The following is a 55,081-nucleotide window of genomic DNA, read 5'->3' on the forward strand; positions in this document are numbered from 1 at the left end:
TGGCGCGAGATCATCGAGGTATAGAGCCCCCCGATGTGCAGCGACCCGGTCGGACTCGGCCCGAAACGGGTGACGCAGGCGCCTTCGGGCAATGCGCGCGGCGGATAGCGCGCCTCGATCTCGGCAATCGTTTCAGTGGCCAAAGGAGTCAGGATTTCGGGCTGCATGGACATGGCTTTCAAGGAAAACTGTATGGGTTCGCGGGGAGCATGCGCTCCCGGGCGATTGAGCCCGCGCTATTGGCACCGCGCCGGATGGTTGGCAACCGGGCGGTGCGGCAAGGCCGCTAGTCCGCAGGCGGGAGCAACACTTCACGCTGGCGTTGGACGGCATCGAGCAGCCAATCCTTGCCGGCGCGAATTCGCGCGAGGTTCTGGGTATCCTTGTGCGTTACCAGCCAGAATGAACGCAGGATCCGCCGTTCCGGAAAAACCGCAACCAGCCCCGGGTCGGCATCGCCCATGAAGCAGGGCAAGACCCCGATCCCGGCCCCGCCCGCCAGCAGCCGGTGCTGGGCATTGATGCTGGATGAGCGCAGCCCGGCACTCAGCCCGGGATGGATTTCATCCAAATAGCGCAGCGACGGATCGTAAAGCAGATCGGGAATGTATCCGACCAGGCGGTGGTCGCTTGCCAGATCGGCAGGGCGCTGCGGCGCCCCATGTTCGCGCAGATAGGCCGGAGCAGCATAGAGCCGCAAGGTATAATCGGACAGCTTGCGCGACACGACCGGCCCGGCCTTGGGCCGCGACAGCATGACCGCAATGTCCGCCTCGCGCTTGGACAGGCTGAGAAACCCGCTGGAGGCGACGAGATCGAGCGTGAGGCCGGGGTGAAGCGCGGCGAACTGCGGCACTTCCCGCGCCAGGAACCACGAACCGAATCCTTCCGAAGTGCTGATCCTGAGCGTTCCCGACAAGCCGCCGGTCCCGCTTCCTCCTTCGGCGATTGTGCTCGCTGCCTGGGCCATGGCCTCGACCCGGACCAGCAGCGCTTCCCCGGCTTCGGTCAGCACCTGGCCCTCGCGGGTCTGCTCGAACAGGGTTGCGCCAAGCCTTGCCTCGAGCCGCCGAAGGCGTCGGCCCATGGTGGTGGCATCGACACCCAAAGCCGCTCCCGCCCGCGCCAATTGCCCGGCGCGGGCGATCGCCAGAAAGGCTTGAAGGTCGCTCCAGTCGTTTACCTGCATAATTGCAGGCTTCACTCGCATTTTTGCCGCTTGCCTGCAATACCCGGCGGGTGCAGGGCTGGCGCAAACGGACTCGGGAAGGAACCAGCGCCATGCGTTATGTCGATCACTTCATCCACGGCGGCACGGCCGGTCTTGCCAGCACCCGCAAGCACGCGGTGATGGATCCCAACAACGGCGGGCAGCAGGCCGAAGTCGTGCTGGGCGGCACCGATGCGTTGGAGCGCGCGGTGGCCGCCGCGCAAGCCGCACAGCCCGCCTGGGCCGCGATGAACCCCCAGCGCCGCGCGCGGGTGATGTTCGAATTCAAGCACCTGATCGAGCGCGACATGCAGCCGCTGGCCGAACTGCTGTCGAGCGAACACGGCAAGGTCATCGCCGACTCCAAGGGCGATATCCAGCGCGGGCTCGAAGTGGTCGAATTCTGCTGCGGGCTGCCGCATGTGCTGAAGGGCGAGTTTACCCAGGGCGCCGGTCCCGGGATCGACGTGACTTCGATGCGCCAGCCCTTGGGAATCGGCGCGGGCATTACCCCGTTCAACTTCCCGGCGATGATCCCGCTGTGGATGGGCGCGATGGCGATTGCGGCGGGCAATGCCTTCATCCTCAAGCCCAGCGAGCGCGATCCTTCGGTGCCGGTCAAGATCGCCGAGCTGTGGCTTGAGGCGGGCCTGCCCGACGGCATTTTCCAGGTGGTTCACGGCGACAAGGAAATGGTTGACCTGATCCTCGATCACCCGGCGATCAGCGCGGTCAGCTTTGTCGGCTCATCTGACATCGCCCAATATGTCTATTCGCGCGGCGTTGCTGCCGGAAAGCGGGTCCAGGCGATGGGCGGCGCGAAGAACCACGGAATCGTGATGCCCGATGCCGATCTGGACCAGGTCGTCGGCGACCTGTGCGGCGCGGCCTTCGGCTCGGCGGGCGAGCGCTGCATGGCACTGCCGGTGGTGGTGCCGGTGGGCGAAGACACCGCCGAACGCCTGAAGGCCAAGCTGATCCCGGCGATCGAGGCACTCAAGGTCGGCATTTCGACCGATCCCGACGCGCAGTACGGCCCGGTTGTCACCGCCCAGCACAAGGCCAATATCGAACGCTGGATCCAGACTGCGGTCGATGAAGGCAGCGAACTCGTGATCGACGGGCGCGGCTTCAAGATGCAAGGGCATGAGGAAGGCTACTTCCTTGGCCCGACGCTGCTTGACCGGGTAACGCCGGAGATGACCAGCTATCACAACGAGATCTTCGGACCGGTGCTGCAGATCGTTCGCGCCAAGGATTTCGAAGAGGCGCTCGTCCTCCCCTCCAAGCACCAGTATGGCAACGGCGTAGCGATCTTCACCCGCAACGGCCACGCCGCCCGCGAATTCGCGGCCCGCGTCAACGTCGGCATGGTCGGGATCAACGTGCCGATTCCGGTGCCGGTTGCCTATCACAGCTTCGGCGGCTGGAAGCGTTCGGGCTTTGGCGATACCGACCAGTACGGCATGGAAGGCCTGAAGTTCTGGACCAAGCTCAAGAAGATCACCGCCCGCTGGCCTGACGGCGGCGGCGATGGCAGCAACGCGTTTATCATTCCGACGATGGGGTGATTGCCTTGAAGTGGCTCAAGAGCATTTTCGGAAGGCGCCAGGGACGACCGATAGTGATCGACGCCCCTGGGACAATCGAAGGCATTTCCAGCGAGTTCGCAGTCCTTGAGCGAATGTTCGGAAAACGTGACATTGACTGGCGGTTGCATGATCGCTTGATCGATAAGCAACCGAACGGTCGGGTGATCGAGCGCTTCATCATCGGCCATCAAGGTGTGCGAAAAGAGGTCGAATTTGACATAACGTCGTTCTTTGGCATCGAATCTCAAGGAGAAATCGGTGCAATCATGCAGCGCACCAAGGAGCGTGCAGAACAAACTTCTCTGAGCATTTCTATACCGCTAGAAGTTAGTGCGACGTTGGCAATGGTGATCGTTGGGATAAAGAAGAACCCGCAGCTTGCAGTTAGGATGAAGGCTGACCGGATCGTGGCAGCAATGAATGAGGCGGCTTCGGGCGGCGTGGCTGCCGGTGACCTGCAAACCATCAGTTTGCCCCTATCGGTCTGGATCAATCTCCTTGGATTACTGAGATCTGTGAAGCCAAACACATTGCTTGACGAAGAACTGCTTGAAGACTTGAAAGCTTACATCGATGGTGGCCTCAAGTCCTCCCGGAGCAATAGATGACCGACCAATTTTCCCTCACCGAGGACCAGCTTGCGATCCAGGACATGGCGCGCAAGTTCACTGCCGACCGGATCACGCCCTTTGCGGCCGAGTGGGACGAGCAGAGCCACTACCCGGTCGACGTCTGGAAGGCCGCGGGCGAGCTGGGCTTTGGTGCGATCTATGTCTCCGAAGAGAACGGCGGGATTGGGCTGGGGCGGCTGGAAGCGGCGCTGATCATGGAGGCGATGGCCTATGGCTGCGCCGCGACCAGCTCGTACATCTCGATCCACAATATGGCGACCTGGATGATCGACACTTTCGGTTCGCCAGAGCTGAAGGCGCGGTTCTTGCCAGAGCTGGTCTCGATGGAAAAGATCGCCAGCTATTGCCTGACCGAACCGGGCAGCGGATCGGACGCGGCGGCGCTGAAAACCAGCGCGAAGCTCGACGGCGATCACTATGTGCTGAATGGCACCAAGCAGTTCATCTCAGGCGCGGGCTACAACGACATCTACGTCTGCATGGTCCGCACCAGCGACAACGGGGCCAAGGGCATCTCGTGTCTGGTAGTCGAGAAAGACACCCCCGGCCTGTCGTTTGGCGCGCCGGAGAAGAAGCTGGGCTGGAACTCCTCCCCAACCGCGCAGGTGGTGTTTGAGGACTGCCGGGTGCCGGTCGCCAACCGCGTTGGCGGCGAAGGCGAAGGGTTTCGCTTCGCCATGGCCGGGCTTGATGGCGGGCGGCTCAACATCGGCGCCTGCTCGCTCGGCGGAGCGCAGCGCTGTCTGGATGAGGCGGTGAAGTACACCAAGGAGCGCCAGCAATTTGGGCAGCCGGTCGCCGATTTCCAGAACACCCAGTTCATGCTGGCTGACATGGCAACCGATCTGGAGGCGGCCCGCGCGCTGCTCTACATGGCCGCCGCCAAGGTTACCGCGGGCGCGCCCGACAAAAGCCGCTTTTCCGCCATGGCCAAGCGCCTGGCGACCGACAGCGGCAGCAAGATCGTCAACGATGCGCTGCAGCTGTTCGGCGGTTATGGCTATCTGAAGGACTATCCGATCGAACGCTTCTGGCGCGACTTGCGCGTGCATTCGATCCTTGAAGGAACCAACCAGGTGATGCGGATGATTGTCGGCCGGGACCTGCTGCGCCAATGACCGATGAAATGATCATCCGCAGTGAGGGCGCCGCTGGCTTCCTCACCCTCAATCGCCCCAAGGCGATTCATGCGCTGACGCAAGGCATGGACCATGCTATGACCGAGGCACTGCTGACGTGGCGCGATGATCCCGCCGTGCAGGTGGTGATCATCGATCACAGCGAAGGCCGCGGCTTCTGCGCCGGGGGCGATATCGCGTTCCTGCGCAATTCGGCGCTGAACGATGGCGGCGTATCGGGTCGCAGGTTCTTCTACGAAGAATACCAGCTTAACCACCTGCTGATGACCTATCCCAAGTCCGTGGTGGCCTTCATGGACGGGATCACCATGGGCGGCGGCGTGGGGATCAGCCAGCCGGCAAAGTTCCGTGTCGCGACCGAGAACACCCGCTTTGCCATGCCCGAGACGGGCATTGGCCTGTTCCCCGATGTCGGCGGCGGCTGGCACTTGTCACGGCTTTCGGGCCGGATGGGCCAGTTTCTGGCGCTGACCGGCGCCCGGCTGGACGGCGCGGAATGCCTGTGGACGGGTCTCGCCACGCATTACCTGCCCCACGATGCGCTGGCCGATGCCAAGGAACGGCTGGTCCATGGCCACGATCCGGCGCAAGTTCTCGCCGCGCTGGCTGTCACCCCGCCGCCCGCGCGGATCGAAGCCAATGCCGCGCTGATCGCGAAGCACTTTGCCACGGACCGCTATGAAGACATTCTTGTCAGCCTCGAAGGCGACGACAGCGAATGGGCTGCCAAGGAACTGGCCACGCTTCGCACCAAATCACCCCAGACCTGCAAGGTCGCGCTGCGCCAGCTGCACGACAGCCTGGAGTGCAAGGACTTCGCCGAAAACATGGTGATGGAATACCGCATCGCCAGCCGCGTCCTCACCCGCCCCGATTTCGCCGAGGGGGTGCGCGCGGTAATTGTCGACAAGACGATGGATCCCAAGTGGGACCCGGCGACACCCGAAGGCGTCAGCGACGATCTGATCGAGAGCATTTTCGCGCCGCTGCCGGCGGATGAAGAATGGCGCCCACTGCCATAATCCTCGTCACCCTGAACTTGTTTCAGGGTCCATCGTGCCGCATGGACAAACGTTGGAATGAGGACCCGAACTCGCGGCAGGTTTCACCAGGCTTCGGGATAGAACGAGAAATGGACCCTGAAACAAGTTCAGGGTGACGAATCTGGAGTAGGCTTCGATGTCTAATTTCGAACACATCCTTACAGAACAGCGCGGCGGGGTCACGCTGATCACGCTCAACCGTCCGCAGGCGCTCAACGCGCTCAATTCGGCGGTGCTGGAAGAGCTGATCACGGCTTTCGCCGCGTTCGAGGCTGATCCCGGTCAGCGCTGTGCGGTGCTTACCGGCGCTGGCGAGAAAGCCTTTGCTGCGGGCGCCGACATCAAGGAAATGGCCGAGAAACCGGCCGCAGAGTTCTACTCCGCGGACTTTTTCAGCCGCTGGACCAGCCATCTGGTCAAGACCACTCGCAAGCCGTGGATCGCTGCGGTCAACGGCTTTGCCCTGGGCGGCGGGTGCGAGCTGGCGATGATGGCGGACTTCATCATCGCGAGCGAAAACGCGAAGTTCGGCCAGCCCGAAATCAAGCTGGGCGTGGCTCCCGGCATGGGCGGCAGCCAGCGGCTAACCCGCGCGGTGGGCAAGGCCAAGGCGATGGAAATGTGCCTGACCGGGCGGATGATGGGCGCCGAGGAAGCCGAGCGTTCGGGGCTGGTCGCCCGCGTCGTGCCGCTGGCCGATCTGGTTGAGGAAGCGGTCAAGACCGCCACCGAGATCGCCGCGATGCCGCCCTTGGCCGCGATCGCCAACAAGGAAATGGTCAACGCCGCGTTCGAAACCGGGCTGGATCAGGGAATCCTGATCGAACGCCGGATCTTCCAGGTCCTGACCGCGACCGAAGACAAGGCCGAAGGCATGGCCGCCTTCATCGAGAAGCGGCCGGGTGTGTGGAAGGGACGGTAGACAATCCCCCTCCCGCTTGCGGGAGGGGTTAGGGGTGGGTCAGTCGGCCTGTCCTGTGCAACTTTGGGAGAGTGGCCCACCCCCGGCCCCTCCCGCAAGCGGGAGGGGAGATTTATGAAAATCGCCTTCATCGGCCTCGGCAACATGGGCGGCGGGATGGCCGCGAACCTGGTCAAGGAGGGGCATGAAGTGCACGCCTTCGACCTCAGCGCAGAGGCCCTCGCCCGCGCGCGCGCGAATGGCTGCGCGGCCTACACTTCGGTGCGCGAGGCGGTGCAAGGTGCCGAAGCGGTAGTTTCGATGCTGCCCAATGGAAAGATTGTTGAGAGCGTCTACAGCGCCGAAGTGATCGGTCAGGCACCCGAAAGCGCGCTGCTGCTCGATTGCTCCACTATCGACGTCGATACCGCGCGCTCCGTCGAAGGCGAAGCGGCGGCCGCAGGTTATGCCATGGTTGATGCCCCGGTCTCGGGCGGCATTGCTGCCGCCAACGCCGGCACGCTGACCTTCATGGTCGGCGGAACGGCCGAAGCTTTTGCCCGCGCCGAGCCAATCTTGGCCGCCATGGGCAAGGCGGTGATCCATGCCGGAGCCAGCGGCGCGGGCCAGGCGGCAAAGATCTGCAACAACATGATCCTGGGCGCGACGATGATTGCCACTTGCGAGGCCTTTGCGCTGGCCGAAAAGCTCGGGCTGGACCTGCAGACCTTCTACGACATTTCCAGCAAGGCCTCAGGCCAGTCGTGGTCGATGACCTCTTATTGCCCGGTTCCCGGGGTCGGACCGGCAAGCCCGGCCGACAACGGCTACCAGGGCGGGTTCGCCGCGGCGCTGATGCTCAAGGATCTGAAGCTGGCGATGGAAGCGGCCGCAAGTGTCGGCGCCAAGGTGCCGATGGGCGCGCGGGCCGAGGAACTCTACGAGGCCTTCTCCGCCGCGGGCAACGGCGGCACCGACTTTTCGGGCATCATCAAAACGCTTTGACGGCGTCCAGCACTACCCCCGCCCATTCGCGCCGGCAGATCAGCAGATCGGGCATGTAGGTGTCCGACTGGTTGTAGACCAGCGGGCTGCCATCGACCCGGCTGACGTGCAGCCCGTGCGCTGCGGCCACGGCCACCGGCGCGCAGCTGTCCCATTCGAACTGGCCGCCGGTGTGGAGGTAGATCTCGGCTTCGCCGCGGACCACCGCCATGGCCTTGGCCCCGGCGCTTCCCATTGGCACCAGTTCGGCCCCCAATGCCTTGGCAACGGCCACGGCCTCAGCCGCCGGGCGGGTCCGGCTGACTAGCATCCGCGGAGTCTCGGCCATCGCCGGCAGGACTTCTGGTTGATCCGAACGCAGCACCAGCCCCAGCCCGGGCAGCGCGACGGCTCCATGGGTGGCGACGCCGCCGACCGCCAGGCCGACATGGACCGCCCAATCGGACCGCTCCTCGCCATATTCGCGGGTGCCGTCGACCGGGTCGACGATCCACACCCGGTCATGGGCAAGCCGCTCGAAGTTGTCCTTCTCCTCTTCGGAGAGAACGCCATCGTCGGGCCGCGCTTCGCGGATCGCGCGGACCAGGAACTGGTTGGCGGTCTGATCCCCGGCCAGCCCCAGCGCTTTGCCCGAAAAGACCCCGGCGCGGCGTACCTCGAGCAGGATCTGCCCGGCGTGGTGCGCCAGATGCGCGGCGAGCTCTCCGTCAGTCATCATTTCAGCGGCATCAGTTGCTGGATGATGTGTTCGGCCGCCTCGTCGGCGGTCATCTCGACCGTGTTGACCCGGATGTCGGGATTTTCCGGCGGCTCATAGGGGCTGTCGATCCCGGTGAAGTTCTTGAGCGCGCCCGAGCGGGCCTTCTTGTAGAGCCCCTTCACGTCGCGCGCTTCGGCCACCGCCAGCGGGGTATCGACGAAGATCTCGACAAACTCGCCCTCGGGCAGCATCGCGCGAACCATATCGCGTTCGGCCCGGAACGGCGAGATGAAGGCGGTCAACACAATCAGTCCGGCATCGGCCATCAGCTTGGCCACCTCACCAACCCGGCGGATATTCTCGATCCGATCGGCCTCGGTAAAGCCCAGGTCCTTGTTGAGCCCGTGACGGACATTGTCGCCATCGAGCAGGAAGGTGTGGCGGTTCATCAGATTGAGCCGCTTTTCGACCGCGTTGGCGATCGTGCTCTTGCCCGAACCCGATAGGCCGGTGAACCACAGCACCCGGGGCTGCTGGTTCTTCAGCGCGGCATGGGCCTCACGCGTGATGTCGATCGCCTGCCAGTGGACGTTCTGCGCCCGGCGCAGGCTGAAGTGCAGCATGCCTGCCGCGACCGTGGCATTGGTCAGCTTGTCGATCAGGATGAACCCGCCCAGCGCCCGGCTGTCGGCATAGTGTTCGAACACGATCGGCTTGTCGGTAACGATCTCCGCCACCCCGATCGCATTGAGATCAAGCGTCTTGGCCGCGATGTGCTCCATCGTATTGACGTTGACCGCGTACTTGGGCTGGTGAACCGTGACCGAAACCATCTGGCTGCCCAGCTTGAGCCAATAGGCCCGCCCGACCAGCAGCGGATCATCGGCGAGCCAGACCAGCGTCGTTTCGAACTGGTCAGCCGCTTCGGGCGGGGTGTCCGCAGCTGCGATGACATTGCCGCGCGAGCAGTCGATTTCGTCCGCCAGGCACAATGTGACCGATTGTCCGGCCACAGCTTCGTCCAGATCGCCATCGAGCGTCACGATCCGGCTGACCGTGCTGGTCTTGCCCGATGGCAGAACCCGGACCGCATCCCCCGCCCGAACCGAGCCACTGGCGATCAGGCCTGAGAAGCCCCGGAAATCGAGATTGGGCCGGTTGACCCACTGCACCGGCAGCCGGAATGGCTTTTCCGCATCGCGCGCCGAATTGACCTCAACGGTTTCGAGATGTTCGATCAGGCTTGGCCCGGAGTACCAGGGCGTGCTGGGGGACGGGGCTATGATGTTGTCACCCTTGAACCCCGAGATCGGCATCGCGGTAAAGCCCTCGATCCCGATGGTCTTGGCGAAGGCGGCGTAATCGGCAACGATTGCATCGTAGGCAGCCTGATCATAGCCGATCAGGTCCATCTTGTTCACCGCCAGCACCAGGTTGCGGATCCCGATCAGGTGGCAGAGATAGGAATGGCGCCGGGTCTGGACCAGCACGCCCTTGCGCGCGTCGACCAGGATCACCGCGAGGTCGGCGGTGCTCGCCCCGGTCACCATGTTGCGGGTATATTGCTCATGCCCCGGGCAATCTGCGACGATGAACTTGCGCTTTTCGGTGTTGAAGAAGCGGTAGGCGACATCGATCGTGATGCCCTGTTCGCGCTCTGCCGCCAGACCATCGACCAGCAGCGCAAAGTCGATTTCCTGCCCCTGGGTGCCGACCTTCTTCGAATCCGATTGCAGCGCGTCGAGCTGATCCTCGAAGATCATCTTGCTGTCATAGAGCAGCCGCCCGATCAGGGTGCTCTTGCCATCGTCCACCGACCCGCAGGTGATGAAGCGCAGCATATCCTTCTGCTGGTGCAGTTCGAGATAGGCGTCGATATCCTCGGCGATCAGCGCGTCGGTAACGTAGTTGGCCTGAGGGGCGTCCGGGGTGTCCATCAAAAGTACCCCTGCTGCTTCTTGATTTCCATGCCCGCGCCGCCGGCGTCCTTGTCGATCGCGCGGCCCTGGCGTTCGCTGGTCGTGGTCAGCAGGGTTTCCTGGATCACGTCCGAAAGCGTCGCGGCCTCGCTCTCAACCGCGCCAGTCAAGGGATAGCAGCCGAGCGTGCGGAACCGGATCGAGCGTTCGACCGGCACCTCGCCCTCCCGCAGCGGGAAGCGATCGTCATCGACCATCAGCAACAACCCGTCGCGTTCCACCGTTGGGCGCTTGTCCGCGAAATAGAGCGGCACAATCGGAATGTCGTTGAGCTGGATATATTGCCAGACGTCGAGCTCGGTCCAGTTGGAGATCGGGAAGACGCGGATGCTTTCGCCCTTGTGCTTGCGGGCGTTGTAGAGGTTCCACAGCTCGGGGCGCTGATTCTTGGGATCCCAGCCGTGGCTGGCAGTGCGGAAGCTGAAAATCCGTTCCTTGGCCCGGCTTTTTTCCTCATCGCGCCGCGCCCCGCCGAAGGCCGCGTCGAAGCCGTACTTGTCGAGCGCCTGCTTGAGCCCCTCGGTCTTCCACATGTCGGTGTGGAGCGCGCCGTGATCGAACGGGTTGATCCCGCGCGCCGCCGCTTCGGGGTTCTGGTATACCAGCAGGTCCATGCCGCTTTCCCGCGCCATCCGGTCGCGCAGTTCGTACATCGCCTGGAATTTCCAGGTGGTATCGACATGCAGCAGCGGAAACGGCGGCGGCGAGGGATAGAATGCCTTGCGCGCCAGGTGCAGCATCACCGCGCTGTCCTTGCCGACCGAATAGAGCATTACCGGCCGTTCGGCCTCGGCCACCACCTCACGCATGATGTGGATCGCTTCGGCTTCAAGGCGCTGGAGATGGGTCAGGCTGGCAGTCATCGCGGCTTCTCTAGCCGGGCGGGCCGCCAATTGCGAGACTAGCAAATCCTTGCCTGCCTCAAGCTGGGCTGTCAGCCGGGCTGCTTGCGCTGCAGGCCCGAACGCTTGCAGCTGGCCACCAGCTCGCCGCGCTGGTTCCAGGCTTCGTGACGGAAGGTGACTATCCCGGCATCGGGGCGCGACTTCGATTCCCTTAGTTCCAGCACTTCGGTGACGATGTTCAGCGTATCGCCGATAAACACCGGCTTGGGGAAGCGCACTTCATCCCAGCCGAGATTGGCGACCGCCGTGCCCAGCGTGGTATCACCCACACTGACCCCTACCATCAGGCTGAGCGTGAAGCATGAATTGACCAGCACCTGGCCATATTCGCTGCCCTTCATATATTCGGCATCGAGGTGGAGCTGGGCCGGATTGTGGCTCAGCGTCGTGAACAGCAGGTTGTCGGTCTCGGTCACGGTGCGGCGGATCGCGTGCTCGAAGCGCTGTCCCACCGAAAGTTCGTCAAACCACAAGCCTGCCATCGTCACTCTCCTGTCAGGCCCGATCCTAACAGCGCCGAACGCTGCTTGCCAGCGAGAGGCGCTTAAGAGGTGACAGGCTATCATGTGAACGTTATCATAGCTGGGCATACTCATACGTATGCCTCTGGACATTACGACGAGCGGCGGCATGACTGCCGGCACACAAATCAAGGGGAGAGGGTCAATGGCTGCACCAATACCGGCGTCGGCAGGCGCAAGCAGCGGCGGAAGCGCGGGAGGCAAGACCGGGATCGTCCTGGCGCTGGCCTTCGCAGTGTTCTTCCTGCTGGGCGGGGTGACCAACATCAACGACCTCCTGGTCGGCAAGTTCAAGCCGATGTTCCACCTGACTCACGCCCAGGCCAATCTGGTGCAGATGGCCTTCTTCATTGCCTATGCGCTGTGCTCGATCCCGGCCGGAATCGTGATGAGCAAGCTGGGCTATATCCGCACATTCGTGCTGGGCTTCGTGATGGTGGCGGCTGCGGCGTTCCTGTTCATCCCGGCCTCGGCCTCGGCCTCATACCCTGGCTTCCTCGCCGCCTTGTTCTTCATCGGCGCGGGGATTACCGTGCTGCAGGTGGCGATGAACCCGATCATTACCACGCTGGGGCCGGCCGAAACCTCGCACAGCCGCCTGACCTTCGCCCAGGCCTTCAATTCGATCGGGGTGTTCCTGATGGTCTATGGCGGGGCAACGTTCCTGCTTGGCGATTCGACTCCGATCGATGCCGAAACTGCGACCGAAGCCCAGATCCAGGCTTATCGCGTGGCCGAAGGTGCTTCGATCGGCCAGGCCTATACCTGGCTCGGCATCATCATGCTGGCGATCGCCGCGCTGTTCTGGACCTTCCGTTCGGCAATCGATCACGCCAAGGCCGACGACGCGAAGGTGGAAGGCACACTGGGCCTGTTCCTCCACAACCGCCGGGTCCAGCTCGGCGCGCTGTGCATCTTCATGTACGTCGGTGCCGAGGTGGCGATCGGATCCAACCTGATCGCCTATCTGGGCGATGCCAGCGTCATGGGCCTGGGCCTTGAGGCCGCGGGCAAGCTGGTCGCGATGTACTGGCTCGGCGCGCTGGTGGGGCGTCTGCTTGGCGGGTTCATCCTGCGTCTGGCCAAGCCGGGGCGCGTGCTGACTGCATTTGCCGCCGGAGCGATCGGGCTGATCCTGATCTCGGCAGTCTCAACCGGGCACGTCTCGGGCTATGCGCTGATCGTGGTCGGCTTCTGCAATTCGCTGATGTTCCCGACGATCTTCAGCCTCGGGACCGAGGGACTGGGCGAACAGACCCCGCAAGGCTCGGGCATTCTCTGCACCGCCATTGTCGGCGGGGCCTTTGTGCCTTGGATTTTCGGAACCGTTGCCGACGTTACCGGCAATATCCGGATGGGGCTGATCGTGCCGGTGATCTGCTATGCGATCATCGCCATGTTCGGGCTGTGGGCGGTTCGCAACCCCAGCACCGGCAAAGGCAGTGAAGGCCCGGTCTACGATTGACCGATCGGCAGCTGGACGGGTTCAGGCCCGTCCGGTCTCGCCGGCCAGCAGCGCCGGATCAATCCCGGCGCTGCGCCAGCAGGCGTCCCAGCGATCTTCGGCCGGTGTGCCGAACAGCACCGCCTCGCTGCCGTCCAGCACCTGCCAGCCGTGGCGCTGCAACTCGCCCTCGATCTGCCCGCCGCTCCACCCGGCATAGCCGAGCGCGATCAGGAAGCGGCTTGGTCCGCGGCCTTCGGCAATAGCGCGAAGGACTTCGAGCGAGCCGGTCATCGCGCAGAGGCTGTCGGCCAGGATCGTCCCGCCCCCCTGCCAGTCCGGCGAATGAAGCACGAAGCCGCGCTGCCGTTCGACCGGGCCGCCATCGAGCACCGCGCAATCGGGCGCTTCGCCGGGATCGATATCCAGATCTTCCAGCAGCGCATGCAGGCCCAGACCTTCGCGGACCTTGCCGATCCCGATCCCCAGCGCGCCCTCAACATCGTGGACCATCATTGCGATCGCTGCACGGCGAAAGCGCGGATCGCCCATCCCCGGCATGGCGAGCAGGAACTTTCCGGCGAGTGATCCCGATTCGGTCATGCCGTGCAGGATAGCCACGGTGCGTGCCACTTGCTATTCCCGCGCCATGTCCGATCCCGAAGACATCCGCGGCTGGCAAAGGCTGGACGCAACGACGACGACCTCGGGCCGGTTGGAACAAGGCGATCCCGCGCGACTGGCCGCGCTCGGCGTGGGTCACGTGATCAACCTGGCGCTGGACGATCACCCTGAAGCCCTGCCCGATGAAGAGCGGCGCCTGTCCGCCGAAGGCATCGGCTACACTCACATTCCGGTGCCATTCGATGCCCCGGGCGAGGATCACCTCGCCGCCTTCGAAGCAGCCCTCGCTTCAGCCGACGGCCCGGTCCACGTCCACTGCATCATGAACTGGCGGGTTTCGGCGTTTTTCTATCGCCTCAATCGCGCTGCCGGGATGGACGATGCGGCAGCGACCGCGCTGATGGCCAGGCAATGGGACCCGCGCACCAGCGAGGATCCGCGCGCTGCAGTCTGGGCAGACTTCCTCAATCAGGCCGATCGTTAGCGTTCAAACCCGCCGGAATGCGTGAAAGACTTGCCTTTCACCCGATTCGCCATTAGGGGCGCGCGCTTCAACCGACACGAATTCGATGATCGGCCTGGCCAACTAGGGCTGCCATGGCGGATCGGACGTGTCTCGACAAGGAGACCAAAATGCCCAAGCTCAAGACCAAGAGCGGCGTCAAAAAGCGCTTCAAGCTCACCGCTACCGGCAAGATCAAGCACGGCGCGGTTGGCAAGCGGCACCGTTTGATCAGCCACAACGCCAAGTACATCCGCCAGCATCGCCGCACCGACACGATCTCTGACGCAGATGCGAAGACGATCAAGAAGTGGGCGCCCTACGGGCTCGGCTGAAACTAGGAGTACGGATAGATGGCACGTGTCAAAAGGGGTGTAACCACCCGCGCCAAGCATAAGCGGCTTCTCGAACAGGCCGCCGGTTACCGGGGTCGCCGCAAGAACACCATTCGCGTCGCGCGTCAGGCGGTCGAAAAGGCCGGCCAGTACGCTTATCGCGACCGCAAGGTTAAGAAGCGGACTTTCCGCGCCCTGTGGATCCAGCGCATCAACGCTGCGGTCCGCGCCGAAGGCCTGACCTATTCGCAGTTCATCCACGGCACCAAGCTGGCGGGCCTTGAGCTTGACCGCAAGGCCATGGCCGATCTGGCGATGAACGAAGGCGGGATCTTTTCGGCGGTGATCGCCCAGGCCAAGGCAGCTCTGCCGGCCTGAGCCAATCCCTGACGGGACCAGAAAAGCGCGGAAGCAGCCTCGGCCGCTTTCGCGCTTTTCCTGTTTTGCCCCCCAATTGGGTATTGTCCCCAGCGGCACTTTGATAGAACCTAGCGCTGCCGACCGGAGGGACCTGCCATCCGGGCGGATGGTGCGCGCGTGAACATTTCAAAGACCGACCCATGTTGAAGCAGGGCCTGACCGATGCCGTCAGCACGCGCTTCTTCATGCCTTCGGCAGCGCTGAAGCCCTATATCTCGACCTATTACCTGAGCGAGTTCGCGATCCGGCCGGGTGAACCGGTGTCGGACTGGCTGCATCCCGAATGGGGCAACATCCGCCTGGCCGAAGCGCCGGCCTGGCGTTTTGCCGTCGGCGGCAGGGACTATGACAGTCTGGGCCTGGCGATCGGGACCGGGCCGACCAGCCAGGCCACTCATTTCGTGATCGAAGCACCGACCAGGGTCTGGGGCATCGGCATCCTGCCGCAGGGCTGGCTGCGCCTGGTCGATACACCGGCCCAGCGACTGGCAGACATGACCGTCGATTGCGCTTCGCAATCCCCGTTCGGGGACTTTTCCGGCCTGCACGCAATCCTGTTCAACGGCCGGAACGATCCCCATGCCGAGGCTGCGCGGATCGACGCCTACTTGCTGGCCCTGCTGGACCGCCGCCCGGCACACGAGGACGAGGAGCGGATTCGCCTTGCGCATGCAGCCCTGGTCGATGACGATATCGCTTCGGTCAGCGATCTGGCCGAACGAATCGGCATCTCCTCCCGCTCGCTTGAACGACTCAGCCTGCGGGCCTTCGGGTTCTCGCCCAAGCTGCTGCTGCGCCGCCAGCGGTTCCTGCGCAGCCTCGCTCAGTTCATGCTCGATCCCTCACTGACCTGGATCAGGACGCTCGATTACCAATATGTCGATCAGGCCCATTTCGTGCGTGACTTCAAACGGTTCATGACGATGAGCCCGAGCACCTATGCCGCGCTTGATCACCCGGTGCTGCGATCGGCGGCGCGGGCGCGGGCCGTCGCGGCCGGAGCCGCCGTCCAGGCCCTGCACCAACCCTGATCCCAACTTGTAAATTGTGCGGTGCTGGGGCAGTTTCACCGCAACAAAAACAGGGGGAACGCCGGTGTCGTCAGACCTGACCGTCGACGTGCATTTTTTCCTCGCGCCAGCAGACCTGCGCCAATACCTGACCGCGTTCTGCCTGATCAATTTCTCCGCACCGGACGGGGCAATGATTCCCGATGCGCTGCTGCCGGAATGGGGCAACCTGCGCTTCTTCAACGGGGTCGCTCCCGAGGCCTGGATCGAAGGCGGCGACCGCTTGTCCGGTGCGCATTTCGTGGCCACCGGCCCAAGCTCCTGCTGCGTCAACTTCTGCCAGGGTACCACCCGTCTGTGGGGAGCGGGACTGCTTCCGCTTGGCTGGGCGCAGTTCGTCAGGGCCCCGGCCGGCGACCTTGCCAACCGCCTGGTGGACGGCACCCGCCATCCGGCCTTTGCCCATTTCACCCCGCTGCTGACCGACCTGCACCGCACCCCGCACAATATCGAAGCAGAGCTTGACCGCTTTATTGAATTCTTCCGCGTGCTCAATCGCCGCGCGCACCGCGAACAGCAGCGAATCGAGGCGATCCATGCCGCGATGCTCGATCCCGCCGTATCCAAGGTCGCCGAACTGTGCGAACGGACCGGTCTGGGCCAGCGCACGATCGAGCGGACCACCCATGCCGCCTTCGGCTTTTCCCCCAAAGTGCTGCTGCGCCGCCAGCGGCTGATGCGCAGTCTGGCCCGCTTCATCCTCGATCCCAACCGCAAATGGACCGGCGCGATCGACGACCTCTATTCCGATCAACCGCAATTCATCCGCGATTTTCATGACTTCATAGGAATGAGCCCGCGCGAATATGCCACAATGCCGCACCCGATGGTGATCCCCTTCATCAAGGCCCGGGCCAAGACGTTTGGCGATGCCCTGCAAACAATGCACGTTGTCGCCGACGAGAGCGAATAGCCCCGCGCCAAACCGTGTGGAATCAATCCAAGCTACGGCTGCCTACTTGCCTGTCCCAACAGCGCGGGTCATAAGGGGCTCGCAACCAAGAACCATAAAGGTCGTTGAAACCGTGTCGTCCGCTCAACCAGTAGAGGTGCGGTTCTATCCGCCGCCGGAAGATTTGCGTGGGTACTTCACGACGTTCTACTATACCGAGATCGATCCAGGTGAAGCCGGCGTTATTTATGACAGCCTGCATCCCGAATGGGCCGGGGTGCGGTTCTTCTCGCCAGGTATGAAACGCTGCTGGTTCGATGGCGGTAGTGAACTTGCCGATGCCCGCTTTATCGCGACCGGCCCGTCCAGCCATCCGCTCCATTTCGAAGTGTCGAAGACCCGGATCTGGGGCGTAGGCCTGTTGCCTTTGGGCTGGGCCAAATATGTCGATCAGCCGGCCTCGGAATGTGCGAACTGGGTTTGCGATGGTTATACCCATCCTGCCACCGCGCATCTCACGCCGTTGGCCGACACCATCTATGGCGATGAACCCGATGAAGCCGCCGAGCTGCGGCGGATCATTACCTTCTTCCGCAATCTTGAGCGCCCGGATCCGGTTGACGAGAACCGCATCCTTGCGGTCCACGCCGCGCTGGTCGACACGCAGGTTGCAACCGTCAACGATCTGGTTGAGCGCGTTGCCGCCAGCCAGCGCACGGTAGAGCGGCTGTGCCATCGTTATTTCGGCTTTTCGCCCAAGCTGCTCTTGCGCCGCCAGCGGTTCATGCGCAGCCTGGCCCAATTCATGCTCGATCCCTCGCTCAAGTGGATCGGGGCCATGGATCCGAACTATCACGACCAGGCCCAGTTCGTGCGCGACTTCCGGGAATTCATGGGCATGGCTCCGCGCGAATATGCGGCCCAGCCGCACCCCGTGCTGGAACGTTTCCTGCACGAACGGATGAAGGCCCATGGCGCCCCGGTGCAGACGCTCGACAAGCCGAGCATGGCACCCGTTCGGGTCGCCTGAAACAAAGCCGTTTTGACTTGACGCACCGCCCCGCTAAAGGCGGGTTCGTTTTCGGCTGAACAGGTGGAATTTCGACAGTGGATCACGCAGCAACCCGCGAAGAAGCGCTGGCGCGCATTGCCGCCGCGCAGGATTTGGGCACGCTGGAAGCCTTGCGGGTCGAATTTCTCGGCAAGCAGGGCTCGATCTCGGGCCTGCTGAAGACCCTGGGCGCAATGTCGCCGGAAGAGCGCCAGGTCGCCGGACCGCAGATCCACAGCCTGCGTGAAAGCGTTACCGAGGCGCTGGCCACCCGCAAGTCCGGGCTGGAAACAGCGGCGCTCGATGCCCAGCTGGCAAGTGAAGTCATCGACCTGACCCTCCCCGCACCCGAGACCCCGCGCGGGACGATCCATCCGGTCAGCCAGGTGATGGACGAACTCGCCGAGATCTTCGCCGACATGGGCTTCTCGGTCGCGACCGGACCCGAGATCGAGGACGACTGGCACAATTTCACCGCGCTCAACATTCCCGAAAGCCACCCGGCCCGGGCGATGCACGATACCTTTTACTTCCCGGACAAGGATGCCGAGGGCCGCGCGATGCTGCTGCGCACCCACACCAGCCCGGTCCAGATCCGGGCCATGCTGGCCCAGGGCGCGCCGATCCGGATCATTGCCCCGGGGCGGGTCTATCGCAGCGATTCCGACGCAACCCACACCCCGATGTTCCATCAGGTCGAAGGCCTGGTGATCGACCGGAATATCACGCTCGGCCACCTCAAATGGACGCTCGAAACCTTTCTCAAAGCCTTTTTCGAGCGCGAAGACATCGTGCTGCGCCTGCGCCCCAGCTACTTCCCCTTCACCGAGCCTTCGGTCGAAGTCGATGTCGGCTTTGCGCTGGTGAACGGCAAGCGCGTGCTCGGCGGATCGGGCGATGAACCCGGCCACGGCTGGATGGAACTGCTCGGCTCAGGCATGGTCAATCGTAAGGTGATCGCGGCCGGGGGGCTCGACCCCGATGAGTGGCAGGGCTTTGCTTTCGGCGTCGGCGTGGACCGGCTCGCCATGCTGAAATATGGCATGGACGATCTGCGCGCCTTCTTTGACGGGGACGTGCGCTGGCTGGCGCATTACGGCTTCTCGCCGCTGGATGTGCCGACCCTTTCCGCCGGCGTGGGAGCACGGGCATGAAGTTCTCGCTGACCTGGCTCAAGGACCACCTCGAAACCGAGGCTTCGGCCGAAGAGATTTCGGCCGCGCTCAATGGCGTCGGGCTCGAGGTCGAGGGGATTGAAAACCCGGCTGACAAGCTTGGCGGATTCGTGGTCGCCAAGGTGCTGACCGCCGCCCGCCACCCCAATGCCGACAAGCTGCAGGTCCTTACCGTCGATACCGGCTCGGGCGATCCGCTGCAGGTAGTCTGCGGCGCGCCCAATGCCCGCGCCGGCATGATCGGCGTGCTCGGCCTCGCTGGCGCGGTAGTGCCCAATGGCGGGTTCGAGCTCAAGAAGAGCGCGATCCGCGGGGTCGAATCGAACGGGATGATGTGCTCGGTCGCCGAACTGGGACTGGGCGACGATCACGACGGGATCATCGAGCTGCCAGGCGATGCCCCGGTCGGCATGGCCTTTGCCGAATATCACGGCGCCGATCCGGTGTTCGACGTAGCGATCACCCCCAACCGGCCCGACTGCATGGGCGTTTACGGCATCGCCCGTGATCTCGCTGCGTTCGGACTCGGCACGCTCAAGCCGATCGCGGTGCAACAGGTTCCCGGTAGCTTCCCCTGCCCCTTGCCGATCCGCACCGACGATCCGCAAGGCTGCCCGGCCTTCTATGGCCGCGCGATCCGCGGCGTGAAGAACGGTCCCAGCCCGCAATGGCTGCAGGACCGCCTGAAGAGCGCGGGCCAGCGTCCGATTTCGGCGCTGGTCGACATCACCAACTATGTGATGCTGGCCTATGGCCGTCCGGCCCATGCCTATGATCTGGCCCAGCTGTCCGGCGCGATTTTCGCGCGCCGCGCGGTCGAGGGCGAGACGGTGCTGGCGCTCAACGGCAAGGAATACACCCTCACCTCCGAGATGACCGTGATCGCCGATGACAAGGGCGTGCACGACATCGCCGGGATCATGGGCGGTGAACATTCCGGCTGCAGCGACGCGACCACCGACGTTCTGCTGGAAGTAGCCTACTTCGATCCGACCCGGATCGGCGACACCGGGCGAAACCTCAACCTCACTTCAGATGCCCGCCAGCGGTTCGAGCGTGGGGTCGATCCGGCCTTCCTCGATGCCGGTCTGGCGCTACTGACCGAGCTGATTGTCGAGATTTGCGGCGGCGAGCCGAGCGAGATCATTCGCGCCGGCACGCCCCCTGCCGGGATCAGGGAAGTGGCCTTGGAACCGGCGCTGGTCGAGCGGCTGGGCGGGGTCGCGATTGCCGAGGACGAGCAGGTCCGCATCCTTGCCGCGCTGGGCTTTCACAGCACCCGGGTCGAGATCGGCCAGGGCCGCAAGACCTGGCGGGTTCAGGTGCCGACCTGGCGCCCCGATGTCGACGGCGGCCCGGACCTGGTCGAGGAAGTGGTCCGGATTCACGGGCTGGACAACATCGCCAGTACCCCGCTGCCCCGCGCCGATGGCGTGGTCCGTCCCACTGCGACTGCCGAACAGCTGCTCGAACGCCGAGTCCGCCGCGCTGCTGCCGCGCTGGGCCTGCACGAAGCGATCACCTGGTCGTTCATTTCCGAGCGCGAGGCCGAGGCCGTCGGCGCCCTTCGACAGGCTCAGGGTGAGCGGTTGTGGGTGCTGCAGAACCCGATCAGCGAAGACATGAAGGTGATGCGGCCCTCGCTGCTGCCCGGTCTGCTCTCTGCCGTGCGCCGCAACATGGATCGCGGGGCCAGCTCGGTCCGGCTGTTCGAACTGGGCCGCCGCTATCTGGCCGATGGCGAGCACCCGACGCTGGTGCTGGTCCTCGCCGGTGAGCGCTCGCCGCGCAGCTGGCAAGGCGGCAAGGCGCAGGGTTTTGACGCCTTCGACGCCAAGGCTGCCTGCCTCGAACTGCTGCGGGTCGCCGGAGCGCCGGTCGACAACCTGCAGGTGATGGGCGAAGCGGGCGATACCTATCATCCCGGCCAGTCGGCCACCTTGCGGCTGGGGCCCAAGGTGCAGCTGGCCAGCTTCGGCATGGTCCATCCCTCCACGCTGAAGGCCTTCGATATCGGCGTGCCGGTGGCCGTGGCGGGGATCCACCTCGATGCGATTCCGGCGAAGAAGGCGAGCGGCTTTGCCCGCAGCGCCTATGCCCCCCCCGCCTTGCAGGCGGTGACGCGCGACTTTGCCTTCCTGGTCGATGCCGCGCTGCCGGCGGGAGACCTTGTCCGCACGGTCAAAGGTGCGGACAAGGCCAACATCGTGGCAGTGCGCCTGTTCGACGACTTCCGAGGGGCGGGCGTGCCGGAAGGGCAGAAGAGCCTGGCGGTCGAAGTCACGCTGCAACCGGGCGAGAAGAGCTTCGACGACGTCGAACTCAAGGCGATTGCCGAGCGGGTGACCGCGGCGGCGGCGAAGCTGGGCGGGGTCCTGCGGGGCTAATCCAACGTGGAGGGCGTAATGCAGGCAAAGGCTCTGTTGACGATTCCTGTCGCTGTGCTGTGCTGCAGCGCTGCCGAGCCTGAGGCACAATACCAGCTTGGCGGGGAATGGGCCGTCACGATCACACCGCTGCAGCTTCCTGAAGCAGCCAAGGGTGCCAAGGGCTATACCAAGACATCGTGCAAGCCATCGCTGACCGAAGCCGCGTTTCCTGTCGTGGGGCGGGAAAAGGAGCTGGCGCCAGGAGTCATTTGCCGGGTGGTCGAGGTGAGCCCTTTCGACGCGCCCTATCGCCGGGTCGATCAATGCCGCACGGCAAGCAATCCCGATGCGCGGCGGATCACCTATGTTGGCACCCACAGCCCGACGCGGTATTCGCTGACGATCACGACCGAAGTTCCCGGCCGAAAAGACCTGGTCGTGGTGGTGCGTGAAGACGGTGAGCGCAAGGGCCCTTGCTCCGCAGCGGGCACCTGAAGCCTAAAGCCCGCGCGAAAGCGCCAGAACCTTTTCGTACAAATCCGGCGCGGCTTCGCTGCGGACCAGCATGACGGCATGGTTCAGCCGGACCCGGCGATCGGCGGCACTTTTGGAGATTGCCGCAAGCTGACCCAGCACCTGCTGCCGGGTTGCGCCCCGGCCCATCGCGGCGCTGGCCAGCAATTCGGCCAGCCGCTGCTGACCTGGATCGGCATCGAGCCGGGTCTGGCGCTGATGGTTGAACCACCAGAGCAAACCGACAAAAACGAGGATTGCGGCGAAGTAGCCGGCCATCTCAGCCGCACTGTCCCCGATGGAGCAGTTTGTGATCGGCCAGGACGAGCGCCATCATCGCCTCCACCACCGGCACCCCGCGAATGCCGACGCAGGGGTCGTGGCGGCCTTTGGTGCGGATTTCGGCGGCCTGCCCGTCGCGGTCGATCGTCTCCACCGGGGTCAGGATCGAGCTGGTCGGTTTGAACGCCACCCGCACCTTGACCGGCTGGCCGGTGCTGATCCCGCCCGCGATCCCGCCGGCGTGGTTGGCGGTGAATACCGGGCCGTCATTGCCGGGCCGCATCGGATCGGCATTGCCCTCTCCGGTCAGCCGCGCGGCTGCGAAACCGTCGCCGATCTCCACGCCCTTGACCGCGTTGATCCCCATCATCCCGGCCGCCAGATCGGCATCGAGCTTGCCATAGAGCGGCGCGCCCCAGCCGGCCGGAACGCCGATCGCCAGGCATTCGACCACCCCGCCGACCGAGGATCCGGCCAGCCGCGCATCGTCGACGATCTTTTCCCAGCGAATGGCCGCTGCTGCGTCGGGGCAGAAGAACGGATTGCGGGCAATTTCGTCCGCATTGAAATTGGCCGGATCGATGGCGTCACCGCCGATCTCGGAGACGTAGCCGAGGATTGCCACTTCCGGGATGACCAGCCGCGCAACAGCTCCTGCCGCGACCCGCGCCGCAGTTTCGCGGGCGGACGAACGCCCGCCGCCGCGATAGTCGCGGAATCCGTACTTGGCGTCATAGGCATAGTCGGCATGGCCGGGGCGATAGGCCTTGGCGACTTCGGAGTAGTCCTTGCTTCGCTGATCGACATTCTCGATCATCAGCGAAATGGGCGTGCCTGTGGTGCGCCCCTCGAACACGCCGGACAGGATCCGCACCGTGTCCGGCTCCTGCCGCTGGGTGGTGAACTTCGATTGCCCCGGTCGCCGCGCGTCGAGGAACGGCTGGATCGCCGCCTCGCTCAATTCCAGCCCCGGCGGGCAGCCATCGACCACGGCGCCCAGCGCCGGCCCGTGGCTTTCGCCCCAGGTGGTGAAACGCAGCAAGCGGCCGAAGGTGTTGATGGACATGGCGCAAGGCTTTGGCCAAATTCTGGGCATTGCGCAAGCACGCGGGGGCTTCGACAAGCGCAGCCTGAGCGGGAATTCTGACACCGTCCTCCGAAACCCGCTCAGGCTGAGCTTGTCGAAGCCCCCTCGGCAAGGCTAAGCCCTGCCCCATGTACCTGACCGTGTTCCGCAACCGCAAGAGGCCCGACATGGACCGCGCCGCTTACGAGGCCGACAATGCGCGGATGGAGGAACTCGCCGCCGCCCAGCCCGGATTCATCTCGATCAAGGGCTTTGTCGCCGAAGATGGCGAAGTGGTCGCAATCTCCGAATGGCAGAGCGAGGAAATGGCCCGGGCCTGGGGCAGCCACCCCGAACACGCCCGCGTTCAGGCCCGGGGCCGCAGTGACTATTACGATGGCTACACGCTCTATTCCTGCACCGATCCCAAAGTGCGGCGCTTTGGAAGGACCGAAGAGTGAAGCACACCCTGATCGCCTTGTGTGTCGCTGGGCTGACCGCCTGTGCCGTGGGCGAAAACGCGGAACTGGCCTGCCAGCAGCGTCTCTTTGCAGCGACAACGAAACTACCGTCCGAGCCCGAAGGCTTTGGCGGTGAAGCGTATCGCAAAATGGACCGGACCGGGTGCAATGCCGGACAACTGGCACAGCTCGACCAGCTGATCAAACTGACCCGCGACCTGCCGGAACTCAACGCGGCCAACGAACGCGCCGCCGAAAGTGAGAACCCTGCCGCCCATGAAGCCGCCTTCCAGCGCCTCAATAACGCGGTGATCGCGCTTGACGAACTGCAGCAGAACGTGGGCAGCGATCTGGAGAAAATGGAACAGGCGAAGTGATCCTCTACGGCATCCCCAATTGCGACACGGTCAAGAAGGCCCGCACCTGGCTGGAGGCGCGGGGGATCGCCTATGCCTTTTACGATTACAAGAAGGCCGGAGCCGATCCCGCCAAACTGGCCGCGTGGTGCGAGGCTGCGGGCTGGGAGAGGGTGCTCAACCGTGCCGGAACCACCTTCAAGAAGCTGCCCGATGACGACAAAAACGATCTCAATTCCGCCAGGGCGGTCGAACTGATGGCTGCCAACCCTAGCTGCATCAAGCGCCCGATTGTCGAGCACCCGGGCGAGCTGCTGGTCGGGTTCAAGGAGCCCGAATGGGCGGCGGCGCTGGGATGATCCTGAGCGCGGAAACCCTCAAGGCGCTCGAATGGGCGGCGATGGCCCTGGGCCTGATCAACATCGCGCTGCTGATCTTCCGCTCGCAGTGGAACTTTGCCTTCGCGATCGCCTCGGTCACGCTCTATGTGTTCATCTTCTTCGAAAGTCGGCTCTATGCCGAAAGCGGCCTGCAGGTGTTCTTCATCCTCGCCAACGTCTGGGGCTGGGTGCTGTGGCACCGCGCCGCACAGTCCGGCCTTGATGACAGCCGCGTGCCGGTCCGCTGGCTCGACTGGCAAAGCCGTGCGGTCTGGCTGACCGTCACCGCCGCGATCAGCCTGAACCTTGGCTGGGTGATGCACCGCTATACCAATGCCGCGATGCCCTTTGCGGACAGCGCGATCGCCGGGGCCAGCGTCGCGGCACAAATCCTGCTCGGCTATCGCCGGATCGAGAACTGGGTGCTGTGGATCGTGATCGATGTCGCGGCGGTACTGCTTTACATCAACCGCGGGCTCTATCCCACCGCTGGCCTCTACGGCGGGATGCTGGTGATGAGCCTGTTCGGCCTCAAGGAATGGATCGAAGTCGAACGCCGCCAGCGCGCCGAAGCATGATCCGGGTCTGCTTTCACGGGGCCGAGAGCACCGGCAAGTCGGTGCTGGCAGAAAAGCTCAGCCGGGAACTCGGCCTGCCGTGGGTTGGCGAATACGGGCGGGAATATGCCGAGACGCTCGGCACGGACTTTACGATGGCCGATCTGCTGGCGATTGCCGCAGGGCATGAAGCGCGGGTCAAGGCGGTCGAAGCGAGCGGCGCGGACATGGCCCTGCTCGATACCGATCCGCTGATGACTGCAGCCTGGGCCGAAATGCTGTTCGGCGAAATCCCGGGTGAATTGCTGTCCTACCCCAAGGCCGATCTCTATCTGCTGTTCGAAACCGACGTGCCGTGGATCGAAGACGGCACGCGGTTCTTCGGCAGCCTGGCCGAGCGCGCCCGCTTCGCCCAGACAGCTGAAGCTGTACTGCGACGTGCTGGTGTCCCTTACCTCGCAATAGGTGGCAACTGGGCCGCACGTGAAAGCAATGCCCGCGCCGCAATTGCGGGCTTGACCTAGAGGCGGTTCAAGGGTTTTCTAAACCCTCTTGGACTAACGAAGGCCACACGCATGGACTTCTTCAAAGCCTTGATCCCCGGAGGCCTGCTGACTTTCGTTGTCTCGGCAATTATGGGCAAAGGCGGCTCGCGTGGAGGCTGGCTCAGCATCGAGCGGCTGCACGTGGCTGATACCAGCTTCTACTGGTCGTGGATCCTGTTCGCGGTTGCCACCGGGCTCGCCTGGATCCTGATCGCGATCACGCCGAAATAGCCGTGACGATATAATTCAGCGCCAGATCGTCAGACAGATGCAGCCCCTTGCCCGGTGACCACGCGATGCCGCGTGGAACGCCCATCGTCAGGCCTGCGTCGCCAAGCAGATCGGCGAGTTCGTCCGGCGTCACGAAATCGTCCCAATGGTGGGTGCCGCGCGGGACCATGCCGATCCGCTCCGCCGCCTCGATCAGCAGCAGGCGCGATTTGGCGGTGCGGTTGGGGGTGGACAGCACCATCAGTCCGTCCGGAGCGAGCGCCCCGGCCAGCGCCGACAGGAACGATGCCTTGTCGGCCACATGCTCGATCACTTCCATCGAGGTGACGAGATCGAATCCGGACAGACTGAGTCCGGCAACATCGCCGCAGCGATAGTCGATCGAAAGCCCTGCCCCTGCCGCATGGGCCCTGGCCGCGGCAACGTTTTCTTGGGCCGCATCAACCCCGGTTACAGCCGCGCCGAGCCGGGCCAGCGGCTCGCACAGCAGCCCCGCCCCGCACCCGACATCGAGCGCACGCTTGCCGGAAAGCGGACGAATCTGCCGCGAATCCCCGCTCCAATGCCCATCGATCGCCGCGCGGACAAAGCCCAGCCGCACCGGGTTTAGCCGGTGCAGCATCGCCGAGCTGCCCTTGGGATCCCACCAGTCGGCCGCCAGCTTGCCGAAATGGGCCGCTTCTTCGGGCCGGATCGTTGCACTTGAGGTTGCATTGCTCATGGCTGAACCCTAACAGGGCGCCCGCCGCAGGGCGAGGGGTTCTGACGGCAATTTTGTTTCGTGAAGGGTGGAACGGCACGTGGCCCGCATCGTGATGAAATTCGGCGGCACTTCGATGGCCGGTTCGGACCGGATTCGCCGGGTGGCCAATATTGTGCGGCGCCAGCAGGCAGCCGGGCACGAAGTCGCCGTGGTCGTCTCGGCCATGGCGGGCGAAACCGACCGGCTCGTCAATTTCTGCCGCGAAGCCAATCCGCTCTACGATCCCGCCGAATATGATGTCGTGGTCGCCTCGGGCGAGCAGGTCACCTCGGGCCTGCTGGCGATGACGCTGCAGGCGCTGGGCTGCCAGGCCCGTTCGTGGCTGGGCTGGCAATTGCCGGTCCGGACCGACGACGCCCATGCCAAGGCGCGGATCGAGGGGATCGATTCCGAAGCCCTGCTCGCCTCGATGGCAGCGGGAGAGATTGCTGTTATCCCAGGCTTTCAGGGTCTGACCGAGGGCGGCCGCGTAACCACGCTGGGCCGCGGCGGATCGGATACGTCGGCTGTCGCCGTGGCCGCCGCGATCGGGGCTGACCGCTGCGATATCTATACCGACGTCGACGGGGTCTATACCACTGACCCGCGGATCGTGGCCAAGGCGCGCAAGCTCAAATTCGTCACTTACGAGGAAATGCTCGAGCTCGCCTCGGTCGGTTCGAAGGTGCTGCAGACCCGCTCGGTCAGCCTGGCGATGAAGGAAGGGGTGCGCGTGCAAGTGCTCTCCAGCTTCATCGACGACGATGCGACCCCGGCTGACGAGATCCCCGGCACGATGATTGTCAGCGACGAAGAACTGGAAGGATTGGACATGGAACGCCAGCTCATCACCGGCATCGCCGCCGACAAGAACGAGGCCAAGATCATCCTGACCCGCGTGCCCGACCGGCCCGGCGCGGTGGCGACGATCTTCGGCCCGCTGGCTGCGGCCAACATCAACGTCGACATGATCATCCAGAACGTCGGGCGCGACAAGGGTGAGACCGACGTGACCTTCACCGTGCCCTCATCCGACCTGCTGCGCGCGCAGACCCTGCTCGAAGCGCAGAAGCAGGCAATCGGCTACAACCGGATAATCACCGACGGCAAGGTCGCCAAGATCAGCGTCGTGGGCGTCGGCATGAAGAGCCACGCCGGGGTTGCCGCCACGATGTTCCGCGCGATGGCCGACCGCGGCATCAACATCCAGGCGATCTCCACTTCCGAGATCAAGGTCTCGGTGCTGATCGACGAGGACGAAACCGAACTGGCCGTCCGCGTGCTGCACACCGCTTATGGCATGGATGCCGAGTAGCGTCTGTGACCCGCCGGTCGCCAAGTTCATACACACCTTCGGCCGAGCTGATCTCGGCACTGCCAGACGTTTCAGGCAATTTGATCAATGGTCTTGGTGAACGTGAACAGCGCCGCGCTTCACCAATGTTCTGGCATCCACCGGATCAACATCCCTTTGGCGCGGTGCAAGAGATCGCAAGTGCTTCTTGCCGCGCTACCCAGGTCGCGCGCGACGCATTCGCTGGAGCTTATGAGTATCCAGCGCTGATCCCGGTTGCGAAGCGCAAAGGTCGGCAATCGGACAAAACCTGGACTGAGGCCGCGACGGAATTTGCCTTCGCGCATGAAGCGGATCTGTTTGGGGCGACTTCAATCAAAGATCACTACATCGTTGACGGCTACGACGTGGCCGAGCCGAATGTGATCTTGCTCGGAATGGCGCACGATTGGGAGCGCTTGCGTCAGGTCCCGAGTACGCCCGATAATGGGGTTGGCGTGGCCGAAATTGGCCGCCAGTATGCCCGGGGGACACGGGCGTCGTATGCTTTGGCCAACTGGATCCGTGCCCAGGGATTTGCAGCGCAGCCTTATCCTGGCCCGCGCGCGGATGCGTTGCTGCTTGTGCCCGCAGCGATTGACGCAGGATTGGGAGAGCTCGGCAAACACGGCTCAATCATCAACCGGACATACGGTTCGAACTTTCGTTTGGCGGCAGTAACCACTGACATGCCGCTCGATCTGTACTGCGCGGACAGTTTTGGCGCGGACTTATTCTGCGCAAATTGTCAGGTCTGTTCCGATGCCTGTCCGCCTGACGCCATTATGTCGGCCAAGCAATGGGTCCGCGGGGTAGAACGCTGGTACGTCGATTTCGACAAGTGCATCCCGTACTTCGCCGAGAACGCAAGTTGCGGAGTGTGCATTGCCGTTTGCCCGTGGTCACGACCAGGCGTCGCGGATCGTCTGCTCGTCAAACTTGCACGCCGAGAACCAAAGCCAAGACCCAGCGGAGCATAGGCCCCCAAATCTTCGCATTCAGGCAAGGGGGCCGTGGTCAAGCAGACCGAAATCGCCGCGCAAGCGCAACTGCGCTGCGTCACTCCTGAGATTCACATTTGGATGTTTGGTAAGAATGCACAGCGGGACCGCTAATTGCGCCGCTCTGTATAGTCGATCCGGATCCGCACCCAGGCGCCGACCTGGCTGACCCCGCCGATCCGCGGCGGGCGGACCTGGAATTGCCAGGCGGCCGCGAGGACGGCGCGCTGGAGGTTGGATCCGTCGGGATATTCGTCGAGGCCGACGCAGTCTTCTACCCGGAAATTGGGCGCGGTGCGGCAGGCGATCAGCGCCCAGCCCGGTCCCTGTGCGGTCGAGAGATAGCCGCGCAGTTCATCGTCATAGGGTTCGCGGTACCAGGCGGCAGCATACATCGGCTGGCCGCCCGGCGCAGTTCCAACCCGCTTGCTGTCGCCCGGAACGCCCAGATTGGGCGGGCCCATCATGCCTTTGCCGGTTGCCGGAGCGGGTGCGGGCTGGCGCGGCAGTTTGGAAATATCGAACCCGGCCATCTGGTCGCGCGGGATCGGGATAATCGGTGGCGGCGTGGCAGCAGCGGGGGGTGACTGGTCGGGCTGCTGTGCCTGCGCCGGCGGCGGTGCGGCCTGCGGCTGGGCCGGGTCGGCCTTTGGCTGGACCTTGGCCGCCTTGGCCTTGTCCGGAGCCTTCTGCTCCGATGCCTCAAGCGAGACGCTGACCAGATTGCGATCGGGCTGCTTCGGCTCTTCGCGGGTCCAGCCGAGCGACAGCACCGCCAGGATCAGCAGCGCCTCGGCCAGCAGCGCAAAGACAAAGCCGATCGCCCGCTGCGAGCCCCGGGCGCGCCAGCGCTCGCCGAGGTCTTGTGCGGAAGTGCTTAGGTAATGGAGCAAGCGGCCTCGGCTTGGGATCGGAGCGAACGGATCCGGACCTGGCCCGGGCTGCCCTGCCGCCCCCTTGGCCGCTTCCACGCCTCAGGACAAGCCGGAATGCAGCCGACCGGGTCTCAGGCGGCTTCGCTCAGCCGCTCGTCATAGGCAGACTGCGCAGCGCGGATCTGGTCCATGTTGCTCTCGGCCCAATGCAGCAGCGGGCCGACATTTGCATTGAGACATTCGCCCATCCGGGTCAGCGCATATTCGACCGTCACCGGCACCGTCGGAAAGACCGTGCGGGTGATCAGGCCATCGCGTTCCAGTCGCTTGAGCACCTGGCTCAACACCTTCTGCGATAGGCCGTTGATATCCCGGCGCAGCGCGTTGAAACGGACCGGGCCTTCACCCAGCCGATTGAGCACCAGCAGCGCCCATTTGTCGCCCACATGGTCAAGCACAGCGCGGGCCGGGCATTCGGAATCATAAACATCGTAAGCCATAGCCGATCCTTTCGGGCGGTTACCGCCGGGAAACCTTGTTCCCGGCAAGTGCCCTCTTTTCCGCTTTCATATGGCCCCTATGTAGCGATTCGTCATCTAGTTACTTTTTGAAACCAACAGACAGGACGAAACCCATGACGAAGACCGTGGTTATCTTTCATTCGGGCTATGGCCACACCAAGGTGGTGGCGGAGCACGTTGCAGCCGGCGCCAAGGCCGATCTGATCGCGATCAGCCCCGAAGGCGACATTTCGGAGGAAGACTGGACCGCGCTCGACGCCGCCGATGCCATCGTGTTCGGCGCTCCGACCTACATGGGCAGCGCCAGCTGGCAGTTCAAGAAATTCTCGGACGCGACATCCAAGCGCTGGTTCACCCGCGACTGGAGCGACAAGGTGTTCGGTGGCTTCACCAATTCGGCCAGTCCTTCGGGCGACAAACAGGTCAGCCTGATCCAGATGCAGACTCTGGCCAGCCAGCATGGCGGGATCTGGGTCAGCCTCGGCCAGGCCCCCAGCAATGCCAAGGCCTCGACCAGCGCGGACCTCAACAACCTTGGCGGCTCAGTCGGGCTGATGGTCCGTTCGCCGTCCGATGCCTCGGTCGACGAAGTGCACAGCGGCGATCTCGCCTCGGCCCGCCTTTATGGCGAGCGGGTGGCTGCCATTGCCGCCAAGCTCAAAGCTTGATCTCCCCCGAGGGACTGGAACCCAAGCCCCCTCCCCTCCGGTCCCTCAATGCGAAATCCCGCCGCGGCCTGGCCACGGCGGGGTTTCTGCATATTTGCCGGGTCAGTTCAGGTCGAAGCGATCGGCGTTCATCACCTTGGTCCAGGCCTTGACGAAATCGCGCACGAACTTTTCTTCGCTACCGGATTCGGCATAGACCTCGGCAACGGCTCGCAGTTCGCTGTTCGAACCGAACACCAGGTCGGCGCGGGTCGCCCGCCAGGTCTCTCCGCCCGATGCACGGTCGGTTGCCACGAACTCTTCCTCGTCGCTGCCATCGACCGCCTTCCAGACATTGGTCATGCCCAGCAGGTTGACGTAGAAGTCATTGGTCAGTTGACCCGCGCGGTGCGTGAAGCTGCCATGCCCGCGACCGCCGTGATTGGCGCCGAGCACGCGCAGGCCGCCAATCAGAACGGTCAATTCCGGCACCGACAGACCCAGCAGTGATGCCCGGTCGAGCATCATTTCCTCGGTCTTCACCCGCAGCTTGCGCGGCAGGTAGTTGCGGAAGGCATCGGCCTGCGGTTCCAGCACGGCAAAGCTTTCGGCATCGGTCTGCTCGGCGCTGGCGTCAGCGCGGCCGCCGATGAACGGCACCGGCACGCTGAACCCGGCCGCTTTGATCGCCTGCTCCAACCCGACCACGCCGCCCAGCACGATCGCATCAGCGAGCGAGAGGTTACCGCGCAGGCCATCAAGGGTGGAAAGCACCTTGGCCAGTTCGGCCGGCTCGTTCACGTCCCAGTCCTTCTGCGGAGCAAGAGCGATCCGCGCGCCGTTGGCACCGCCGCGGTGGTCAGACTTGCGATAGGTGCTGGCCGAGGCCCAGGCGGTCTTGACCAGCTGGCTGACGGTCAGGCCCGAGCCAACGATCGCGGCCTTGGCTGCTGCCACGTCTGCATCAGACGGCATGGTCCCGGCCGGGATGGGGTCCTGCCAGATCAGGTCTTCGGCAGGCACTTCCGGGCCGAGGTAGCGGACCTTGGGACCCATGTCGCGATGGCACAGTTTGAACCAGGCGCGGGCGAAGGCATCCTTGAAGGCTTCGTGATCGCCCCGGAACTTCTCCGAAATGACGCGGAATTCGGGATCCATCTTCAGCGCCATGTCGGCCGTGGTCATCATCGTCGGAACCTTGATCGCGGGGTTCCACGCCGCCGGGGCCATGTCTTCCGGCTTCTGGTTCACCGGCTGCCACTGCTGTGCACCGGCTGGCGAATGAACCAGCTCATAGTCATAGTCGAGCAGCAGACGGAAGTAGTTCTCCGACCACTCGGTCGGGGTATTGACCCACGAGCCTTCGATCCCGCTGGTCACGGTATGCTCACCGATGCCGCCGTGCTCGGCGCTGCTGGTCCAGCCGAAGCCGAGCGAGGCAATGTCCCCGCCCGCCGGAGCCGCGCCGAGCAGCGACGGATCGCCATTGCCGTGCGCCTTGCCGAAGGTGTGGCCGCCAGCGGTGAGCGCCACGGTCTCTTCGTGGTTCATCGCCATTCGCTCGAACGTAGCCTTGATGTCGCGCGCCGATTGCAGCGGATCGGGATTGCCGCCCGGTCCCTCGGGGTTGACGTAGATCAGCCCCATCTGGATCGCGGCGAGCGGCCCGTCGAGTTCCTCAAGACCGCGCTCGGGATCGATCCGGGTCTGAACGCCTTCGTTGACCCACTTGTCCTCGGTGCCCCAATAAATGTCCTTCTCGGGCTCGAACACGTCCTTGCGTCCGCCGCCGAAGCCGAACACCGGGCCGCCCATCGATTCGATCGCGACATTGCCGGCCAGAATGAACAGGTCGGCCCAGGAAATGTGCTTCCCGTACTTCTGCTTGATCGGCCAGAGCAGCCGCCGCGCCTTGTCGAGGTTGCCATTGTCAGGCCAGGAGTTGAGCGGGGCAAAGCGTTGTTGGCCGCTATTGGCTCCGCCGCGACCGTCGCCAGTGCGATAGGTCCCCGCCGCATGCCAGGCCATGCGGATGAAGAACGGGCCGTAGTGGCCATAGTCGGCCGGCCACCACGGCTGGCTATCGGTCATCAGCGCGGCCAGATCGGCCTTGAGCGCATGATAGTCCAGCGCGTTGAACGCTTCGGCATAGTCGAAATCGTCGCCCATCGGGTCGGCCGCGCCATTGGGGGCGAGAATGTCGACCGCCAGGGCATCGGGCCACCAATCGCGGTTGGTGCGGCCCAGCAATGCCCGCACCCCGCCATCATGCTTGATCGGGCATCCGCCGCCCGCGCTTGATCCGGTCTTGGCATCCATTTCCTGTCTCCTCTTCAGTCCGGGACTCGCCCGGAAACTGAGTAGAGCATGACTGACAGATTTAATCGTTGAAATCGATCAAATCTGGATAGAGTGTGCCGATTTTCCGATTATTAGGGAGGGGGTGGCGCGGTACTCCGGCATTGCCTATAGGCGCGCGACGTTACGACGAGCGGGGATTTCCAAGTGTACAACAAGACCCATGCCTTGATGCGGCGCGGCCGTGAGTTCCTAGGCACCGAGCACGCGGTGCTGTGCGGAGCGATGAGCTGGGTGTCTGAGCGAAACCTTGTCGCGGCGATCAGCAATGCCGGGGGCTTTGGCGTGATCGCCTGCGGGGCAATGACGCCCGAGCTGCTCGACGCCGAAATTACCGCGACCAAGGCGCTGACCGCCAAGCCGTTCGGCGTCAACCTGATCACCATGCACCCGCTGCTGTTCGATCTGATCGCGGTCTGCGCCAAGCATGGCGTCAGCCATGTCGTGCTGGCCGGCGGGATCCCGCCCAAGGGCAGCGTCGAGGCGATTAAGGACTTCGGCGCCAAGGTGCTGGTCTTCGCCCCCACGCTCGCCCTGGCCAAGCGCCTGCTGCGCACCGGCGCCGATGCCCTGGTGATCGAGGGGCACGAGGCCGGCGGCCATATCGGCCCGGTAGCGACTTCGGTGCTGGCCCAGGAATTCCTGCCCGAACTGGCCGATGAATTTGTCGTCTTCGTCGCCGGCGGGATCGGTCATGGCGATATGATCGGCGCCTATCTGGAGATGGGCGCTTCGGGCGTACAGCTTGGCACTGCCTTCGCCTGCGCCAGTGAATCGATTGCGCACCCGCTGTTCAAGCAGGCCTTCTTCCGGGCCAATGCCCGCGATGCGGTCGCCTCGGTCCAGGTCGATCCGCGCCTGCCGGTGATCCCGGTCCGCGCGCTGAAAAATAAGGGCACCGAAGAGTTCACTGCCAAGCAACGCGAAGTCGCCGCGATGCTCGATGCCGGCACGGTCGATATGGAGCAGGCCCAGCTGGAAATCGAACGGTTCTGGGCCGGTGCGCTGCGCCGGGCAGTGATCGACGGCGATGTCGAAAATGGCTCGCTGATGGCCGGGCAGTCGGTCGGCATGGTCAATTCCGAAGAGCCCGTCGCGACGATCATGCAGCGCCTGATGGAGCAGAGCGAAGCCGCCCTGGCCCGTTGAAGCCGATCTCGAATCGCGGGCTCTATCGCCGCTGAAGCCCGGTCTGCCGCGGCTCCCGGATCATCGGTTCGTCCCGCCCTGCGCTCGCACCGGCTGCTCGCATCGCCCTCGCTCCCATGACGTTCATCTGACAGCAAGGCTTACCCCAACAGGCGGTCGCTGAAATTCAAAGGAGTACCCGAATGCGTGTCATTTCCACCAAGGTGGGCACCCTGGCCCTGATCGGCCTGCTCGCCGCTCCGCTTTCCACCGGTCTGTCTGCCCAGCAGCCCGAAGCCGCGAATTCGACCATTGTCGTTACCGGCGAGCCGCTGCCCGACCTGTCGAACATGACTGCCGGTCCCGAAATCAAGGGCGTGATCAGTGCCCGCAACGGCGAAAAGATCCGCGTCACTGCTGCCGATGGCACCAGTACCGTGATCTTCGTCAACGATACGACCAAGATCAAGGCCGGCGGCGGACTCTTCGGCGGCGGCAAGAACAAGCTCGGCCCCGATGCGCTGCTCAACGGCCTGCCGGTCACGGTCAAGACCCTGCAGGGCGGCGGCGTGCTGCTGGCCAGCCAGGTTACCTTTAAGACCGGCGACTACAAGACCGCGATGATGATCCGCAATGGCACCGCCCAGGGATTTGCCGAGCAATCGGCCGCGACCGAGGCCCTGCGCGGGCGGATGGGCGATATCGACAAGTACAACATCAAGAGCACGACCAACGTCTATTTCGATACCGGCCGCTGGAACCTGACCCCGCAGGCCAAGAACGAACTGTGCACCGCCGCGGCGGGTGCCGAAGCGACCGAAAATTCCTTCATCCTGGTGGTCGGCTACACCGATTCCGTCGGCAGCGAGGAATACAACCAGGTGCTCAGCGAAAAGCGTGCCGCCAGCGTGATCAACTACCTGCAGCAGTACTGCAAGTGGAAGCCCTACCGCATGCTGACCCCGACCGGCATGGCCGAGTCCGATCCGCTGGCTGACAACAATACCGAGGAAGGCAAGGCGCAGAACCGCCGGGTCTCGGTCAACGTGCTGGTCAGCAAGGCGCTCGAAGGAATGTAATCGATCCGCCCTGCAGCGGACAAAAAAGGGGCCGGAGCAGTGATGCTCCGGCCCTTTCAGTTTGCGTTCGCAGGAGGAACGCTGGGAGGCGGATCCGGGAGGAGGAGAGGAGGAGGAACCCCGGACCCGCCAAGCTTGGTATTCAGTAGTTGTAGGCGCGTTCCCCGTGCTCGTTGAGGTCGAGCCCTTCGCGTTCGGCTTCTTCGGTCGGACGCAGGCCGAAGACCTTGTCGATGGCGAAGAACAGCACCGCAGAGACACCGCCCGACCACAGCAGGGTGATCACAACTGCCTTGATCTGCTTCCAGACCTGGGCAGCCATGTCGTATTCGGTGCTGCCATAGGGGAAGACATAGTAGTCAAGGATGCCCTGCCCACCGAGCGCCGGATCGGCGACAATTCCGGTGGCGATCGCGCCGACGATCCCGCCGATGCAGTGAACCCCGAAGACGTCCAGCGTATCGTCGTACTTCAGCTTGTTCTTCACATAGGAGACGAACATGTAACATATCGGAGAAACCACGAAGCCGAGTGCGATCGAGGTCATCGGTGCGGCAAAGCCTGAAGCCGGAGTGATCGCAACCAGACCGGCGACGGCCCCCGTTACGGCACCCAGCATAGAGGGCTTCTTGTGGTGGATCTGTTCGACCACGGCCCACGACAAGGCGGCGGCGGCAGTGGCGACGAAGGTGTTGATGAAGGCCACTGCGGTCACGCCATTGGCTTCGAGATTGGAGCCGGCGTTGAAGCCGAACCAGCCCACCCACAGCAGCGAAGCGCCGATCATGGTCATGGTCAGCGAGTGCGGCGGGGTGGCTTCCTTGCCGAAGCCGATCCGCTTGCCGATCATCAGACAGCCGACCAGGCCAGCGATCCCGGCGTTGATGTGGACCACCGTGCCGCCGGCAAAGTCAATCGCACCCATATCCCACAGGTAACCGGCATCCTTGGGCGCATCGACCAGGAAGTCGGGGCCCGCCCAGTACCAGACCATGTGCGCGATCGGGAAATAGACGATCGTCAGCCACAGCACCATGAACAGCATCAGCGGCCAGAACTTCACGCGTTCGGCAAAGGCCCCAACGATCAGCGCCGGCGTGATGCAGGCGAAGGTCATCTGGAAAACCACGAACACATATTCGGGCAGATAGACGTTGTTGCTGAAGGTCGCGGCATAGGTCGAGGCCGAAACCCCGGACAGGAATGCCTTGGAAAGGCCGCCAACGAACATCGGGGCCGGACTGTCAGCCGTGGTGAATGCCATGGTATAGCCCCAGCCGACCCAGACCAGCGCCGCGATCGACACGATCATGAATACCTGCATCAGCACCGACAGCATGTTCTTGGTGCGGACCAGGCCACCATAGAACAGCGCGAGCGCCGGGATGCTCATCATCAGCACCAGAACCGACGAGGTCAGCATCCAGGCGGTATCGCCCTTGTCGACCATGCCGGCCATCTGCTCAGCCGTTGGGGCCTTGATCGGCCCGTCCTGGGCAAATGCGGCCGTGGCGGTAAGCAGTGCTGCCCCCGTTGCCCCCAGACCGCCAACTAACTTGCGAATCATTGTCTGTATCCTCCTGTTGCCCGCGCTCAGAGCGCGGTGTCCCCGGTTTCGCCGGTGCGGATGCGGGTGGCCGATGCCAGATCGAGCACGAAAACCTTCCCGTCGCCGATCGAATCGGTGCTGGCGGTCTGCAGGATCGTTTCGACCACCTGCGGCGCCAGCGCGTCGCTGACGGCCAGTTCGATCTTCACCTTGGGCAGCATGTTGGTGGAATATTCCGCGCCGCGGTAAATCTCGGTCTGGCCCTTCTGTCGCCCGAAGCCCTTGACCTCGGTAACGGTCATGCCCGCCACGCCGAGCGTGCCGAGGGCATCGCGGACCTCGTCGAGCTTGAAGGGCTTGATGATGGCGATGATGAATTTCACGGCCTTGTCCCCTGATTGCTTGTGGCCAGCACAGCGCTGGCTTCGCAGCTGCAGCAAGGGCCGTGCCAGTTCGGCAATAATGTTATGAATCAGCGATTCAGGAGAAATACGGTTACGCGCCAGCCACGGCACGGGCCGCTTTGTTGCGCAGTTGCCTAAAAAACGGGCAGCTTGAGCCGGGTCAGGACGGGCAGGTGATCCGATGCCCGCGCGGCCAGCACCGAATGGTGAACCGCGGCTGCCTCAAGCTCCCACTCGGCTGAAATCACGATCCGGTCGAGCTGCGCGACTGGGCGCCGCGCCGGGAAAGAACGCCCCGGCGCAAGCACCCGCCAGGGGGCATGGAATTCGTGCAGCGACCCGGCGTGAAACGACCATTCGTTGAGATCGCCCATCATCACCGTCGGGCAGGCCGGGCCGCAGCGTTCGGCATGGGCCAGGATCGCGCGGATTTGTTGGCGGCGGCGCAGGCCCGACAGGTCAAGATGCATGCCGACCACCCGGATCCGCCGCCCTTCGACCAGCAGATCGGCCCGCACCGCCCCGCGCGGCTCGATCGTCGGCAAGGGCACCACCCCGGCTTCGACAATCCGGATCCCGCGTTTCACCAGCAGGGCGTTGCCATGCCAACCGATCGAATCCGGCCGGTGGTTGAGCGGCACCGCGCGGTAATGCGACAGATCATCGAGCAGCTGGAGCGGCAGCGCGCTCTCGCGCTTGCCAAAGCGCCGGTCGGCCTCCTGCAGCGCGACCACATCGGCGTCGATCTCGTGCAGCACCGCCAGGATCCGCTCGGGATCGCGGCGGCGGTCGAGCCCGACGGCCTTGTGGATGTTGTAGCTGGCGAAGGTAAGCTGCATGTTTGCCAATCTCCGCTCATCCTGAGGAGCGGCTGAGCGAAGTCGAAGACGCGTCTCGAAGGACCTTTGCGCCAGAACGCAGTGGTTCGAGACGGGCCTTCGACAAGCTCAGTCCCTCCTCACCATGAGCGGTCCGAGCGCCTTTATCCGGCGATAAACCGATCGGTCGGCCGGGTCGGCAGGCCGTCGATGCTGGAGGTGCGCCCCCCAACCTTGGCCAGCCACTTCTCCGGATCGGACTGGGCGTGGTACTTGGGCAGGGTCTCCCGCTCCTTGTCGAGGTGCATCACCGGCACCCCCCAGCCGCAGCTGGTCTGAACGCTATCGACCGCGATATCGAAGATCTGGCGGGTTCCCGGCAGCAGCGTGAAGTGCCCCGCCAGTTCGGACCAGTCGGGGTCCTGTGGCAGCACCGGACGGCCCCGACCATAGAGCCGCAGGATCAGCGCGGGCTGTTCGAAGTTGCACATCATAATCGTGATGCGCCCGTCCGCGGCCAGATGCGCATGCGTCTCGTTGCCCGAGCCGCCCAGGTCGAGAAAGGCGACGCGCTTGGGCCCGAGCACCTTGAAGGTATCCTTCAGGCCCTTGGGGCTGAGATTGATCCGGCCTTCGGCAGCAGCGGTGGCGGTGAAGAAGATCGCCTGTCTGGCAATCATCGCTTCGTGATCGGGGGTGATGTGGTCGGTGAATTCCATCCGGCCAACCTATGCATTGGGCGGATGGGTCGCAAGGAAGAAGGAAGATTGGCCCACGCAAAGGCGCTAAGGCGCGAAGATGTCGTTCTGCACGGCGAAGCCGCTTTCTGATCAAACGCGGCATTCTGCCACCAGGCCTGAAAGGCAAAGCAAGCCTTCGGCTTGGCGCATGGTCTTCGCGCCTTTGCGCCTTCGCGAGAGTATTATCGTTCCTTCGTCGCCGAAAACACCAGCTCGGGATTGCGCTCCTGCTGATAGCCGACATCCCACGAAGAGCGCGCCATGAACACCGGATCGCCGTCGCGGTCCTTGGCGAGATTGCTCTTGTTGAAATCGGCGAACTGCTTGAGCGCCGCATCGGGCCCCTTGAGCCAGCGCGCGGTGTCGAACGGCGCGGCTTCGAGCATCGCTTCGACCTTGTACTCCGCTTCCAGCCGGCTGATCAGCACGTCGAGCTGCAGCTGCCCGACCACGCCGACGATCCACTGCCCGCCAAGCTCCGGGTAGAACACCTGGATCACGCCCTCCTCGGACAGGTCGTCGAGCGCCTTCCTGAGCTGCTTGGTCTTGGTCGGATCCTTCAGCGCGACGCGGCGGAGGATTTCCGGGGCGAAGTTGGGCAGGCCGGTGAAGCGGACCTTGTTGTTCTCGCTCAGCGTATCGCCGACCCGCAGCGTGCCGTGGTTGGGGATGCCGATGATGTCACCGGGCTCGGCGGTATCGGCAATCTCGCGGTCCTGGGCAAAGAACAGGATCGGCGAATGGATCGCGACCGGCTTGCCCAGCGCCGAAGGGGTCAGCTTCATGCCGCGCTTGAAGGTGCCCGAGACCAGCCGCATGAAGGCGATCCGGTCGCGGTGCTGCGGGTCCATATTGGCCTGGACCTTGAAGACGAAGCCGGTGACTTCCTTGTCCGTCGGCTCAATCGTGCCCTGCTCGCTCGGCTGCGGGCGGGGCGGCGGGGCATAGCGGGCGATCGCGTCGATCAGCTCGGCCACGCCAAAGTTCTTGAGCGCCGATCCGAAATAGACCGGGGTCAGGTCACCGTGGCGATAGGCCGCCAGATCGAAGCTGGGATAGCCGCCCTGGGCCAGTTCGATTTCCTCGGCGATGGCTTCGGGAATGCCCTCGGCCGGGGTGACCTTGCCAAGGAATTCGCGGCTCGGGCCTTCGGGCCGGGCAATGCTGTTGGTCGCGAAATCGAGCACGCCCTGGAACTCGCCGCCCATGCCGATCGGCCAGGACATCGGCACCACGTCGAGCGCCAGCGCATCGGCCACCTCGTCGAGCGTCTCGAACACCGAGCGCCCCTCGCGGTCGACCTTGTTGACGAAGGTGATGATCGGCACCGAGCGCAGCCGGCAGACCTCGAACAGCTTGCGGGTCTGCGGCTCGATCCCCTTGGCGGCGTCGATCACCATGATCGCGGAGTCCACCGCGGTCAGCGTGCGGTAGGTATCTTCGGAAAAGTCCTCGTGCCCCGGGGTGTCGAGCAGGTTGAAGGTCACGCCGTCCCGCTCGAAGGTCATCACGCTCGAGGTGACCGAGATCCCGCGCTGCTGCTCGATCTTCATCCAGTCCGACCGCGCCCGCCGCGCCTGGCCCCGGGCCTTGACCTCACCCGCCAAGTGGATCGCCCCGCCTTGAAGGAGGAGCTTCTCGGTCAGCGTGGTCTTCCCTGCGTCAGGGTGCGAAATGATGGCAAAGGTGCGGCGGTTGGACATGGTGCGCGGCCATTAGCGGGGGATGATAGGAATGTCATCGCAGTTATGGCGCAACATGGCGTTCTCGACGAGGGCGCTTGAATTGCAGGCCTTGAGATAGATCGCTAGTTCAAAGATATGCGTGAGCCGACTTTGGAAATTGATGGCTGGTGCCTCGAAGACGGTGAGGAGCTTCATCTTGCTTCGCCGGAAACATTCTGGATTCCTGATCAAGCAGTCCGAGCGAATTTGAAGCAAGGGGATCTCGCCAAGCTCATTTTCCGGATCAGTATCGACAACGCCGAGGAGCCTGAAGCCGTTGAACGGATGTGGGTGCTCGTTCGCGAAGTGACTTCGAGCGGCTTTTTCGGAATCCTGGACAATGATCCAAGTTCGGTCGCTTACAACGACGAGTTTTGGAGCGGGATTGAGGTGCCGTTTGAAGCACGTCACGTTATTAATTTTGACGAGCGCGACGAAAATACTATTCTGCTCGCAGGCAGAGATCCGAGCCGCCGCTGGCCACGTGATTAAGCTTGTGAGGTCAACGCAGAGCCGCGCGACTTCTACCCCAACCCATCCTTCAACAGCGCATTGGCGACCTTCGCCACCTCGCCCAGATCCGCGCTGCCGTCCATCACGCCGAAGCGTAGCCCCAGGAACACGTTCATCCCCATGATCGCCCAGGCGTGGACTTCACTGGGATCGACCCCCAGTTCACCCTTGGCCCGCGCGGCCTGCAGGCGTTCGAGGATGCGGGCTGCCGTATTGAGATAATGCGCGCGCCAGGCATCCGGCGCGACGAATTCGGCTTCGTCGATGATCCGGTAGATTTCCTTGTGGCTCCGCGCAAAGTCGAGGAAGGCCGCGAGTGCGATCCCTTCGGCGCCGATCGCGCCGCCGCCGTGGCGGGCGAGCACCGGGGCGACGTGATCGCGGACCCGGCCGCTCATATCCGCCACCAGCGCCTTGAACAGCGCCTCCTTGCTTTCGAAGTATGTGTAGAAGCTGCCCAGCGCGACCTTGGCGCGGATCGTGATCGAAACGATCGAGCTGTCGTGAAAGCCCTTTTCACCGAACTCGGCGGCAGCGGCATCGAGGATCGCGCGCTGGGTGCGGCGGCCGCGCTCGGTGCGCGGCTCGCGCGGCGATACGATAGCGCCGGCAGCGTCCATGGAATTCCCTCTCTTGCCGGATCGCGGTGTTGCAACCGCGCCACGTTTTTCCACTTTCGTGCACTCCCCTCGTCCATGCAAGCATAACAAAGTTGAAAGTTGGTTCAACTTTTATATAAGGAACGGCACAAGCCCGGTGCCACGCTGCCCGGGCGGCCATTTTTTGGGAGGGAAAACCCCATGCGTAAGACTGCTTTGCTGTGCCGCGCCTCGCTGATTGCCAGCGCTTTTGTCGGCTTTACCGCCATGCCGGCCCACGCCCAGGACGCCGCTGATACCGCCGAGGCCGAATCGGGCGAGATCATCGTCACTGCCCGTCGCCGCGAGGAAACGCTGGTCGACGTGCCGATCGCGATCACCGCGCTGTCGGGCGATCAGCTGGCCAATCAGGGCGCGATCGACATCACCGCGCTGGCCGAACAGGTCCCCAACGTGACGCTGGAAGCAAGCCGCGGGACCAACTCCACCCTGTCCGCCTTCATCCGTGGGATCGGCCAGCAGGATCCGGTCTCGGGCTTCGAACAGGGCGTCGGGATCTATCTTGACGACGTTTACCTCAACCGCCCCCAGGCCGCCGTGCTCGACATCTATGATGTTGAGCGGATCGAAGTGCTGCGCGGCCCGCAGGGTTCGCTCTATGGCCGCAACACCGTTGGCGGCGCGGTCAAGTACGTGACCAAGCGCCTGCCCAATGATTTCCGCCTGCAACTGCGTGGCACCTATGGCAGCTACAACCAGCTTGACGGCGTGGTCACGGCTTCGGCCCCGCTCGACAGCGCCGGTGTGGTCCGGGTCGGCGGCTCGTTCGCGCGGCTGACCCGCGACGGGTTCGGCACCAACCTGACCACCGGCGCCGAAAACTACGACAAGAACGTCTATGCCGCGCGCGGCACGATCGAAGTCCACGGCACCGATTTCTTCGCGCGCCTTTCGGGGGACTGGGTTCACGACAAGAGCTCGGCCCGCGGCGGCCACCGCCTGATCCCCAGCCTGCTCTCTGCCGCGCCGGTGCTGAGCAACGTCTATGATACCCGTGGCGGGCTGACCACTCCGGCGCAGGACGTCGAAGGCTGGGGGGTTTCGCTGTTCCTGGAGGCCAAGCCGAGCGAGGCGCTGACCTTCCGCTCGATCACCTCGTACCGCGAGGATGACAGTGCCACCCCGATCGACTTCGACGCGCTGCCGGCAGTCGATGTCGACGTTCCGGGCTATTACATCAACAACCAGTTCAGCCAGGAAGTGCAGCTGCTGGTCGATAGCGGCCGGTTCCACGGGCTGGTCGGGTTCTATTACCTGAAGGCCTCCGCGCTGACCCAGTTCGACGTGCGACTGTGGAACAATGCGGTGTTCCCGGGCCTGACCGCCTTCACCGAAGCCGACATCGGCACCGAGACCGCCGCCGGTTTCGCCGACATGACCTTCGACATCACCGACCAGCTCAGCCTCTCGCTGGGCGGGCGCTACACCTGGGATGAGCGCAGCGGGCGGATCTTGCGGCAGAACTATCTGGGCGGTTCACCGGCCTTTGGCGGCACGGCAACGCTGTTCGGCACGCCCTCGACCAACTTCCGCGGCAAGGCTGACTTCACCAAGTTCACCCCCAAGGCGACCCTGTCGTTCCAGCCGAACGGCGACACCACGATCTACGCCTCGTACTCGCAGGGCTTCAAGGGTGGCGGGTTTGATCCGCGCGGGGTTGGCACCAGCGCGCCGACCACCAATGTCAGTGGCATCCCCTCTGACGCCGAAGTCGCCGCGTTCCTGACTTTCCGCCCCGAGAAGGTCAACAGCTACGAAATCGGCTACAAGGCCAACCTGTTCGATCGCCGGGTCTATCTCGCCGCCGCCGGGTTCTACATGGACTATACCGACGTCCAGATTCCCGGCTCGGTCGCCTGCACCAGCAAGGTCGTTGTCGCCGGAGTGGTGACTCAGGTCCCGACCTTCTGCGGCGTGGTCTCCAACGCCGGCAAGGCGCGGATGCAGGGCTTCGAACTGGAAACCCGGGCCAAGCTGGTCGATACTGACAGCGGCACGCTGACCCTGTCGGGCTCGCTTGGTTATATCGACGCCAAGTTCACCAAGTACGTCACCAACATCGCCGGCACGCCGACCGATGTTGCCGCCAACCGCAAGATCCAGAACACCCCGGCCTGGTCGGGCAATGTCGCGCTGGATTACACCATGGCACTGGGCGAAGGTAAGCTCAGCCTGGGCGGCGGGATGTCGTTCAAGAGCAAGACCTACCAGTTCGAAGTGCCCAACCCCTATATCGACCAGCCGGCTTACCAGCTGTTCGATGCCAGCGTTGTCTACCACGCTCCCAATCGGGCCTGGTCGCTGGGGGTCTATGGCAAGAACCTGACCAACGAGCGCTACAAGACCTCGGGCTATACCTTCATGGCCGCCAATGCGATCACCGGGGCGGTCACCCAGCCGTTCGTCGCTGCGCTGGGCCGCGAAGGCGTCCTGACCGCGTTCTACGGCAATCCGCGTCAGGTCTATGTGACCGCGACCGTCAACTTCTGACCCGTTCCTCCCTGGCCGGTCCGTCCTTCGGGGCGGATCGGCGAGACCATACTCGGCGCGCTGGCTCCCTTGGGGTCAGCGCGCTTTTTTGAGGATCACATAGACCGCACCGGCGCCGCCGTGCTTGCGGTGCGCGCCGCGGACCGAGGCGATGCGGCCGGCGTGGCTGCCGTGAGCCAGCCAGTCGAGCAGCTTGGCCCGGATCGCCCCGCGCCGTTCGCCGCGATCGGCGGCCTCAACCGGGCGCGGCTTGCCGGTGATCACCAGCACCACCCGCGCACCCATCGCCGATGCCTGGGCCAGGCCATGTTCGAGCCGGGACCAGGCCGCATCGAGCCCGTGGCCGTGGAGATCGAGAGTGAAATCGGGGTGAACCTCGGCCCGGGCCAGCTTCTTCTCCCACGAGCCATCGAGTCCGTTGCGATCGAGCGGACGGACTGGCGGCCGCAGCAGATCCTGTGCCTTCGGAGGAGGCGGTGTGTCTGCGGCCGGTCGCATGGGAGGCTTGGCCCGTCGGGGCATTGCCGCTCCGTCAGCCTTTGGCGGTTCTGCCGCTTCCCGCAGCGGAGGCGATTCGACTCGCCCGGCGATCGGCTTCACCGTCCGGGCGACGCGGTTCCACAATTCCGCATCCTCGCGGGTCAGGCCCCGGCTGCGGCGCATCACTGGCCCTGTTGAAGCTTCTTGAGTGTGCCCTTGGGCAGCAGCAGGACGGCCTCGCCCCGCCCGGTCATCCCGCCGGCGGTGGTTCGCGCTTCGCTGCCAGCGCCCCAGAAGGTATCGAAGCGATTGCTGCCCTTGATCGCGCCGCCGGTATCCTGCGCGATCCACAGCCCGCTTGCCTCGGCCCGGTCCAGCTTGAGCCAGACCGGCGCGCCCAGCGGCACAAAGGCCGGATCGGCGGCGACGCTATCGCGCGCCCGGACCGGCACGCCGAGCGAGCCATAGGGCCCGTCGGGGCCGATCTCGCGAAAGAACACATAGCTCTTGTTCTCGCGCATCAGCGCCTTGCCGGCTTCGGGGTTTTCGCGAATGTACTGCATGATACCCTGCATCGAGCCGGAATATTGCCCCGGCCCGGTTCCGAGCAGACCGCGCGTGCGCATCACTCCTCCGATCCCGGTGTAGGGATGACCGTTCTGCCCGGCATAGCCGATCCGCATGATCGTTCCGTTAGGCGCCCTTAGCCGGCCCGAACCCTGAACCTGGAGGAAGAACAGCTCGACCGGGTCGGCCACCCAGGCGATTTCCAGTCCCTTGCCCATCAACACGCCGTCATCGATCTCCCCGCGATCGAAATAGGGGACGAACTTGCCCTCGGCATCATAGCGACCGAGCGGCATGGTACCGTTGGCATTGGCCGGGGCTTCGCCCGGCTTGGCGCGGACAAGATCGGGCGGCAGGGCATAGACCGGAACGTCAAACCCGGTCTGACGGACTTTAACCCCGGCGATCTCGGGCTCGTAATAACCGGTCGCAAAGGCCTTGCCGTCACCGACCTTCACGGTCTCGAACCACTCGGTGAAAAAGCGCGGTGCTTCGGCCTCGGGCCAGCGCGCAGCGGCGTCGCAAGCGGGCTTCCAGTCGGCGCCTGCGGTCAGCCCCGAAGCATCTGTGCGGGCAATCAAACGCGGGCAGCTGGCCCGAAACGAGCGCAGTGCACCGCTGGCATCGTCACGGCGAAGGCCCAGACTGGTGATCGCGGGACCGGCAGCGAAACCGGCGCTATAGGCATTGGCCGGTGCAGGCAACGCGGTAATCGGCGGTGTGGTTACCGGCGGCGGCACCCGTCCTTCGGGGATCAGCCGTCCGCAGCCGAGCAGGCCAAGGGTCAGGGCGACGACCGCCAGCCAGCGCTGCGGGCCGCCCCTCATCGACCAATCAGCCTTCGTCGGTTTCGTCGACCAGCCAGTCCGGCGAAGTGGACTGGGTGCTGCGCGAGAAGGTCCACAGATCGCGGATTTCGACCGCGTCGTTAAGCGATCCAGCGATTACCTGGCCTTCGGCGTTGCGGGTGACGGCAGCGATGTCCGCTCCGAAGCGGACCGTAATCCGGGCCATCGGGGCGCGATAATCGGCCGCGACGATATTGGCGTCCTCGATCCGCACCAGTTTGTAATCCAGCGTTTCGCCGGCAGCCTCGCGCGCATCCAGCGCGGCGTTGAAACCTTCGAGCACATCGGCGTCGCACAGCCGGGCGAGCGCTTCGCGGTCACCCCGCCAGAAGGCTTCGAGGACCATACGATAGGCGGCCTTGGCCCCTTCGAGGAAGGCCAGCATATCAAAATGACGGTCGGCAGCGGCGATTTCACGGATCCCGCGTTCGATCGCCGGGGTTACGCCGGGGACCAGGATACGGGGGGGAACTACGGCACCGGTCTGCTCACCCGGCTGGCTGCGGGGTGCATCGGTGCGCGGACCCTTCGGCTCAAACCGGGGCGGAAGCGGCTGCTCTTCATGCTCGGCACGGCGGCCCAGCACGGAATAGAGCCGCAGGCCCAGAAAGGCCGCAACCATGGCGATGATGACGATCTCTACAGTCTTATCCAAGGTACCAGTCCCGGCCGCAAAGGCGGCGTTGCCAGTGCGGTTCTTGCTACAAATAGGTAGTCTTGACAAATGAACAACGCGTGGACGGCTCCATTCGTGCAATTTTTGCGGGCAATCGGTGCGCGGCGGCAACAGCAGCCATAACCGTTGCTCCGATGCGCCCCGCCTGCTAGGCGCGCGGCCAATCCGTTCCACCTGAGCCGAAAGCGATTGAAATGGCCGACGAAGGCAACAACATCATCACCGATCTCAACCTGGGCGGCGATCCGCAGCCCAACGGGGCCGATACCCTGCCGGCCGCCGGGATCATCCAGCAATATGTCAAGGACCTGTCGGTTGAAGCGCCCAATGCGCCCGATTCCTTCCAGTGGCAGGATCCGCCGCAGATCGACGTCCAGTTCAACATTGGCGCGCGCGAGCTGGAAGGCACCGGCGGCGAAGTGAGCGAGGTCGAGCTGAAGATCTCTATCAATTCGAAGTGCCAGGCCGGCACCGCGTTTATCATCGACCTGTCCTATTGCGGGCTGATCGGGATGCGCAACATGGAAGATCAGCACAAGCACGCCTTCACCTATGCCGAAGCGCCGCGGATCCTGTTCCCGTTCGCGCGCAATGTGGTCGCCAACGCTGTGCGTGACGCCGGCTTCCCGCCGCTGCTGCTCGAACCGATCGATTTCAACGGTATCTACATGCAGCAGATCGCCGCCCAGGCCGAAGCGGGCGAGGCAGGCGAAGCGCCGGCCGGCCAGGCCTGATTGCCGCCTAACGGAGTCCGCCGATGAGCCTCGTCAAGAACGTCGGGACGATCGGCGGGCTGACCGCGGTCAGCCGCGTATTCGGCTTTGCCCGCGATATGTTGCTGGCGCGCGTGCTGGGCGCGGGGCTGGTGGCCGACGCCTTCCAGCTGGCCTTCACGCTGCCCAACACCTTTCGCCGGCTGTTTGCCGAAGGCGCGTTCAGCGTCGCCTTCGTCCCGATGTACAGCCGCGCATTGCACGGTCATGACGGCGAGCCCGGCAGCGAAGAAGCGGCCGAGCGGTTCGCCGGCGATGTCCTCTCGGTGTTCCTGTGGGTGCTACTGGCCTTCAGCACTTTATGCATGATCGGCATGGGCGGGATCGTCTGGCTGCTGGCTCGCGAATATGCCAGCGTTCCAGGCAAGTTCGAACTGGCGGTGTTCCTAAGTCGCATCACTTTTCCCTACCTGTTCTTCATCAGCCTGGTGGCGATGCTGTCCGGTCTGCTTAACGCCAGGTCACGCTTTGGCCCCGGCGCGCTGGCCCCGGTCCTGCTCAACCTGTTCCTGATCAGCGCGATCCTGCTGGGGAATTATCTGCGCGGCAACAGCGGCAACGATCACGTGATCGGCTATTGCATCGCGGCGGGCGTCTCGCTCTCGGGCCTGGCGCAGTTCCTGTATCTGGCGTGGGAAACCCGGCGCGCGGGGGTGCGGCTGCAAGTCAGGATGCCCCGCTTCACGCCCGAGGTGAAGCGCCTCGGTCTGTTGATCCTGCCTGCCACTTTCGGTGCGGGAATTTACCAGATCAGCCAGCTGGTCGATACATTCTTTGCCACCAGCCTGCCGCAAGGCTCGCTCTCGCTGCTCAAGCTGGCGGACCGGCTCAACCAGATGCCGCTCGGTATCGTCGGGATCGCGCTGGGTACGGCAATCCTGCCCATGCTGAGCCGGCACATCCACACCGGTGACGCGCGCGAAGCGCAGCGCCTGCAATCGAACGCGTTCGAAATCGCGACCTTGTTGACCCTCCCGGCCGCGGCCGCGCTCGCGGTCTGTGCCTTGCCGTTCTGCACCGCATTCTTTGTCGGCGGAAAGTTCACCGCGCAGGACGGCGCGCTGATGGCGCAGATCGTGGTGGCGCTGGTCGCCGGTCTCCCGGCCTATGTGATCGTCAAGATCCTCAATCCCGGGTTCTTCGCCCGCGAGGACACCCGCACCCCGGTGTGGACCGCGCTGGTTTCGCTTATCTTCAACGTGGCGATCAACCTCTATGTAGTGAACCGCTATGGCATCATTGGCCTGGCCGCCGCGACAGCGGCTTCGGCCACGCTCAATTGCATCTTGCTCTACGCGATCCTTCATCGCCGCGGCTGGTTCCGGTTTTCGGCCAAGTTGGCGAGCCGGATAGCGCGCCAGTTGGCCGCGACCGCGGCGATGAGCGCGGTGCTGTGGTGGCTGGTACCGCAGTTCACCACCGCTTATTCGGGCCCATGGTTCGGCCGGGTCTGGTCACTTTCCTTGCTGGTTGCGGCGGGGATGGGAACCTTCTTCGCGGTTGCCTTCCTGACCGGGGCGCTCGACAAGGACCTGATCGCGCAGCTGCGCCGCAAGCGGCCTGACACCAAGCGCGACGACGACATTCTTGAGGTTCAGTAAAATGCGTATCGTTTCCGGCATCCAGCCCACCGGCAATCTCCACCTCGGCAATTACCTGGGGGCAATCCGCAATTGGGTGCGGATGCAGGACCAGCTGGTTGAGGGCGGGGGGCAGGCGCTCTATTTCCTCGCCGATCTTCACGCGATCAGCCAGCCGCACGTCCCGGCCGAGCTCAAGCAGAACACGCTGGAGATGACCGCAGCGCTGGTCGCCTGCGGGATCGATCCCGACAAGTCGGTGCTGTTCAACCAGGCCCAGGTCCCGGCCCATGCCGAGCTGCAATGGCTGCTGAGCGGGACCGCGCGGATGGGCTGGCTGAACCGGATGACCCAGTGGAAAGACAAGGCCGGCAAGAACCGCGAGGGCCAGTCGGTCGCCTTGTTCACCTATCCGGTGCTGCAGGCAGCTGACGTTCTGCTCTATCAGGCCACCCACGTACCGGTGGGCGAGGACCAGAAGCAGCATCTGGAGCTGGCCCGCGACATCGCGCAGAAGTTCAACAACGATTTCGCCAGCGAAGCCGCGCCGGTCTTTACCCTGCCCGAACCGATCATCCCGCCCGAAGCGGCCCGGATCATGAGCCTGCGCGATGGCAGTGCGAAGATGAGCAAGAGCGATCCCTCGGACATGAGCCGGATCAACCTGACCGACGATGCCGACACGATCATGCAGAAGGTCAAGAAGGCCAAGACCGATCCCGAGCCACTTCCCGGCGATAAAGCCGGGCTGGAAGGCCGGCCCGAAGCGGCCAACCTGGTCGGGATCTATGCGGCGGTGGCAGGCGAAAGCCAGGACGCGGTGCTGGCCCGGTTCGGCGGCGAGGGCTTTGGCCGGTTCAAACCGGCGCTGGGCGAACTGCTGGTCGAAAGCCTGGCCCCGATCAACGCCCGCTTCGTCGAACTGCGACAAGACCGCGAAGCGCTCGACGCGATCCTGGCCAAAGGCGCGCTCAAGGCCCGGGAAATGGCTGGACCGACGCTGAAGGCCGCCTATGGTGCACTTGGCGTGGTGCGCTGACGTGCCCGAATGGGACGGCCAACCGTTCAACCCCGATTAAGCGCGCTTGGCGCAGGCTCGGGTCAATCCTAGACTTTCCGCTGATCCGCTGGCGATTCGCTGGCGGGCAGTCCGAACCGAGGAATGGGTCGATGTTTGATACGAAGCGTCCTGTTTTCACTGTCCTGAAGGCCGCAGCGGCGGCGGCGATGATCGGCGCGCTGGGTGCCTGCGCCACGCCGTTCAAGGCCGATGTCGAACGCTATTCGGCGCAGCTTCCGGCCCCGAAGGGCCAGACTTTTGCCGTGGTGGCCGATAGCCCGCTGAAGAATGGTGGATTGGAATTCAGCCAGTACTCCACCCTGGTGACCGCCAAGATGCAGTCGCTGGGCTATGCCCCCGCCGCCGATCCGACCACCGCCGACCTGATCGTCCGCTTTGACTATGGTGTCGACCGCGGCCGGACCCAGGTTCGCCAGAGCGGGTTCGCCGATCCGTTCTGGTCGCCGTGGTACGGCTATCGCGGCTATGGCCACCGCCGCGGCTATTACAGCCCGTTCTATCCCCGCGCCGCCTGGGGCTATGGCTGGTACGATCCGTGGTTCGACGGCGGCTATGACAGCTATACCGTGTTCATCAGCGGGATCAGCCTGAAGATCGACCGCCGCGCCGATGGCCAGCGCCTGTTCGAAGGCAAGGCCGAAGCCGCCTCCACCTCGAACCGGCTGGGCTACCTCGTGCCCAACCTGGTGGAAGCGATGTTCACCGACTTCCCCGGCAACTCGGGCGAAACCGTGCGGATTTCGGTGGCGCCAGAGAAGAAGAAAAAGAACTGATTTGCTCAAATCCTCCCTGTGAGCGCAGCTCATGGGGAGGGGGACCGCCGCGAAGCGGTGGTGGTGGGGCCGGCGACGCCTGCGCAAAGGCCCCTCCGTCATTTGCTGCGCAAATGCCACCTCCCCATCGGCTCCGCCGACAGGGAGAATCTTGGCGTTCAGCTCCCCAGCGCGACAACCCCGCCGGTCGAGCCGAACCCGCCCGCGCCGCGCTCCGTCTCGTCTAGTTCCTCCGCAACCAGCCAGGTCGCGCGGGTTACAGGCGCGAGCACCAGTTGCGCCACGCGGTCGCCGCGGCGGATTTCGAAATCTGCACTGCCGTGGTTGATCAGGATGACCTTGAGTTCACCGCGATAGTCGCTGTCGATCGTGCCGGGGGTATTGGGCACGGTGATCCCGTGCTTGAGCGCCAGACCCGAACGCGGACGGACCTGGATTTCGAAACCGTGGGGGATCGCCATGGCCAGACCCGTCGCCACCGCGTGGCGAGCGCCCGGCGCGATCGTCACATCCTCGGCCGCAACCACGTCCATCCCCGCCGCGCCGTCGGTCGCATAGACCGGCAGATCGAGCCCTTCGCCGTGGGGCAGGCGCTTTACCCTTACCGGAACCTCATTTTGCAGCGGCGAGTGCATCGGCGATCCTTTCGACAATGGCCATGGCGACATCGCCCTTTGCCATTTCCGGAAGGTCTTCGACACCCTTGGCGGTGACGATATGCACGAGGTTTGAATCGCCGCCCATCACGCTGCCCGAAACGTCATTCGCAACGATCCAGTCCGCGCCCTTGCGCTTGCGCTTTTCCTTGGCGTGCTCGACCACCTTTTCGGTTTCGGCGGCAAAGCCAATCACCAGCTTGGGCCGTTTGTCGCTGACCGCAACCGTGGCGAGGATATCGGGGTTTTCGGTCAGCCGCAGCGAGGGCGGAGCCGCGCCGCGCTTCTTGATCTTCTCGGGCGCGAAATCCATCGTCCGCCAATCGGCTACCGCCGCGACCATCACCGCGACATCGGCCGGGAGCGACTGCTTCACCGCTTCGGCCATGTCGCGCGCGGTCTGGACATTGACCCGATCCACTCCCGGCGGGTTGGGCAGCGTAACCGGCCCCGATACCAGCGTGACCCGCGCGCCCAGCCGGGCGGCGGCGGCAGCAATGGCATAGCCCTGCTTGCCCGAGCTGCGGTTGGCGATGTAGCGGACCGGATCGATCGGCTCGTGCGTCGGCCCGGCGGTGACCAGCACGTGGCGGCCCTTGAGCGGGCCTTCGGGATCGATCAGGCCTTCATCGGGCGCGAAATCGGGCTGGCCGGTCAGCGGATCGGCTGCCAGCGCGCCTTCGTCGAACGGCTCGGGCAGCGAATCGTGGCGTGAGACCAGATGGTTGATCGCCTCGGGATCGGTCGGCGGCGCGGCCTTGGCCTTGCCCTTTTTCGAGAGGATCGGCGCGCTAAGGTCAACCTCCACCGGCGGCGCCTCCGCGACCTCGGCAAATTCGCCCTCGATCGGCTCGTCCTCGAACACGATCGGCTCACCCTTGGCGGCGCGCTGGATCAGACCGGCGGACAGCCCGCCCAGCCCGGTATCATCGCTCTCCTCCTCGCCCCCGTCCCAGCCGAGGTCGAGCATCGGCACCAGATCGGGTGCGGGCAACAGCATCGGCTCGTGTCCCAGCAGCTCGCAAATCGCGTTGTAGACCGCGACCGGCTCGGGCAACCGTCCGGGGCCGAATTCGCCACAGGCCATCGGGCCCTCGTCGGGCATCATCACATGGACCCCGCGCTCGGCCAGCGCGGCCACATTGGCCTGGGTCGCGGCATGCTCCCACATCCGCACGTTCATCGCCGGAACCACCATCACCGGTTTGTCGGTGGCGAGCAGCAGCGTGGTCGCCATATCGTCGGCGATGCCGTGAGTCATCTTGGCCAGCAAGTCCGCAGTCGCCGGGCAGACAACCACCAGATCGGCGCTGCGCGATAGCTGGATGTGCCCCATCTCGACCTCGTTGGTGAGGTCCCACAAAGTGGTGTGGACGGGGTTCTCGCTCAGCGCGGCAAGCGTCATCGCGGTAATGAATTTCGACCCGCCGACAGTAAGCACGCAGGTCACATCGCCGCCGCCCTTGCGGATCAGGCGGACGAGTTCACAGGCCTTGTAAGCGGCTATTCCACCGCCGACGACCAGCAGGATCTTAGGCTGAGCCATGGCAACGCGCTTGTGCAACGCCCTTCCCTCATGCGCAACAGGCTTTGCGAATGGGCTTCCATGCGTCATGGTGGAAAAAATCCGACTAATGGGGGTGGTTAACACAATGCGCCTGATCCTGACTGCACTGGTTTTCCTGTTCGGCCTGTTCGATCTGTTCATGGGCCTCAACTTCCTGCTCAACCCGGCGCAGACCGCCGCCGGCTTCGGACTGGAGGCTAACGGCACCCAAGGCCTCTCGACCTTGCGTGCCGATTTCACCGCCTTCTTCGGGGTGGTGGCAGTCTGCATGATGATCGGCGCCTGGCGCCGCAACGCCGACCTGCTGCTGGTCCCGATGGCCGTGATGGGCATCGCGGTAACAGTGCGGGCGCTCAGCCTGGGATTGGATGGAACCTATCCCGGCTGGCAAGTGCCGATGGTGGTCGAAGCGCTCCACGTGATCCTGCTGCTCGCCGCCTGGCGCGTGTTGCCGCACCACAAGATCGAAGAACTGACGTCGTGATCTAACGCGCCGCTTTCACCAGTGAGCCCACCGCCATCGGCACGAAAGCCAAGCCAACCAGCATCGCCGGGGCTATCACCGCGCCCCAGTAGAAATTGTCGGGCCGTCCTGCGATCATAAAGGCCAGGCCGTAGCCGAGGTACAGCAGCGTCGCGAAGGTTCCGGCCGGGCTCTTCCAGCCCGACCAGCCCAGCACCATCAGCACCACCAGCGGCCCGGCTATGAAGTGCGGCAGGAAGCGCAGGTTGCTGGATAACACGACGTTGGAAAGCCAGCCGGACAACCCGCGCAGTTCCAGCCAGGCCGGGCCAACCGGATCGCTTGGCAGAACTTGCTGAGCAACCTGGCCGAGATGCCAGGCAAGGTAGGCAAAGAAGGCCAGCGCCAGCGCGCTCCACGCCGCGCCTTCCTTCCAGTCGCGCCGCCAGAAGGCCATGGCGCCCATCAGCAGCACGAAGGGCAAGGCATGCTCTCGGATTGCCAGGGCGAGCGCGGCGACGGCCAGCGCCGCGCCCCAATTGCGCCCCGGCCGGTGCAGGCCCATGGCCAGGGCCAGCAGCATCCCGGCCCACAATTCGTGCAGCACGAAATAATAGCGGTTGAGCCCCAGCGAGGTCCCGAAGAACAGCAGCGCCATGGCAAAGCGTCGTTCACGCGCTGGCAGACCTTCATCGCCCAGCCGCCGCCACCACGCCCACAACGTCGCGGCGAGCAAGGCGATCGCCGCCGCCAAGGTTCCCGGAACCACCGCTTCTGCCCCGCGCCCCTTGTCGCCCAGCCAGACCGAGGCATAAGCCAGGGTCGGCAGCCGCACCGCCACGCCCGGGCGCAGCGGGTAGCTGGCCTTGCGATGCTCCTCGGCGGCGACCGCGTAATAGTTTTCGCCCTTGCCGATCCGCGCGATCACCCGGTCATAGAGCGCCAGGTCATCATCGCGCGGGCGTTCGGCCGCGGGCTTCGCCTCACCAACCGTGTTTTCGACGAAACCGGCCAGCGCGGTCTCCTGCTTGCCGGCGCGGATCGGGACCAGCGCCGCAGCGACCAGCAGCACCGCCACCGCCGCCAGCAGAAGCCGGGCGGGCAGGCGCGACCAGCCTGAAAAGCGATCACCTTCG

59 protein-coding genes (2 of these 59 running past the window's edge) are annotated in these 55,081 nt (G+C 64.2%); 34 read left to right on the forward strand and 25 right to left on the reverse strand.

The features are described 5' to 3' along the window. A protein-coding gene (locus tag B2V17_RS03875; RefSeq protein WP_292995393.1) for a glutamate--tRNA ligase crosses the window boundary here: on the reverse strand, window positions 1–173 show its 5' end (the start). The gene continues 1,483 nt to the left of window position 1, outside the view; only the first 173 of its 1,656 coding nucleotides appear in the window; its start codon is at window positions 171–173; the stop codon falls past the left edge of the window. A gap of 113 nt (window positions 174–286) precedes the next feature. After that, window positions 287–1,210, reverse strand: a complete 924-nt coding sequence (locus tag B2V17_RS03880) for a LysR family transcriptional regulator (RefSeq protein ID WP_292995395.1) — start codon at window positions 1,208–1,210, stop codon at window positions 287–289. Between the two features lie 71 nt (window positions 1,211–1,281). Here B2V17_RS03880 and B2V17_RS03885 point away from each other — a divergent pair, with 71 nt between their 5' ends. From B2V17_RS03885 to mmsB, 6 genes are all read left to right on the forward strand, one after another. Next, window positions 1,282–2,781, forward strand: coding sequence for a CoA-acylating methylmalonate-semialdehyde dehydrogenase (locus B2V17_RS03885; protein ID WP_292995397.1), 1,500 nt, complete (start codon window positions 1,282–1,284; stop codon window positions 2,779–2,781). A gap of 53 nt (window positions 2,782–2,834) precedes the next feature. Next, a complete protein-coding gene (locus B2V17_RS03890; RefSeq protein WP_292995399.1) occupies window positions 2,835–3,410 on the forward strand; it encodes a hypothetical protein in 576 nt (191 codons plus the stop codon). After that, window positions 3,407–4,552 (forward strand): acyl-CoA dehydrogenase family protein, encoded by a 1,146-nt coding sequence (locus B2V17_RS03895; protein WP_292995401.1) that lies wholly within the window; start codon window positions 3,407–3,409, stop codon window positions 4,550–4,552. Before B2V17_RS03890 ends, B2V17_RS03895 begins: the two co-directional genes overlap by 4 nt. Then, window positions 4,549–5,595 (forward strand): enoyl-CoA hydratase/isomerase family protein, encoded by a 1,047-nt coding sequence (locus tag B2V17_RS03900; protein WP_292995403.1) that lies wholly within the window; start codon window positions 4,549–4,551, stop codon window positions 5,593–5,595. The genes B2V17_RS03895 and B2V17_RS03900 overlap by 4 nt, the downstream gene beginning before the upstream one ends. A gap of 157 nt (window positions 5,596–5,752) precedes the next feature. After that, window positions 5,753–6,538: an enoyl-CoA hydratase-related protein gene (locus B2V17_RS03905; RefSeq protein ID WP_292995405.1), complete on the forward strand. Its 786-nt coding sequence runs from the start codon at window positions 5,753–5,755 to the stop codon at window positions 6,536–6,538. Between the two features lie 63 nt (window positions 6,539–6,601). After that, complete coding sequence (mmsB, locus tag B2V17_RS03910) at window positions 6,602–7,522, forward strand: 3-hydroxyisobutyrate dehydrogenase (protein ID WP_414690756.1); 921 nt, start codon at window positions 6,602–6,604, stop codon at window positions 7,520–7,522. On the opposite strand, the gene B2V17_RS03915 is transcribed toward mmsB, so the two are convergent. Genes B2V17_RS03915 through B2V17_RS03930 form a run of 4 tightly spaced genes read right to left on the reverse strand, consistent with a single transcriptional unit; the run spans window position 7,509 to window position 11,588 of the window. Further along, window positions 7,509–8,237, reverse strand: a complete 729-nt coding sequence (locus tag B2V17_RS03915) for a 3'(2'),5'-bisphosphate nucleotidase CysQ (protein WP_292995506.1) — start codon at window positions 8,235–8,237, stop codon at window positions 7,509–7,511. The genes mmsB and B2V17_RS03915 overlap by 14 nt on opposite strands. Next, entirely contained in the window at window positions 8,237–10,159 is a 1,923-nt protein-coding gene (cysN, locus tag B2V17_RS03920; RefSeq protein ID WP_292995409.1) for a sulfate adenylyltransferase subunit CysN, read from the reverse strand. Before cysN ends, B2V17_RS03915 begins: the two co-directional genes overlap by 1 nt. After that, window positions 10,159–11,094, reverse strand: a complete 936-nt coding sequence (gene cysD / locus B2V17_RS03925) for a sulfate adenylyltransferase subunit CysD (protein ID WP_292995411.1) — start codon at window positions 11,092–11,094, stop codon at window positions 10,159–10,161. Before cysD ends, cysN begins: the two co-directional genes overlap by 1 nt. Before the next feature lie 41 nt (window positions 11,095–11,135). Continuing rightward, complete coding sequence (locus B2V17_RS03930) at window positions 11,136–11,588, reverse strand: MaoC family dehydratase (RefSeq protein ID WP_292995413.1); 453 nt, start codon at window positions 11,586–11,588, stop codon at window positions 11,136–11,138. A gap of 184 nt (window positions 11,589–11,772) precedes the next feature. Between B2V17_RS03930 and B2V17_RS03935 the strand changes: the two genes are divergently transcribed. Further along, entirely contained in the window at window positions 11,773–13,092 is a 1,320-nt protein-coding gene (locus tag B2V17_RS03935; RefSeq protein WP_292995415.1) for a sugar MFS transporter, read from the forward strand. 21 nt (window positions 13,093–13,113) lie between these two features. Here B2V17_RS03935 and B2V17_RS03940 read toward each other — a convergent pair whose 3' ends face one another. Then, a complete protein-coding gene (locus B2V17_RS03940) occupies window positions 13,114–13,674 on the reverse strand; it encodes a YqgE/AlgH family protein (RefSeq protein ID WP_292995508.1) in 561 nt (186 codons plus the stop codon). Window positions 13,675–13,720: 46 nt separating this feature from the next. Between B2V17_RS03940 and B2V17_RS03945 the strand changes: the two genes are divergently transcribed. The 9 genes from B2V17_RS03945 (at window position 13,721) to B2V17_RS03985 (ending at window position 22,004) form a co-directional block, all read left to right on the forward strand. Then, complete coding sequence (locus tag B2V17_RS03945) at window positions 13,721–14,179, forward strand: beta-lactamase hydrolase domain-containing protein (protein WP_292995417.1); 459 nt, start codon at window positions 13,721–13,723, stop codon at window positions 14,177–14,179. 149 nt (window positions 14,180–14,328) lie between these two features. After that, window positions 14,329–14,532: a 50S ribosomal protein L35 gene (gene rpmI / locus B2V17_RS03950; RefSeq protein ID WP_088308183.1), complete on the forward strand. Its 204-nt coding sequence runs from the start codon at window positions 14,329–14,331 to the stop codon at window positions 14,530–14,532. Window positions 14,533–14,550: 18 nt separating this feature from the next. Further along, window positions 14,551–14,910, forward strand: a complete 360-nt coding sequence (rplT, locus tag B2V17_RS03955; protein WP_292995422.1) for a 50S ribosomal protein L20 — start codon at window positions 14,551–14,553, stop codon at window positions 14,908–14,910. Window positions 14,911–15,092: 182 nt separating this feature from the next. Beyond that, complete coding sequence (locus B2V17_RS03960; RefSeq protein WP_292995424.1) at window positions 15,093–15,983, forward strand: helix-turn-helix domain-containing protein; 891 nt, start codon at window positions 15,093–15,095, stop codon at window positions 15,981–15,983. A gap of 64 nt (window positions 15,984–16,047) precedes the next feature. Continuing rightward, window positions 16,048–16,935 carry a helix-turn-helix domain-containing protein gene (locus tag B2V17_RS03965; protein ID WP_292995426.1) on the forward strand — a complete coding sequence of 296 codons (888 nt, stop codon included), beginning with the start codon at window positions 16,048–16,050 and terminating at the stop codon, window positions 16,933–16,935. 112 nt (window positions 16,936–17,047) lie between these two features. Continuing rightward, window positions 17,048–17,944: an AraC family transcriptional regulator gene (locus B2V17_RS03970; protein ID WP_292995428.1), complete on the forward strand. Its 897-nt coding sequence runs from the start codon at window positions 17,048–17,050 to the stop codon at window positions 17,942–17,944. Window positions 17,945–18,021: 77 nt separating this feature from the next. After that, on the forward strand, window positions 18,022–19,119 hold the full coding sequence (pheS, locus tag B2V17_RS03975; protein ID WP_292995430.1) for a phenylalanine--tRNA ligase subunit alpha: 1,098 nt from the start codon (window positions 18,022–18,024) through the stop codon (window positions 19,117–19,119). Next, the gene (pheT, locus tag B2V17_RS03980) at window positions 19,116–21,527 is read left to right on the forward strand and encodes a phenylalanine--tRNA ligase subunit beta (RefSeq protein WP_292995432.1); all 2,412 of its coding nucleotides are present in this window, start codon (window positions 19,116–19,118) and stop codon (window positions 21,525–21,527) included. Before pheS ends, pheT begins: the two co-directional genes overlap by 4 nt. 18 nt (window positions 21,528–21,545) lie before the next feature. Then, entirely contained in the window at window positions 21,546–22,004 is a 459-nt protein-coding gene (locus B2V17_RS03985) for a DUF3617 domain-containing protein (protein WP_292995434.1), read from the forward strand. 3 nt (window positions 22,005–22,007) lie between these two features. Here B2V17_RS03985 and B2V17_RS03990 read toward each other — a convergent pair whose 3' ends face one another. Both B2V17_RS03990 and aroC read right to left on the reverse strand, forming a co-directional pair. Further along, window positions 22,008–22,301, reverse strand: a complete 294-nt coding sequence (locus tag B2V17_RS03990; protein WP_292995436.1) for a hypothetical protein — start codon at window positions 22,299–22,301, stop codon at window positions 22,008–22,010. Between the two features lies 1 nt (window position 22,302). Then, the gene (aroC, locus tag B2V17_RS03995; protein ID WP_292995438.1) at window positions 22,303–23,370 is read right to left on the reverse strand and encodes a chorismate synthase; all 1,068 of its coding nucleotides are present in this window, start codon (window positions 23,368–23,370) and stop codon (window positions 22,303–22,305) included. 149 nt (window positions 23,371–23,519) lie between these two features. Between aroC and B2V17_RS04000 the strand changes: the two genes are divergently transcribed. The 6 genes from B2V17_RS04000 to B2V17_RS04025 are packed head-to-tail and all read left to right on the forward strand — an operon-like array spanning window position 23,520 to window position 25,900. Next, window positions 23,520–23,831 (forward strand): antibiotic biosynthesis monooxygenase family protein, encoded by a 312-nt coding sequence (locus B2V17_RS04000; protein ID WP_292995440.1) that lies wholly within the window; start codon window positions 23,520–23,522, stop codon window positions 23,829–23,831. Continuing rightward, complete coding sequence (locus tag B2V17_RS04005) at window positions 23,828–24,208, forward strand: hypothetical protein (protein WP_292995442.1); 381 nt, start codon at window positions 23,828–23,830, stop codon at window positions 24,206–24,208. Before B2V17_RS04000 ends, B2V17_RS04005 begins: the two co-directional genes overlap by 4 nt. Beyond that, entirely contained in the window at window positions 24,205–24,546 is a 342-nt protein-coding gene (locus B2V17_RS04010) for an arsenate reductase (protein WP_292995444.1), read from the forward strand. Before B2V17_RS04005 ends, B2V17_RS04010 begins: the two co-directional genes overlap by 4 nt. After that, window positions 24,525–25,145 (forward strand): nicotinamide riboside transporter PnuC, encoded by a 621-nt coding sequence (gene pnuC / locus B2V17_RS04015; RefSeq protein WP_292995446.1) that lies wholly within the window; start codon window positions 24,525–24,527, stop codon window positions 25,143–25,145. The genes B2V17_RS04010 and pnuC overlap by 22 nt, the downstream gene beginning before the upstream one ends. Further along, a complete protein-coding gene (locus tag B2V17_RS04020) occupies window positions 25,142–25,648 on the forward strand; it encodes an ATP-binding protein (protein WP_292995448.1) in 507 nt (168 codons plus the stop codon). Before pnuC ends, B2V17_RS04020 begins: the two co-directional genes overlap by 4 nt. A gap of 51 nt (window positions 25,649–25,699) precedes the next feature. Further along, a complete protein-coding gene (locus B2V17_RS04025) occupies window positions 25,700–25,900 on the forward strand; it encodes a hypothetical protein (RefSeq protein ID WP_292995450.1) in 201 nt (66 codons plus the stop codon). Here B2V17_RS04025 and ubiG read toward each other — a convergent pair. Beyond that, entirely contained in the window at window positions 25,887–26,621 is a 735-nt protein-coding gene (gene ubiG, locus B2V17_RS04030) for a bifunctional 2-polyprenyl-6-hydroxyphenol methylase/3-demethylubiquinol 3-O-methyltransferase UbiG (RefSeq protein WP_292995452.1), read from the reverse strand. The genes B2V17_RS04025 and ubiG overlap by 14 nt on opposite strands. A 79-nt stretch (window positions 26,622–26,700) precedes the next feature. Between ubiG and B2V17_RS04035 the strand changes: the two genes are divergently transcribed. Further along, window positions 26,701–27,957 (forward strand): aspartate kinase, encoded by a 1,257-nt coding sequence (locus B2V17_RS04035; RefSeq protein ID WP_414690758.1) that lies wholly within the window; start codon window positions 26,701–26,703, stop codon window positions 27,955–27,957. Window positions 27,958–27,962: 5 nt separating this feature from the next. Then, the gene (locus B2V17_RS04040) at window positions 27,963–28,955 is read left to right on the forward strand and encodes a 4Fe-4S dicluster domain-containing protein (RefSeq protein ID WP_292995454.1); all 993 of its coding nucleotides are present in this window, start codon (window positions 27,963–27,965) and stop codon (window positions 28,953–28,955) included. A gap of 131 nt (window positions 28,956–29,086) precedes the next feature. Here B2V17_RS04040 and B2V17_RS04045 read toward each other — a convergent pair whose 3' ends face one another. Together B2V17_RS04045 and B2V17_RS04050 are read right to left on the reverse strand one after the other, a co-directional pair. Continuing rightward, a complete protein-coding gene (locus tag B2V17_RS04045; RefSeq protein WP_292995456.1) occupies window positions 29,087–29,869 on the reverse strand; it encodes a hypothetical protein in 783 nt (260 codons plus the stop codon). 113 nt (window positions 29,870–29,982) lie between these two features. Further along, window positions 29,983–30,351: a winged helix-turn-helix transcriptional regulator gene (locus B2V17_RS04050; protein WP_292995458.1), complete on the reverse strand. Its 369-nt coding sequence runs from the start codon at window positions 30,349–30,351 to the stop codon at window positions 29,983–29,985. A gap of 134 nt (window positions 30,352–30,485) precedes the next feature. Here B2V17_RS04050 and B2V17_RS04055 point away from each other — a divergent pair, with 134 nt between their 5' ends. Then, entirely contained in the window at window positions 30,486–31,040 is a 555-nt protein-coding gene (locus B2V17_RS04055; RefSeq protein WP_292995460.1) for a flavodoxin family protein, read from the forward strand. 102 nt (window positions 31,041–31,142) lie between these two features. Here B2V17_RS04055 and katG read toward each other — a convergent pair whose 3' ends face one another. After that, window positions 31,143–33,338 (reverse strand): catalase/peroxidase HPI, encoded by a 2,196-nt coding sequence (katG, locus tag B2V17_RS04060; protein WP_292995463.1) that lies wholly within the window; start codon window positions 33,336–33,338, stop codon window positions 31,143–31,145. A 210-nt stretch (window positions 33,339–33,548) separates the two neighbouring features. Here katG and B2V17_RS04065 point away from each other — a divergent pair, with 210 nt between their 5' ends. Further along, entirely contained in the window at window positions 33,549–34,526 is a 978-nt protein-coding gene (locus B2V17_RS04065) for an NAD(P)H-dependent flavin oxidoreductase (protein WP_292995512.1), read from the forward strand. Window positions 34,527–34,708: 182 nt separating this feature from the next. Beyond that, complete coding sequence (locus B2V17_RS04070; RefSeq protein ID WP_292995465.1) at window positions 34,709–35,584, forward strand: OmpA family protein; 876 nt, start codon at window positions 34,709–34,711, stop codon at window positions 35,582–35,584. A 142-nt stretch (window positions 35,585–35,726) separates the two neighbouring features. Here B2V17_RS04070 and B2V17_RS04075 read toward each other — a convergent pair whose 3' ends face one another. From B2V17_RS04075 to B2V17_RS04095, 5 genes are all read right to left on the reverse strand, one after another. Beyond that, the gene (locus B2V17_RS04075; RefSeq protein ID WP_292995466.1) at window positions 35,727–37,151 is read right to left on the reverse strand and encodes an ammonium transporter; all 1,425 of its coding nucleotides are present in this window, start codon (window positions 37,149–37,151) and stop codon (window positions 35,727–35,729) included. Window positions 37,152–37,177: 26 nt separating this feature from the next. Further along, a complete protein-coding gene (locus tag B2V17_RS04080; protein ID WP_292995468.1) occupies window positions 37,178–37,516 on the reverse strand; it encodes a P-II family nitrogen regulator in 339 nt (112 codons plus the stop codon). Between the two features lie 155 nt (window positions 37,517–37,671). Continuing rightward, a complete protein-coding gene (locus tag B2V17_RS04085; protein WP_292995470.1) occupies window positions 37,672–38,376 on the reverse strand; it encodes an endonuclease/exonuclease/phosphatase family protein in 705 nt (234 codons plus the stop codon). 143 nt (window positions 38,377–38,519) lie between these two features. Then, entirely contained in the window at window positions 38,520–39,074 is a 555-nt protein-coding gene (locus tag B2V17_RS04090; RefSeq protein ID WP_292995472.1) for a pyridoxamine 5'-phosphate oxidase family protein, read from the reverse strand. A gap of 203 nt (window positions 39,075–39,277) precedes the next feature. Then, window positions 39,278–40,798, reverse strand: a complete 1,521-nt coding sequence (locus B2V17_RS04095; protein ID WP_292995474.1) for a peptide chain release factor 3 — start codon at window positions 40,796–40,798, stop codon at window positions 39,278–39,280. A gap of 117 nt (window positions 40,799–40,915) precedes the next feature. Here B2V17_RS04095 and B2V17_RS04100 point away from each other — a divergent pair, with 117 nt between their 5' ends. Beyond that, window positions 40,916–41,311, forward strand: coding sequence for a hypothetical protein (locus B2V17_RS04100; RefSeq protein ID WP_292995476.1), 396 nt, complete (start codon window positions 40,916–40,918; stop codon window positions 41,309–41,311). Between the two features lie 32 nt (window positions 41,312–41,343). Here the strand turns inward: B2V17_RS04100 and B2V17_RS04105 are convergent, their stop codons facing one another. After that, on the reverse strand, window positions 41,344–41,952 hold the full coding sequence (locus B2V17_RS04105) for a TetR/AcrR family transcriptional regulator (protein ID WP_292995478.1): 609 nt from the start codon (window positions 41,950–41,952) through the stop codon (window positions 41,344–41,346). Between the two features lie 180 nt (window positions 41,953–42,132). Here B2V17_RS04105 and B2V17_RS04110 point away from each other — a divergent pair, with 180 nt between their 5' ends. Next, window positions 42,133–44,481, forward strand: a complete 2,349-nt coding sequence (locus B2V17_RS04110; RefSeq protein ID WP_292995480.1) for a TonB-dependent receptor — start codon at window positions 42,133–42,135, stop codon at window positions 44,479–44,481. Between the two features lie 75 nt (window positions 44,482–44,556). Here B2V17_RS04110 and B2V17_RS04115 read toward each other — a convergent pair whose 3' ends face one another. Genes B2V17_RS04115 through B2V17_RS04125 form a run of 3 tightly spaced genes read right to left on the reverse strand, consistent with a single transcriptional unit; the run spans window position 44,557 to window position 46,998 of the window. Then, window positions 44,557–45,144, reverse strand: coding sequence for a Smr/MutS family protein (locus B2V17_RS04115; RefSeq protein ID WP_292995482.1), 588 nt, complete (start codon window positions 45,142–45,144; stop codon window positions 44,557–44,559). Beyond that, complete coding sequence (locus B2V17_RS04120; RefSeq protein WP_292995484.1) at window positions 45,144–46,355, reverse strand: murein transglycosylase A; 1,212 nt, start codon at window positions 46,353–46,355, stop codon at window positions 45,144–45,146. The genes B2V17_RS04115 and B2V17_RS04120 overlap by 1 nt, the downstream gene beginning before the upstream one ends. Before the next feature lie 7 nt (window positions 46,356–46,362). Further along, window positions 46,363–46,998 (reverse strand): Tim44/TimA family putative adaptor protein, encoded by a 636-nt coding sequence (locus B2V17_RS04125; protein WP_414690760.1) that lies wholly within the window; start codon window positions 46,996–46,998, stop codon window positions 46,363–46,365. A 248-nt stretch (window positions 46,999–47,246) separates the two neighbouring features. Between B2V17_RS04125 and secB the strand changes: the two genes are divergently transcribed. The 4 genes from secB to B2V17_RS04145 all read left to right on the forward strand — a co-directional run bounded on the left by secB (window position 47,247) and on the right by B2V17_RS04145 (window position 51,259). Next, window positions 47,247–47,786, forward strand: a complete 540-nt coding sequence (gene secB, locus B2V17_RS04130) for a protein-export chaperone SecB (RefSeq protein WP_292995488.1) — start codon at window positions 47,247–47,249, stop codon at window positions 47,784–47,786. Window positions 47,787–47,809: 23 nt separating this feature from the next. Beyond that, complete coding sequence (gene murJ, locus B2V17_RS04135) at window positions 47,810–49,426, forward strand: murein biosynthesis integral membrane protein MurJ (RefSeq protein ID WP_292995490.1); 1,617 nt, start codon at window positions 47,810–47,812, stop codon at window positions 49,424–49,426. 1 nt (window position 49,427) lies between these two features. Continuing rightward, a complete protein-coding gene (gene trpS, locus B2V17_RS04140; protein ID WP_292995492.1) occupies window positions 49,428–50,444 on the forward strand; it encodes a tryptophan--tRNA ligase in 1,017 nt (338 codons plus the stop codon). Between the two features lie 131 nt (window positions 50,445–50,575). Next, window positions 50,576–51,259 (forward strand): DUF4136 domain-containing protein, encoded by a 684-nt coding sequence (locus B2V17_RS04145; RefSeq protein ID WP_292995494.1) that lies wholly within the window; start codon window positions 50,576–50,578, stop codon window positions 51,257–51,259. Between the two features lie 158 nt (window positions 51,260–51,417). On the opposite strand, the gene dut is transcribed toward B2V17_RS04145, so the two are convergent. Further along, a complete protein-coding gene (dut, locus tag B2V17_RS04150) occupies window positions 51,418–51,894 on the reverse strand; it encodes a dUTP diphosphatase (protein WP_292995496.1) in 477 nt (158 codons plus the stop codon). After that, window positions 51,872–53,461, reverse strand: a complete 1,590-nt coding sequence (locus B2V17_RS04155; protein WP_292995498.1) for a bifunctional phosphopantothenoylcysteine decarboxylase/phosphopantothenate synthase — start codon at window positions 53,459–53,461, stop codon at window positions 51,872–51,874. Before B2V17_RS04155 ends, dut begins: the two co-directional genes overlap by 23 nt. A 106-nt stretch (window positions 53,462–53,567) precedes the next feature. Between B2V17_RS04155 and B2V17_RS04160 the strand changes: the two genes are divergently transcribed. Further along, window positions 53,568–53,966, forward strand: coding sequence for a DUF4345 family protein (locus B2V17_RS04160; protein WP_292995500.1), 399 nt, complete (start codon window positions 53,568–53,570; stop codon window positions 53,964–53,966). 1 nt (window position 53,967) lies between these two features. On the opposite strand, the gene B2V17_RS04165 is transcribed toward B2V17_RS04160, so the two are convergent. Beyond that, a protein-coding gene (locus B2V17_RS04165) for a hypothetical protein (RefSeq protein WP_292995502.1) crosses the window boundary here: on the reverse strand, window positions 53,968–55,081 show its 3' portion. 20 nt of this gene lie beyond the right edge of the window; 1,114 of the gene's 1,134 nt are visible here — the last part of the coding sequence; the start codon falls outside the window, past its right edge — the gene reads right to left on this strand; it ends in the stop codon at window positions 53,968–53,970.

The organism is Novosphingobium sp. UBA6272 (genome assembly GCF_002440635.1).
In the GTDB taxonomy this organism is placed as follows: Bacteria; Pseudomonadota; Alphaproteobacteria; order Sphingomonadales; family Sphingomonadaceae; genus Novosphingobium.

Coding starts and splice junctions, on each gene's coding strand:
- B2V17_RS03880 (WP_292995395.1), bottom strand. CDS start 1,210: ATGCGAGTGAAGCCTGCAATTATGCAGGTAAACGACTGGAGCGACCTT.
- B2V17_RS03885 (WP_292995397.1), top strand. CDS start 1,282: ATGCGTTATGTCGATCACTTCATCCACGGCGGCACGGCCGGTCTTGCC.
- B2V17_RS03895 (WP_292995401.1), top strand. CDS start 3,407: ATGACCGACCAATTTTCCCTCACCGAGGACCAGCTTGCGATCCAGGAC.
- B2V17_RS03900 (WP_292995403.1), top strand. CDS start 4,549: ATGACCGATGAAATGATCATCCGCAGTGAGGGCGCCGCTGGCTTCCTC.
- B2V17_RS03905 (WP_292995405.1), top strand. CDS start 5,753: ATGTCTAATTTCGAACACATCCTTACAGAACAGCGCGGCGGGGTCACG.
- B2V17_RS03915 (WP_292995506.1), bottom strand. CDS start 8,237: ATGACTGACGGAGAGCTCGCCGCGCATCTGGCGCACCACGCCGGGCAG.
- cysN (WP_292995409.1), bottom strand. CDS start 10,159: ATGGACACCCCGGACGCCCCTCAGGCCAACTACGTTACCGACGCGCTG.
- B2V17_RS03930 (WP_292995413.1), bottom strand. CDS start 11,588: ATGGCAGGCTTGTGGTTTGACGAACTTTCGGTGGGACAGCGCTTCGAG.
- B2V17_RS03935 (WP_292995415.1), top strand. CDS start 11,773: ATGGCTGCACCAATACCGGCGTCGGCAGGCGCAAGCAGCGGCGGAAGC.
- B2V17_RS03940 (WP_292995508.1), bottom strand. CDS start 13,674: ATGACCGAATCGGGATCACTCGCCGGAAAGTTCCTGCTCGCCATGCCG.
- B2V17_RS03945 (WP_292995417.1), top strand. CDS start 13,721: ATGTCCGATCCCGAAGACATCCGCGGCTGGCAAAGGCTGGACGCAACG.
- rpmI (WP_088308183.1), top strand. CDS start 14,329: ATGCCCAAGCTCAAGACCAAGAGCGGCGTCAAAAAGCGCTTCAAGCTC.
- rplT (WP_292995422.1), top strand. CDS start 14,551: ATGGCACGTGTCAAAAGGGGTGTAACCACCCGCGCCAAGCATAAGCGG.
- B2V17_RS03960 (WP_292995424.1), top strand. CDS start 15,093: ATGTTGAAGCAGGGCCTGACCGATGCCGTCAGCACGCGCTTCTTCATG.
- pheT (WP_292995432.1), top strand. CDS start 19,116: ATGAAGTTCTCGCTGACCTGGCTCAAGGACCACCTCGAAACCGAGGCT.
- B2V17_RS03985 (WP_292995434.1), top strand. CDS start 21,546: ATGCAGGCAAAGGCTCTGTTGACGATTCCTGTCGCTGTGCTGTGCTGC.
- B2V17_RS03990 (WP_292995436.1), bottom strand. CDS start 22,301: ATGGCCGGCTACTTCGCCGCAATCCTCGTTTTTGTCGGTTTGCTCTGG.
- aroC (WP_292995438.1), bottom strand. CDS start 23,370: ATGTCCATCAACACCTTCGGCCGCTTGCTGCGTTTCACCACCTGGGGC.
- B2V17_RS04000 (WP_292995440.1), top strand. CDS start 23,520: ATGTACCTGACCGTGTTCCGCAACCGCAAGAGGCCCGACATGGACCGC.
- pnuC (WP_292995446.1), top strand. CDS start 24,525: ATGGGCGGCGGCGCTGGGATGATCCTGAGCGCGGAAACCCTCAAGGCG.
- B2V17_RS04020 (WP_292995448.1), top strand. CDS start 25,142: ATGATCCGGGTCTGCTTTCACGGGGCCGAGAGCACCGGCAAGTCGGTG.
- B2V17_RS04025 (WP_292995450.1), top strand. CDS start 25,700: ATGGACTTCTTCAAAGCCTTGATCCCCGGAGGCCTGCTGACTTTCGTT.
- ubiG (WP_292995452.1), bottom strand. CDS start 26,621: ATGAGCAATGCAACCTCAAGTGCAACGATCCGGCCCGAAGAAGCGGCC.
- B2V17_RS04050 (WP_292995458.1), bottom strand. CDS start 30,351: ATGGCTTACGATGTTTATGATTCCGAATGCCCGGCCCGCGCTGTGCTT.
- B2V17_RS04055 (WP_292995460.1), top strand. CDS start 30,486: ATGACGAAGACCGTGGTTATCTTTCATTCGGGCTATGGCCACACCAAG.
- katG (WP_292995463.1), bottom strand. CDS start 33,338: ATGGATGCCAAGACCGGATCAAGCGCGGGCGGCGGATGCCCGATCAAG.
- B2V17_RS04065 (WP_292995512.1), top strand. CDS start 33,549: ATGCGGCGCGGCCGTGAGTTCCTAGGCACCGAGCACGCGGTGCTGTGC.
- B2V17_RS04070 (WP_292995465.1), top strand. CDS start 34,709: ATGCGTGTCATTTCCACCAAGGTGGGCACCCTGGCCCTGATCGGCCTG.
- B2V17_RS04075 (WP_292995466.1), bottom strand. CDS start 37,151: ATGATTCGCAAGTTAGTTGGCGGTCTGGGGGCAACGGGGGCAGCACTG.
- B2V17_RS04085 (WP_292995470.1), bottom strand. CDS start 38,376: ATGCAGCTTACCTTCGCCAGCTACAACATCCACAAGGCCGTCGGGCTC.
- B2V17_RS04090 (WP_292995472.1), bottom strand. CDS start 39,074: ATGGAATTCACCGACCACATCACCCCCGATCACGAAGCGATGATTGCC.
- B2V17_RS04095 (WP_292995474.1), bottom strand. CDS start 40,798: ATGTCCAACCGCCGCACCTTTGCCATCATTTCGCACCCTGACGCAGGG.
- B2V17_RS04100 (WP_292995476.1), top strand. CDS start 40,916: ATGCGTGAGCCGACTTTGGAAATTGATGGCTGGTGCCTCGAAGACGGT.
- B2V17_RS04105 (WP_292995478.1), bottom strand. CDS start 41,952: ATGGACGCTGCCGGCGCTATCGTATCGCCGCGCGAGCCGCGCACCGAG.
- B2V17_RS04110 (WP_292995480.1), top strand. CDS start 42,133: ATGCGTAAGACTGCTTTGCTGTGCCGCGCCTCGCTGATTGCCAGCGCT.
- B2V17_RS04115 (WP_292995482.1), bottom strand. CDS start 45,144: ATGCGCCGCAGCCGGGGCCTGACCCGCGAGGATGCGGAATTGTGGAAC.
- B2V17_RS04120 (WP_292995484.1), bottom strand. CDS start 46,355: ATGAGGGGCGGCCCGCAGCGCTGGCTGGCGGTCGTCGCCCTGACCCTT.
- B2V17_RS04125 (WP_414690760.1), bottom strand. CDS start 46,998: ATGGTTGCGGCCTTTCTGGGCCTGCGGCTCTATTCCGTGCTGGGCCGC.
- secB (WP_292995488.1), top strand. CDS start 47,247: ATGGCCGACGAAGGCAACAACATCATCACCGATCTCAACCTGGGCGGC.
- murJ (WP_292995490.1), top strand. CDS start 47,810: ATGAGCCTCGTCAAGAACGTCGGGACGATCGGCGGGCTGACCGCGGTC.
- trpS (WP_292995492.1), top strand. CDS start 49,428: ATGCGTATCGTTTCCGGCATCCAGCCCACCGGCAATCTCCACCTCGGC.
- B2V17_RS04145 (WP_292995494.1), top strand. CDS start 50,576: ATGTTTGATACGAAGCGTCCTGTTTTCACTGTCCTGAAGGCCGCAGCG.
- dut (WP_292995496.1), bottom strand. CDS start 51,894: ATGCACTCGCCGCTGCAAAATGAGGTTCCGGTAAGGGTAAAGCGCCTG.
- B2V17_RS04155 (WP_292995498.1), bottom strand. CDS start 53,461: ATGGCTCAGCCTAAGATCCTGCTGGTCGTCGGCGGTGGAATAGCCGCT.
- B2V17_RS04160 (WP_292995500.1), top strand. CDS start 53,568: ATGCGCCTGATCCTGACTGCACTGGTTTTCCTGTTCGGCCTGTTCGAT.